Origin of the sequence: Phytohabitans maris (genome assembly GCF_031085175.1) — a bacterium.
GTDB lineage: Bacteria > Actinomycetota > Actinomycetes > Mycobacteriales > Micromonosporaceae > Phytohabitans > Phytohabitans maris.
Genome location: NZ_JAVHUY010000003.1, coordinates 284,610 through 340,802, shown reverse-complemented (window position 1 = coordinate 340,802; position 56,193 = coordinate 284,610). Strand labels below are relative to the sequence as shown.

Sequence of the window (56,193 nt, the reverse complement as noted above, 5' to 3'; positions counted from 1 at the left end):
GCAGCACGTCGCCGCCGCCGTTGAGGAAGCTCGTCGTGGCGTCCCGGCCGCTGTTGGGCAGCGAGGTCACGTTCGCGAAGAGCTTCTTGAGGTAGTCGGCGGCCTGCTCGTCGGTGCCGCCGTTGGCCGAGATGTGGCCCCACGCGGCCAGCGCGTTCCACCGGGCGGCGCCGGACGAGGCCGGGTTCGGCGTGACGATCTTGATGCCCGGCTTGATCAGGTCGTCCCAGCCCTGGATGTTCTTCGGGTTGCCCTTCTGCACGGCCAGCACGACGACCGAGGAGGAGACCACGCCCTTGTTGGGGCCGTCGTCCCAGGTCTCGTCGACGAGTCCCTCGGTGACCAGGCGGGTGACGTCGCTGGTGACCGAGAAGTGCACGTAGTCGGCCTTGAGGCCGGCCACCACCGCGCGGCTCTGGTCACCGGAGGCGCCGTACGACGTCTGGAACTTGACCCCCTTGCCCTCGGGCGTCTTGTTCCACTCCGCGGCGATCGCCTTGTTGGCCGCCTCGGGAACGGCGAAGCCGACGATCGAGAGGGTGGTGGACTCGCCACCCGAGGCGGCGTCGTCGCCACCGCCACCGCAGGCGGAAAGAGCGAGGCCGGCGGCGAGCGCGACAGCGACGGCCGCTCTTGCGCGTGTATTGGTCAACGACCGGGTATTCGTCAAGGGAACCTGTCCTCCTTCAGCGCGGACCCGCGCACGGAACGGCGCGCGAGGCCGGGCGGTCATCGGCGGGCCTCGCCGCCTGGTCCGCAATATTCCACTTAACCCATAGACTTTCAAGGCTAAGTGGAGATTGGTACCCGAGCGGTGGATGGCGGGTCGGGATCGACCGGGACATATGGTCCAATTCGGTCGCGCGACGGCGAGCGGCGCGGTGCTCGCACGAGCGCCGCGCCGCCGGATCCATGGCTCCTGTTGATGGTGGGGTGGAACGCCGAACCTGCGCCGCCTCACCGAGCCGGTGAGGTCGGGTCGGGGTGCCTCTCCGCCGGACCTACAGGTTCGCGTCCCGTATGTTACGGAAGTCGCCTGAAATATCCAAGTATCTCAATGAAACGCATCAGTGTAACGGCCCGCGCACCTGGTGCGCGGGCCGCGGTCGTCACGGTCTCAGCGGAACCCGAAACGGTGCCTGCGCTTGCGGCCGGTCATGCCCTGCAGCGTGTCGGCGCCCTTGTGCAGCATCCGGCTGACCCGGTTGGAGCCGCGGCGGGCCTCGACGGCCTGGCCGATCCGCCGCGCGCCCACCGCCGCCAAGGGAACGGCGACCGCCAGTACGGCCCAACGGCCGATGGCCCTTCTCATCCTGGTCCTCCCGTCTCCGTGGTCACTTTCCCTGTCGTACCCGGACTGACGGTGGTTCATGCGTTGGCTACCCTGCGGTGGTGACGAATCGGGCGTACGACATCGTGCTCTTCGGCGCCACCGGCTTCACCGGACATCTCACCGCGCGGTACCTGGCCGCCCACGCGCCCGCCGGCCTGCGATGGGCCCTGGCGGGCCGGGACGGCGACCGCCTGCGCGCGCTGCGCGACCGCCTCGGCCTGGCCGTCGACGTGCTGCCGGCCGACGCCGGCGACGAGCCCGCCCTGCGCGACCTCGCGGAGCGGACCCGCCTGGTCGTGACCACGGTCGGCCCCTTCATCCGGTACGGTGGCCCGCTGGTCGCCGCCTGTGCCGCGGCCGGCACCGACTACGTCGACCTGACCGGCGAGCCGGAGTTCGTCGACCGCGTGTACGTGGAGCACCAGGCCACCGCCGCCCGCACCGGCGCCCGGCTCGTCCACGCGTGCGGCTTCGACGCGATCCCGCCCGACCTCGGCGCCCTCTTCACCGTCCAGCAGCTGCCCGAGGGTGAGCCGATCCGCATGCGCGGCTACATCAGCGCGGGTGGCCGCCCATCGGGTGGGACGTTCAACACGGTGCTGCTCAACTTCGCCCGCTTCCGGTCGGCCGCGGCGGCCCACACCGCCCGCCGGAGCGCCGAGCCGGCGCCGGCCGGACGCCGGGTGCGGGGCGTGGCCGGACGCCCGCACCGCCAGCCCGCCCTCGGCCTCTACGGGCTGCCGATGTCGAGCATCGACCCGCAGATCGTGGTCCGCTCGGCGGCTGCCCTGGACCGGTACGGCCCGGACTTCACGTACGGCCACTTCATCGGCGTCCGCAACCCGCTGACCATGGCGGCCCTGGCGGTCGGCGCGGGCGGCGCGTTCGCGCTGGCCCAGGTCGGCCCGGCCCGCCGCGCCCTGGGCCGCCTGGTCCCGCCGGGCAAGGGGCCGACCGAGGAGCAGCGGTCGCGCGGCTGGTTCCGGATGCGCTTCGTCGCGGAGTCCGGCGACCGGCGGGTGGTGACCGAGATGGCCGGCGGCGACCCCGGCTACGGCGAGACCGCGAAGATGCTCGCCGAGTCGGCGCTCTGCCTGACCCACGACGACCTGCCCCCGCTCGCCGGGCAGCTGACCACGGCGGTCGCGATGGGTGACGCCCTCCGCGCCCGCCTGGAGAAGGCCGGCATGACCTTCCGCGTGCTCAGCGCGGGCGCGGACTCCCCGGCGGCTCCGTGACGAGGCGGGCGCGCTCGGGTTCCTCGGCGGCCGGCACCTCCGGCAGGTCCTTGACGAGCACGGCGCAGAGCTCGGGATAGCGGGTGACGCGGCCGTTCGGCCCGTACTCCTCGCGGAAGGTCTTGAGGTCCGCGTACGGCCAGGGCTCGTAGTCGAGGCGCAGGTAGAGCCGGGTGGCGTGCCGGTTGTCCGGTGCCACGCCGAGCGCCACCCGCAGGTGCCCCCGCGCGCGCAGCCACCGCTCGGCGCGGGCGGTGAGGGCGGTGCCGATGCCGCGGTTGCGCAGGTCGTCGCGGACCCAGAGGTTCATGATCAGGGGTACGCCCGGCAGGCGCTCCCGCAGCTCGGGCTCCTCGGCCGGCTCCAGCCAGAGGTAGACGTGGCCGGCGGGCTCGCCCTCGTGCCAGGCGACCAGCAGCTCGCCCTTGCCCGCGTCCCGCCGGGCGAGCCGGTCGGACAGCAGACCGAGCCGGTCGATGTCGCCGCACGCGAGCGCGGGGAGATCCTCCACACGCGCGGAGCTGACCGACGGGGCCACCTGCTTGATCCCTCCTGTCACTTCAGCTATCTTCAGCTGAAGGTGCGGCCCCAACGATAGTGTTCAGATCGTTGCTGAAGCAAGGCGACGCGCCCATGACCAGACCGGGCGACGAGGGCCGGAGGTGGCGATGCGAGCCGGACCATCCGCCGAGCTGGCGAGCCGGCTGCGCGAGCTGCGCGAGGCGGCCGACATCACGCAGAAGGACCTGGCCGCGGCGTTCGGCGTGAGCCCGCCGAGCGTCTCCTCGTGGGAAAACCCGAGCGAGGCCGACCTGCCCGAGCAGCGGCTGGCGCAGTACGCGGCCGTCTTCTCCGCCCGCGAGCACCCGCCGCGCGGCCGCTGGCGCGGCTTCGCCTCCCGGGTCGTGCCCCCGGAGGAGGAGGACGCGCGCCGCAGGCTCCACGCCGAGCTGGTGTCGCTGCGCTCCCCGGCGTCCGGAGCGCCCGGCGCCCGGCCGACCGCGGCCCAGGAGGAGGCGGGCGCCATCGGCAGCGGCCCGTGGCACTTCCCGGACGGCGGCGACATCATCATCGTCTGCGCGGAGTTCGACCCGCAGATGCGCGCCAGCCTCCGGTACGCGGACCCGGCCGACCCCGACTTCGTCGCGGCGTACAAGTACGCCGACCTCGACTCGCTGATCGAGCTCTTCGGGCACATCCGGGCCACCAACCCGTCGTCGGACGTCCGCTTCAAGCTCGACAAGGAGCTCACCGCCGACGACTACTCGGCGCACCTGGCGCTCCTGGGCGGCGTCGACTGGAACCACGGGACGCGCCGGCTCCTGAGCCGGTTGGACCACCTCCCGGTGCGCCAGGTGGGCTTCGTCGACAACGCCGACGAGGCGGGCTTCGAGGTGCGGGTGGGCGGGAAGGTCCGGCGATACCGGGCGAAGATACACAATGGGCGGCTGCTCGAAGACGTCGCCCAGTTCGTCCGCGGTCCCAACCCGTTCAACCACGCGCGGACGTTCACGATCTGCAACGGGATGTTCGGGCGGGGCACGTTCGCGGCGGTGCGGGCCCTGACCTACGCGCCCCTTCGCGGCGGTAATGCGGCCTATGTCCGTGACATCTTCCCCGCGGACACGGTATTCAGCCTGCTCTTTCGCGTCGTTATCTTTGAGGGCGAAGTGCCGACGCCGGACTGGACCAACCCAGACACCGTCCTACATCGATGGTCGGAGGTGGAGTGACTACTCCCGAGGACCCGCATGGGTGACGACCATGCGCGAGCCAGGGAGATCCGGCACCACGGCGACCACGATGGACTTCTCGCTCCGCCACCCTCGCGGAGCGGTGACCACGCACCGCTCGACGCGATCGTGGTACCCACCGCGCGGCCGATCGCGTTCCTCGACGAGGCCATCCGGCTCGCCGGCGCCCTCGACTGTCCACTGGTGGCACTCTGCAGCGGGCGCGTCGGCGCGGCGGAGGCCATGCGGCGGGCCCCCGAGGGCGTGCGGATGCTCGCCGTCGACTGCGTGCGGCCCGGGCTGCCGAGCTTCGAGACGTCCGCCACGCTCGCCGGGTACGGGTTCGAGCGGCACACCGACGCCGGCCTGAAGCGCAACACGGCGCTGGCGCTCGCCCGGATGCTCGGCTGGCGGCGGGTCGTCTTCCTCGACGACGACATGGCCGTGCGCCGCCCCGCCGACCTCCCGCTCGCGGCCGGCCTGCTCGGCCCGGTGACGGCGGTCGGCCTGCGAAACGACGGCTTCCCCGACAACTCGGTCGTGTGCCACGCGTTCCGCGCGGTCGGCGGGCGGCAGGGCACGTTCATCGGCAGCGGCGCCCTCGCCGTGGCGGTCGACCGGGTCACGTCCTTCTTCCCCAGCGTGTACAACGAGGACTGGTTCTTCCTGCTGGAGGATGGCGGGATCGGCCAGGTCGCCGCGGCCGGGACGGTGACGCAGCGGGTGTTCGACCCGTACGAGGACCCGGAGCGGGCGCGGTCGGAGGAGTTCGGCGACTGCCTCGCCGAGGGCATCTTCGCGCTCCTGGACGACGGGCGCCGGGTCAGCGACGCCGACGAGGAGTACTGGGAGCAGTTCCTGGCCGCCCGGCATTCGCTGATCGCCGGCGTCCTGCGCCGCGTACCCGACCAGCCGGCCATCGGCGGCGCGACGCGGGCGCGGATGGCGCGGGCCATCCGGGCGGCCCAGGAGCGGCTGACCGAGATCACGCCCGACATGTGCGTCCGGTACCTGAAGTCCTGGCAGCGCGACCGCGACCACTGGGTCGACTTCCTCGCCACCCTGCCGGCGGAGAGCGTCGCCGGGGCGCTGCGCCGGCTGGGCCTGCGCGCGGAGACCACCCACCTGCGCCGCGCGTCCTGACGGCGCCGCCGTCTGCTGAGCGCGCGCCGTCTGCTGTGGACGCTGCCGTCTCGTAGGGGTGCGGCGGTGTCGTGAAGGGTGCGGCGGTGTCGTGAGGGGCGCGGCCGTCCCGTGAAGGGTGCGGCCGTCTCCTGAGGGTGCGGCCGTCTCCTGAGAGCGGGCGGCGACGGGTGCCGTTCACGTCACTGCCATGGCCCGGTCCATTGATTCAGCAAAGAGCTGAAGTCTACGGTGGAGTTAAGAGAGCTTCAGATCTATAGCTGAAGAGCTGAAGACGCCGAAGGGGGTCGGGGCATGATCGCTAATCATCTGCCGCGGGGGCCACCTGATCGGGCCGGCGAGACCGCACCGCTCCCCGCTCCTCGACGCGCGCTGTGACGCGTAACGCGAGGCGCCCTCGGAGTGCTGTCCGAGGGCGTCCCTAAAAAATCAGTACCTGCTTTGGTCGAGCGAGGTAACTGCCATGTCCACGTTAGCCTCTTTCGTACGTCCCGTAAATCACGAGAAGACGTCGGTTGGCCAGCTCAGCCTGGTCAGCCGGCCGCACGGTCCGGCCGAGCCGGCGACGACCGTCGACTCGACCGGTTTCCTGCTCATCGCGGCCGCCCTGCTGGCCGCGGCGGTGGCCCTGATGTCCTCGGCCATGAAGCCGGTTGTGCAGATGTTCCGCGAGGTGCTGCGCTCCCTCGCCCAGGCGGCCGGGGCGCTGTTCCTGGCCGGGGCGGCGCTGGTGGTCGTCGTCATCTCACTGCTGCGCTGACCGGCCGCGGCCCGCATGCCGAGCGGCTCGGGCAGGTCGACGGCGCCCGACGAGCGAGCGTGGACGGTTCGCCCGCGCTCGCTCACGGCTGCCGGCGGGCCATCAGGTACGCCTGCGGGGTCTTCTCCCGCTCCTCCGGCTGGCGCACCACCGTGGTGGTCACCGCGACGCCGGCCGCCGCCAGCAGGTCGGTGACCCGGCGCGCCGGCAGCCGGTAGGCGTCCAGGGCGAGCGTGTGCCCGTACGCCTGCTCGATGCGGCGCGGCTCGACGTCGTCGCCGTACGGGGACTGGAACGCCATCAGCAGGTGGCCACCCGGCCTGAGCACCCGCGCGAACTCGGCGAAGACCAGCGGCAGCCGCTCCGGCGGCGTGTGGATGACCGAGTACCAGGCGACCAGGCCGGCGAGACCACCGTCCGCGAAGGCCAGGTCGGTCATCGTGCCGACCTCGAAGAGCAGTCCCGGGTACCGCCGGCGGGCGACCTCCACCATCCCCGGTGACAGGTCGACGCCGCACGCGTCGAGGCCGAGCTTGTCGAGGTGCGTCGTGATCCGGCCCGGCCCGCACCCCACGTCCGCGACCCGGCCGCCCCCGCCGGCCTGGACGAGCTCGGCGAACGTGCCGAGCAGCGCCCGCTCCAGCGGTGCCTCCGCGAGCGCGCCACCGAGCAGGTCGGCGTAGTCGGCGGCGACCGTGTCGTACGCGACGCGGGTCTCGACGAGGTCGGACGGCGGCTCGGTCACCGCGGCAGACTACCCGAGGCGGGGGAGCACCTTCTCCGCGTACATGTCGAAGAAGCCTTGCCAGTGCGGCCCGCTGTTGGCGACGTAGACCTCGTCGAACCCGGCCTCCACGTACCGCGAGATCCGCCGCAGGTGCGCGTCCGGGTCGGCGCCGCAGACGAAGTGCTCGCCCATCATCTCCGGCCGGACCAGCTGCACCGCCTGCTCGAAGTGGCGGGGCGAGGGCATCACCCGGGCCAGCTCGCCGGGGAGCGCCTCGTTGGGCCAGCGCTCGTACGCGATGCGGGTCCCCTCCTCGACACTGGTCGCGTACGCCGCCTTGAAGCCGCCCTGGCAGGGCCGGTCACCGCCGCCGTTGTCCCGGAAGCGGCGGACCAGGTCGCCATCCGGCCTGGTCAGGATGTACCCGTCGGCGATCCGCGCGGCCAGGTCGATCGCCTTGGGGCCGAAGCCGGACATGTGGAGGGCCGGTGGCCGCTCCGGGAGGGTGTAGAGGCGGGCGTTGTCCACTGTGTAGTGGCGGCCGCGGTGCTCGACGAAGCCGCCCCGCCACAGCCGCCGCATCACGTCGACGGCCTCCTCCAGCATCTCCAGCCGCACCGAGGTGCTCGGCCACGGCTGGCCGAGGATGTGCTCGTTGAGCGCCTCGCCGCTGCCCACCCCGAGCGTGAACCGCCCGCCGTGCAGCACCGCGCTGGTCGCCGCCGCCTGCGCCACGATCGCCGGGTGCAGCCGCGTGGTCGGGCAGGTCACCGCGGTCGTCACCGGCAGCCGGCAGACCTGGCTGAGCGCCCCGATCGTGGACCAGACGAACGGGCTCTCCCCCTGCGCGTCCAGCCACGGATGGTAGTGGTCCGAAATCCACAACGCCTGGAACCCCGCCGCCTCGGCCCCCCTGGCCTGCGCGACCAGGTCGTCCGGGCCGTACTCCTCGCTGGACAGGATGTAACCGATCCGCATGCCGCCCGGGTACCCGCTCCGCGCGGCGGCATGCTCCTCCGGGAGGCGCGGCCCGCGTTCCAGGACAAAGAAGCGTCAGGCCGTCGCCCGGCGCGGGCGGGCGGTCGAGATCGTGGTACGCAGGTGCCTTCGGGCGGGCGGATTCGTACCATGATCTGCTGGGGCGGTCAGCTGTCTCACCCTCGGCGTTCGGCGGCGCCAACCCCGCCGGCGTGCTGGCTCGGCTTCGCCGCGAGACTCCGCGCCGACCGAGGGAGGGCGTGCGGCCGTTCGACCCCGCCACTGTGGACCACGGCCCGGAGGCGGCAAAGTCCCTGACTTTGCTGCTTCCGCCCGTCGATGAGGCAGCAAAGTCAGGGATTTTGTCGGGATCTTGAGGCGCGCGGCGCGGGGGCGGGGCGTATTTCGTGTGGCGTTGGCCGGACGGCGGTGGGGCGGTGAATGGTTGTGGAGACGGGGAGGAGTAGGGCCGCGGGAGCGACGGTTCGGGCTCCAGTGCCACTCACCGTGGTGAAGCCGGGCATGAGCGAGGACGATCCGTGCCTGCCCGACGATGCGGCCGTTCTCGGGTGGTCGGCGGGCCGTGCGCCCTTTCCTCGATCGACACGGGAGGGCGGGGATTGCTGGCCACCCCTCCGGTCGAACCGCTCGCCCTTGATGGTTTACCGGCCCGGGCGGCTCCGGTCACCGGCCCCGCGCGAAGGGCGGAGGGCGGAGGGCGGAGGGCGGAGGGCGGACAAGCCTGTGCACGCGGACGGCAGAGAGCCCAGCCCACGGCCTTGATCAAATTCAGGGTGAGTGCTTTAACGCGGGCCTCACCCTCCGTGAAGGGATTCGCGGGCCGGTGCGGGTTGGGCTTGAGCCGCGGACCCGGCAGCGGAGGCCGGGGTTTTCGGCGAGCGCTGCGAGCCGCCGGCCGGAGCGGTGCCCGCGGGAAAGCACCCCAAGAAACGCTCCGCTGCGCTCCACGTTTCCCCGGGGACCCCGCGCATGCGGTCCGCAGGTGGCGTGGACCGGGGCATATCCGCCTGGGGTCAGGCCCCGTGGGCCGCGCCGGCTGGAGAGCCTTCGGAGTCGGGGTGCGGCGCGGTCTCGCGCCCGCACCCCGCTCAGCCCATCACCCCGAGCTCTCTAGCGCGGTGGCCACTAACCTTGCCGGCTTCGCCGGCCCGGGTGGCCAGCGGTCGAAGGTCGCCGGTCGCCCGGTGAACGTTGGTGGCCACCGCACTGACTAGACGAAGAGGGGGGCGAGCTGGCGCTCGGTGACCAGGGCGTCCATCCGCTCGTCGGACGGGCGCTCGGTGAAGCGCTCGGCCGCGTCGAGGAGGCTCGGCAGGATGGCGACGTCGCCGGTGGTCAGCAGGAACGCCTGCGGGTCGCCGAGCACCCAGTGCACGGCGAGGTCGATGTCGGCCTGCTCGCGCAGCGGCTCGTACCAGGTGCCGGCGGTCTTTTCCCGGCCCTCCCACGGGCGCAGCGCGAGGCTCTTGATGGTCTGGAGCGCGACGTCGCGCTCGGCGCAGACCGTGGCCACCGCCGCGAACTTCTCCGCGTAGTAGGGGTCCCGCATCTGCCGGTAGTTGTAAGGCAGCAGGATCGAGTCGAACGGGAAGCGCTCCAGGCTGCGCCGGTGCATCTCGGGGACGGTCAGGCCGTGCCCGGTCACGCCGATGAAGCGGACCAGCCCCTCCTCGCGCGCCTCGATGGCGGCCTCCAGCGCGCCGCCGTCGCGCAGGGCGGTCTCCCAGTCGATGACGTCGACCAGGTTGTGCAGCTGGATCAGGTCGAAGCGGTCGACGCCGAGCCGCTCCAGGGAGCGGTGGATCTGCTCGCGCGCGCCCCGGTAGGACCGCTCGCCGGTCTTCGTGGCGACGAAGAACGTGTCGGGGTGGCGCCGCAGCCACGGCGCGACCCGCAGCTCGGCGTCGCCGTACCCGGCGGCGACGTCGATGTGGTTGACGCCGTGGGCGAGCAGGAGGTCGAGCGTGCGGTCGGCCTCGCCCTTGGAGACGCTGGCCAGGGCCGCGCCGCCGAAGATGACCCGGCTGGAGGAGTGTCCGGTCGCGCCGAACGGGACCCGTGCGATCACACAGCGAAGCTTACGCGGCCAGCCCCGCCGCGTTCGGCCCTTGGTGGGTGAGCGCGTGCTGGGTGCGGATCCGCTCGTACGTCTCGACCGTGCGCGGCGCGGCCACCGCCCAGTCGTACGCGCCGCGGGCCCATCGCGCCCCGGCCGTCCCGTAGGCGCGGCGCAGGTCGGCGTCGGCGAGCAGCTCGCGGATCACGCCGGCGAGCCGCTCGGGCGGTACGAGGCGGCCGGTCACGCCGTCGTTGACCACCTCGGCCAGCGGCCCGCCGGCGGTCGCGACGACCGGGATGCCGCAGGCCATCGCCTCGATCGCCGCGCGGCTGAACGAGGCGTGCTCGGGTGTGCAGACCAGCAGGTCGGCGGAGCGGTACCAGCCGGGCATGTCGCCGTACGGCGCCGCGCCGGTCAGCCGCAGCCGCTCGTGCACCCCGTGGTTGACGGCGAGGGCGCGCAGCTGCGCGGCGTGCGGGCCGAGCCCGTTCGACGGCGGGCGGGGCCGGCCCACGACGACGAGCTCGGTGTCGGGCAGCTCGGGGAGCGCGTCGACGGCGGCGGCGAAGCCGCTGGGCGGCACGAGCTGGCCCACCGCGAGCACGCGGTGGGTCCGGCGGCGGACCCAGGCCCGCCCTTCCGGGGCGAACCGGGTCGGGTCCACGCCGGGCGGCACGACGGAGACGTTAGCCGGGGCGGCCCCCAACCGCCGTACCCCGTGCGCCTCGGTCCTGGAGAGCGCCACGACGGCGTCGGCGGTGCCGGCGATGGCCGCGGCGTCGCCCTCCTCGTCGCCGTGGAAGGTGACCACGGTCGGCCGGCTGGTCAGCTTGCGGGCCACCATCGCGGCGACCGCCGAGGGCAGGGTGTGCGCGTGTACGACGTCGGGTGCCCAGCCGTCCCGCCACGCGGCGTCCAGCCACTGGCCGAAGGCGTCGCCGCCCTCCGCCGGCACGACCACCGTGGTCACGCCGTCCGCACCCGTCCTGACCTCGGGCTGCGCGGTGCTGACCCGTCGGGTGTGGACCCGCACGTCGTGGCCGAGGGCGGCCAGGGCGGCGGCCAGCTCGGTGACGTGCACCGCGGGCGCCGCCGTCCAGTCCCGGCTGGCCGGGCGCACCGGCCGGTGGTCGACCGAAATGATCGCGATCCGCATCTACGCTCCCTGCCCGCCGCCGTTACCTTACCGAGATCTGGCCGAGATGTTCCCGAGACTATGTCTTCCAAACCCTGACGGGTAGGCGACACGTCCGTTGCTTGTCGGGCTTGCCCCGGGGTGCAACGATCTGGCTGGCCGTGGCGGGGGCGCGGTCCACTGTCCAGCCACGGATCGCCGACGCCAGGGGAGGGACCATGGCCAACCCCGGGCACGAGCCGGGCCCGCCGGCCGAGACCTACGTCATGGGCGCCACGCCGCCGGGTTCGCCGCCGCCTCACCCCGGCGCCGGGGCGCCGGCCGGCGGTCCCGCACCGCGCGGCCGGGGCCTGGCGTCCGTCGTGGACCGGCGCACGATCATCATCGGCGTACCGGTGCTGGCCGGCCTCGCGGCCGTGGGTGCCGTCACCGGGTACGCGCTCGCGGGCGACCCGCCGGCCAAGGGCGGCGGCGACGGATCCGACGGCAGCGGGCGGCTGGGCGAGGCCCCGACACCGTCCGCGTCGCCGAGCGGACCCGTCCGGCCCTACCCGACCGACACCATGCTCGTCCGCCTGGACCAGGGCGAAGACTCCTTCGTGTACAGCACGACGCCGGGCAGCGGGGAGCGGACGCGGCTCGCCGACTCCGGGCACGACGCGCTGCCGCAGTGGTCGCACGACCGGCAGACCATCGTGTACATCCGGGACGCCGGCAACTGGTGGCAGATCCTCACCATGCGGCCGGACGGCTCCGCGCCGACCGTGGTCGTCGACCGGATGCGGCGCGGCACCCGGGTCTGCTGGTCGCCGGATGACAAGCGACTGGCCTATGTGGACAGGGTGGGCGAGCGCAACCAGCTCTTCACGCTCACGCTCGGCCCGCCCGGCTCGGCGAAGCCGGTGCAGGTCACGCACAACCAGGACGACAAGGACGACCCCACCTGGTCGCCGGATGGCGGCGCCGTCGCGATGTGGATCAACACGAAGGGCAACCACCAGATCGGCCTGGTCAGCCTGGACCAGCCCGACGCGCCCCCGCGGTGGCTGACCAAAGACAAGGTGAACTGCGCCGACCCGTGCTGGTCGCCGGACGGCACCTGGATCGCGTACACCCGAAACGGCGCGGCCAGCGGGCAGTCCGACATCTGGGTGGTCCGGCCGGACGGCAGCGAAAACCGGCCGGTCACCAGCGGTACCGCCCAGGACATGGACCCCACCTGGTCGCCGGACGGCAAGTGGATCGCGTTCACCCGCGGAAAGGTGAAGGAGCCGTCGGTCTGGATCGCCCGCCCGGACGGGAAGGACGCGCAGCGCCTCACCGTCGGCGGCGTGTACGAGGCGCACGCCTCCTGGTCCTGAGCCCCGCTGTTACCTCCGCGCCGCCCGCTCCGTCATCGCTGTGACGGGCACCCGCGGCGTTACGGAGGTTGTCGCCATGACGGCACTGACCAGCACCATCGAGATCGCGCGGCCCCCGGAGGAGGTCTTCGCGTACGCCACCGACCCCACCCACTTCCCCCGGTGGCAGGCGGATGTGCTCCGGGTGGACTTGGGGGAGGGGTGGCACCCGGCGGTGGGCGCCCGGTTCACCACCACCCGCCGGGTGGGTGGCGCCGAGCGGACGATGACCCAGCGGGTCACCGAGCTGAACCACCCGTACCGCTGGGCGGTGGAGGGGATCGCCGGCCCGATCCGCCCGAACGCCTCGGTCACCGTCGAGCCGCTGGACGGTGGCGGCTCGCGGGTCACGTTCACGCTGGACTTCACCGGCCACGGCGTCGGCGTGGCGCTCGCGCCGATGGTCCGCCGGCTGGCCGCCAAGGGCGCGCCGGCGAGCTACGCGAGCCTCAAGCGCCTCCTGGAGGGGGGCGCATAGGCTCTGGCCCATGGCAGAGATCCTCTACTTCCACCACGCGCTGGGGCTGACGCCGGGACAGCGCGACTTCGCCGAGGCGCTCCGCGTGGCCGGGCACACCGTGCACACTCCGGACCTGTACGGCGGCAGGGTCTTCGACACGCTCGACGCCGGTGTCGCGTACGGGCGTTCGCTGGGCTTCGAGGCGCTGGTCGACGACGGGGTCGCCGCCGCCGAGGGGCTGCCGGCCGAGCTGGTGTACGTGGGGTACTCGCTCGGCGTACTGCCGGCGCAGCGGCTCGCCCAGACCCGGCCCGGTGCGAAGGGCGCGCTGTTTCTGGAGTCGTTCGTGCCGCCGTCCGAGTTCGGCGGGTGGCCCGCGGGCGTACCGGCCCAGGTGCACGGCATGGACGAGGACCCGATCTTCGCCGGCGAGGGCGACCTCGACGCGGCCCGGGCCTTCGTCGAGGCGACCCCGGAGGCGGAGCTGTTCCTCTATCCCGGCAAGGTGCACCTCTTCGCCGACCCCGGCCTGCCCACCTACGACGCGGCCGCCGCCAAGCTGCTCACCGAGCGGGTGCTCGCCTTCGCCGACCGTCTCGGCTAGCCGCGGCCCCGCTCCTTCGCCGCCTTCGGCGGTGCCCTTCCGCGGCCTTGCCGCGCCGCCGTCCGTGCTGGTCTTCCGCTGAGGTCTTCCGGGTCGGCCTTCTGCGCTGGTCCTCCGCGGCGGCCTTCCGTGGGGTGGCCCCGGAGCAGGCCGCGCAGGGCAACGGTCTGCGCTGGTCTTCTGCGGTGGCCTTCCGTGGCGGGTGGGTCGCGCTCCGCGTCCTGCTCGACGGGCGGGTGGTGCCCGGCTCGGATACCGTGGCGGCATGTCGCGCGAAGCCTGGATCGCGGTCGCCGTCCTCGGCGTGATCGTCGCCGTGGCCACGCTGGTGGGCGCGATCGTGCTCGCCGTGCGGGTGTGGCGCACCCGCCGGCTGCTCGGCGAGCTCGGCGCCGGCGGCAAGGTCGCCTTCTACGGCGCGCTGCTCTACACGTTCCTCCCGGTCGACGTGCTGCCCGACCCGATCTACCTCGACGACATGGGGCTGCTGGCCGGCGCGCTGCTCTACCTCTCGCACCTGGTGCGCAAGCAGCGCTCCTCCGCACCCGAGCTCCACCGGCCGGTCCAGGTCGAGCGCCGCCGCTGACCCCGCTTCGGCTCGCGGCCTCGGGTCCTCGTGGTGCCGCACCCACCCGACGCGGCTGGCCCGCGTGCCCGCTCTCTGCCTTTAGCGGGCGAGCTGTGTCCGGATTCGGGCGGCGCGGGGATCACGCACGTCGAGGAGGCGATCACGGCGACGTTCGCAGGTACTCCGGCGGGACCCGGTCGGTGAGCCACACGCCGTTGGCGCTGCGGTAGAACGGGTACCCGGCCGCCGCCATCGCCGCCGCGTCCACAGCCAGCACCGCCACCGGCCCGCGCCGCCGCCCGCCGACGGCCCGGGCGGTGGTGACGTCGGCCGAGAGGTGTACGTGGTGGCGCCCGCCCCGCTCCAGTCCCCGCGCCCGGATCGACGGGAGTGCCGCGGCGGAGGTGCCGTGGTAGAGCAGCGGCGGGGGCGGCACCGGGTCGAGGCCGAGGTCGACCGGGACCGAATGGCCCTGGCTGGCGCGGATCTCGTCGCGGCCGTCCGGCCCGGGCCGGATCGCGTACCGGCGCTTGTCGTTGCCGGCCACCACCGCGTCGAGGTCGGCCCGGCTCACCGACCCGCCGAGCGCGGCGAGCAGGTCGTCGACCGCCACCCAGCCCCGCGGGTCGAGGGTGAGGCCGACGCTGGCCGGGTCGTGGCGCAGGATGTACGACAGGCGCCGGCTCAGCCGGACCAGCGCGGCCCTATCCACGCTTCCAGACCGCGTCGTCCTCCGGCCCGACCCCAAGGCGGCGATCCGAGGAAGGTGCCGCGGGAGGGGGAGCGTCGTCCTTCGGCCCGACCCCAGGCTGGCGGTGAGAGGAAGGCGCCGCGGGAGCCGCGGGCGGGGGAGCCGCGGGTGGGGAGACCGCCGGGGCAAGGACCGGCGGCGGCACAGCCACCGCCCGCTGCCACCACTGGGCCAGCCCGACACCGGCGAGCACGAGCAGCGCCCCCGCCAGCGCGAACCACGCGGTGATCTCCACGTTTTCCCGCTGGAGCGTGATCGAGTCGGGCAGGTCGAGCAGCACCTCGGTGAGCGCGTCCGCGTCCTCCGCCTGGAAGTACTCGCCGCCGGTCAGGTCGGCGACCTCGGTCAGCGTCCCCTCGTCGGCCTGCATGTAGCGCCCCCGGCCGCCGAAGCCGCCGAACGGGCCGCGGCTCCCGTCGCCCCAGAACGCCGCGTCGCCACTGATCTGCTCCCGCGTGCAGACCGACGGCGCCGGCTCGGTGGTGCCGAAACCGATTGTGTACACCCGGAGCCGGCGCGCGGCCGCCTCCCCGGCCGCGGTGACCGGGTCGACGCCCTGGGTGTTGCGGCCGTCGGTGAGCACGACGATCGTGTCCGGCTGGTACTCGTCGGCGTCGCCGGTGGCCGGCGGCACCTCGACGCCGGTGGGCGGCACATCCGGGTTGAACTCGGCGATCGCGTCGACGGAGGTGAGGATGGCCTGGCCGATCGCGGTGCCGCGGGAGGTCTTGAGGTCGTCGATCGCGGCGATCAGCGCGTCCTTGTCGTCGGTCGGCTCGACCAGCAGGCCGGCGATCCCGGAAAACGTGACCAGCCCGATCCGGGTGCCCTCGTCGAGCTCCTCCACGAACTTCTTGGCCGCCTCCTGCGCCGCGCTCAACCGGTTGGGCGGCACGTCCGTGGAGCACATCGAGGCGGAGACGTCGATGGCGAGCAGGATCGCGGCGGAGTTGGACGGCACCGGCACCGAGGCCTGCGGCCGGGCGGCGCCACCGGCGAGCACGACCAGGCCGGCGGCGAAGAGCCAGATCGGGACCCGCCGCCGCCACAGGGAGCGGCCGGGCAGCGCGGCGCGGATCAGCGTGACGCTGGAGACCCGCACGGTCTCGCGGCGGCGCCGGCGGCGCACCCACCACCGGTAGCCCAGCAGCGCGGGGAAGGCGAGCAGCGCGGTGAGGGCCCATGGCCAGGTCAGCGACATCAGAGTATCCGTCCGAACCAGGTGATCATGAGCAGTCCGCCGATCGTGAGCAGGAGCAGCCCGATCCCGACCGCCGCCCCGGTCAGCTCGACCAGCTTGTCTTCCGTGGAGATGCGCAGGTCGAGCGTGTCGTACACGTCGTCGAGGGACCGAGCGTCCTGCGCTCGATGGTAGGAGCCGGCGGTGGCCTCCGCGACCTGGGTGAGCAGCTCCTCGTTGAGCGCGGTCGCCATCTGGTACCCCTCGACCTCGATCGTGGCACCCTCGACCGTGCCCACGCCGACGGTCTCGATGTGCACGCCCGCCGTCGCGGCCAGCTCGGCGGCGGCGAGCGCGTCCGGCCCGCCGGTGTCCTCGCCGTCCGACAGCAGCACGATCGTCGCCGAACGCCAGTAGCCCAGGTCCGGCGCCGGCTCGGCGGCCTCCGGGTCGGGCAGGCTCACCGGCTGGCCGACGATCGCCGAGAGCGAGGCGAGGATCGCCTGCCCCAGCGAGGTGCCGCCGGCCACCGTGAGCCGGTTGATGGCGGCGACCGTGCTGGCGTGGTCGTTGCCGGGCAGCTGGGTGGTGAGCGCCCCCTGCCCGAACGCGACGATCCCGACGTCCACTGTGTCCGGTTGGGACCGCACGAACGCGGCCGCCGCGGACTGGGCGGCGCCCAGCCGGGTGGGGGCGACGTCCTTGGCGGCCATGCTGTTGGAGACGTCGAAGGCGAGGATCACCGTTCCCGACGCCCGCGGCACCGGCACCGTCGCTTGTGGACGCGCGACGCCGAGGAAGAGCAGGACCAGCGCGGCGAGCATCAGCAGCGGCGGCAGGTGCCGCCGCAGGCGCCCGCGCCGAGGGTGGGCGGGCTGGAGACCCGCGGCCGCCAGCGCCGTCGCCCGGCGGCGTTGCAGGAGTTGGTACGCGACGAGCAGCCCCACCCCGACCGCCACCGCGACGGCCAGCAGGAGTGGATGCCGGAAACTCATGACCGTCCTCGCTTCGCTGCGGGCGGCCATGAGCCAGGCGACACGCTGCGTTTGATGATTCGCTCGCTCCGCTCGCTCATGCCGGTGCCCCGCTCGCCGGGCCGGTGCCGCGGGAGGCCGGTGCCTCGCTCGCCGGGCCGGTGGCGCGGGAGGCCGGTGCCCGGCGGTGCTTGGCCCGCTGGGCCATCTCGACCAGCGCGGCCACCAGGTCCTGGTCGGTGCCGAGCCGGTGGCCGACCGAGCCGGCCCGCCGGATCGCGCCGGTGACCGCGAACTCCCGGGCGTCCACCTCGGCCCGCAGCCGCCGGCGGAAGAGCGGGTCGCTGGTGTCGGCCAGCAGCTGCTCGCCGGTCTCCGCGTCCTCCACCAGCACCAGCCCGAGGTCGGGCAGGTCGAGCTCGGCCGGGTCGACCACGCGCACCGCGACCACCTCGTGCCGCAGCGCCAGCCGGGTGAGCGCCGGCTCCCAGTCGAGGTCGCCGATGAAGTCGGAGACGACGAAGACCAGCCCGCGCCGCCGCGCGGTGCCCGCGGCCAGGTGCAGCATCGCGGCCAGGTCGGTGGGGCGGCGGTCGTCGCGGGCCGGCCCGGGCCGGGTCAGCTCGTGGGTCAGGTGCAGCACGTGGGTGCGCCCGGTGCGGGCCGGGATGACCCGCTGCACCTGGTTGTCGTAGAGGATCGCGCCGACCCGGTTGCCGCCCTGGGTGAAGAGCCGGGCCAGGCAGACCGCCAGGTCGGTCACCACCGACGCCTTGCCGCCGCCGGCGCCGAAGCGCATGGACGCCGAGCGGTCCAGCACCAGCCAGGCGGTGACCTCACGGTCCTCCGTGTACTGCCGGACGTACGGCTCGTCGAGGCGGGCGGTCACGTTCCAGTCGATGTGCCGCACGTCGTCTTCGGGCGTGTAGCCGCGCAGGTCGGCGAAGTCGATGCCGGTGCCCCGGAACACCGTACGGTAGGCGCCCTGCAGCCGCCCGTCGAGCCGGCGTACGACCTGCCACTCCAGGCGGCGCAGCAGGCGGTCCGGCGCTCGCCCCGCTCGCGTCTGGTCCGGCGAGGTCACCGCACCGCCGCCTTGTCCCGCAGCGGCGCGTCGGGTACGGGGAGCGCGTCGATGACCCGGGTGAGCACGGTGTCCGGGGTGACGTCGTCGGCGAGCGCCTCGTACGACAGCACGAGCCGGTGCCGCAGCACGTCGAGGGCGAGGTCGGTGAGGTCGGCCGGCACCACGTAGTCGCGGCCGCGCACGAACGCCAGCGCGCGGGCGGCCAGCACCAGGTTGATGGAGGCGCGCGGGCTGGCGCCGAAGCTCACGTACCGGGTCAGGTCGTCGAGGCCGATGTCGGCGGGGCGGCGGGTGGCGCCGGCGAGCCTGACTGACCACTCGATCAGCGCCGGGTCCACGTACACCCGCTCGACCTGGTCCTGCATGGCGATGAGCCGGCCGGGGTCGGCGACCGCCTGGGTGGCCGGCGGCGCCGCGATCGCCCGCTCGACGATGACGAACTCCTCGGTGGCGCTGGGATAGCCGACCAGGACCTTCATCATGAACCGGTCGACCTGGGCCTCGGGCAGCGGGTAGGTGCCCTCCGACTCGATCGGGTTTTGCGTCGCCATCACCAGGAACGGGCGCGGCACGTGGTGGGTCTCCCGGCCGATCGTGACCTGCTGCTCCTGCATGACCTCCAGCAGCGCGCTCTGCACCTTGGCCGGCGCCCGGTTGATCTCGTCGGCGAGCAGCAGGTTGGTGAAGACCGGGCCGAGCGAGACCTGGAACTCGCCGGTCGGCTGGTGGTAGACCCGGGTGCCGACGATGTCGGCGGGCACCAGGTCGGGCGTGAACTGGATGCGGTGGAACTGCCCGCCGATCGCGCTGGCGAGCGCCTTCACCGCGAGCGTCTTGGCGAGGCCGGGCACTCCTTCGACCAGGATGTGGCCGCGGGACAGCAGCGCCACCAGCAGCCGTTCGAGCAGGACGTCCTGGCCGACGATCGTCTTCTTGACCTCGTAGAGGACCTGCTCCACTGTGCTCATACCCGCACCTGTCCGTCCTGTCGTCTCATCGCTGGGGTCCGTCCTCGCCGGGGCCGCCGCCGAGCGCGGTGCCGATCGGCACCGCGAAGCCGATGCCGATGAAGGTGCCGGCCCGGGTCGGGTTGGCCAGGGCGACGACGATGCCGATCGTCTCGCCGCGGGTGTTGACCAGCGGTCCGCCCGAGCTGCCCGGGTTGACCGCGGCGTCGAACTGGATGAGGCCGGCCAGCCGGGTGCCGTCGTCGCCGGCCGCGAGCCGGTCCAGCCCGGAGACCACGCCGGCGGTGGCGCTGCTGGTCATGCCGAGCTGGTTGCCGACCGCGACGACCGCGTCGCCGACCGCGAGGCGGCCGGAGTTGCCGATCGTGGCCGGCACGAGCACCGGCGGGAGGGTGGCGGCGGCGAGCGCGGCGATGTCGTTCGCCGGGTCGCTGTCTTCGACGGTCGCGGCCGAGCGGGTGCCGTCGGCGAACGTGACCCGCACCGCCCCGCCGCCCTTGACCACGTGCAGCGCGGTCAGGATGACGCCGGTGTCGCTGGCCACCACGCCGGTGCCGGTCCCCTCGACCCGGTCGCCGGTGCCGAGCCGCTCGACGACGACGACCGAGGGGGCGACCGCCTCGTACACCTGCGCGGGGCTGAGCTCGGGGGCGGCGGTCGGATCCGGCGAGGGGCTGGGCGCCGCGGCGGGCGAGCCGCCACCGGGACCCCATCGGACGAACGCGACCGCGAGTAGCAGGAGCGCCACGACCGCGGCCGCCCCGACCACGGTCCAGCGGCGCATGGTTCACGATAACGGCGGGGCGGCCGTGCGGGCTAGCCTACTGTGAGCGCTCACAGTAGGGTTCAGGCCATGAACGAAGCCTGGTACGAGTCCTTCGCCCCGCCGCCGACCGCCCGGCCACCCCGGGCCTGGCTCGACAGCGACGCCCCGCGGCTGCCGCTGGACGGGCACTGGCGGTTCCGGTACGCCGAACGCGCCGACGGGCCACTCGACTTCACCAGGCCGGCCTTCGACGACGCGGGCTGGGACCGCCTGCCGGTGCCGGCGCACTGGCAGCTGCACGGGTACGGGGCCCCGGCGTACACGAACATCGCCTACCCCTTCCCCCTCGACGCGCCGCGCGTACCCGACGAAAACCCGACCGGTGACTACCGCCACACCTTCCGCCTGCCGGAGGGCTGGCCGGGCGGGCCGGCGCTGCTCCGCTTCGCCGGGGCCGACTCCGCCGCGCTGGTCTGGCTCAACGGCGTCGAGCTCGGCCGCGCCGGCGGCAGCCGGCTGACCACGGAGTTCGACGTGACCGACGCGCTGCGCCCGGACGGCGACAACCTCATCGCCGTCCGCGTCGTGCAGTGGAGCGCCGGCAGCTACGTCGAGGACCAGGACATGTGGTGGCTCTCCGGCATCTTCCGCGGCGTCGACCTACTGGCCCGCCCGGAGGGCGGGATCGGCGACGTCGAGGTCAGCGCCGGCTACGACCACCTGACCGGCGCCGGCACGCTGGCGGTCGCGGCGGACGTCCCCGCCCGGGTACGCGTGCCCGAGCTCGGCGTCGACGCGGCCGCCGGCGAGACGCTCCGGCTGCCGGCGGTCGAGCCCTGGTCCGCCGAGAGCCCCCGCCTGTACGACGCGACGGTCAGCACCGGCGCCGAGACCGTGACCCTGCGGATCGGCTTCCGGACCGTCCGGATCGACGGCGGAGTCCTCACCGTGAACGGCCGCCCGGTCCTCTTCCGCGGCGTCAACCGCCACGAGTTCCACCCCGACCGGGGACGCGCGGTCACCGAGGAGGACATGCTCGACGACGTGCGGCTGATGAAACAGCACAACATCAACGCGGTACGCACCAGCCACTACCCGCCGCACCCGCGCTTCCTGGAGCTCTGCGACGAGTACGGCCTCTACGTCGTCGACGAGTGCGACCTGGAGACCCACGGCTTCTGGCAGGTGGGGTGGCGCGGCAACCCGGCCGACGACCCGCGCTGGGAGGCGGCGCTGGTCGACCGCATGCGCCGTACCGTCGAGCGGGACAAGAACCACCCGAGCGTCGTGCTCTGGTCGCTGGGCAACGAGAGCGGCAGCGGCCGCAACCTCGCCGCGATGGCGCGCTGGGCCAGGCACCGCGACCCGAGCCGCCCCCTGCTGTACGAGCGGGACTGGACCTGCCGCGACGTCGACGTGTACAGCCGCATGTACCTCCCGGTGGCCGAGGTCGAGGCGATCGGCCGGGGCGAGGAGGCGCCGCTTCCCGACCCGGCGCTGGACGCGCGGCGGCGGGGCATGCCGTTCATCCACGTCGAGTACGCGCACGCGATGGGGAACGGCCCCGGCGGGCTCGCCGAGTACCAGCGCCTCTACGAGACGTACCCGCGCCTGCAGGGCGGCTTCGTGTGGGAGTGGATCGACCACGGCCTGCGCGCGCGTACGCCGGACGGGCGGGAGTACTTCGCGTACGGCGGGGACTTCGGCGAGGTGCTGCACGACGGCAACTTCGTCGCGGACGGCCTGCTCTTCCCGGACCGTACCCCGTCGCCCGGGCTGCTGGACCTGAAGAAGGTCTTCGAGCCGGTGCGGATCGCCCCCTCGGGCGACGGCGGCCTCACCATCCACAACGGACACATCCACAGTGGAGTGTCCAAGCTGGACTTCCGGTGGGTCCTGGAGGACGGCGGCGAGGCGGTGGCCCGGGGCGCGCTGGAGGTGGGCGACGTGCCGCCCGGCGAGAGCGTACGGGTCGACCTGCCCGCGCTGCCGGCGACCGCGGGGGAGGCCCACCTCACCGTGCGGGCGGTGCTCGCCGCCGACGAGCCGTGGGCCAAGGCCGGCCACGAGGTCGCCGCCACCCAGCTCCCGGTCTCCACCACGCCGCCGCTCGCGGCTGCCGCACCCCGGCCGGCGGGTGCCGTGCCGCTTCCGGCCACCGTGCCGCCCGCGGGTGGCGCGACGCGGGCGGGCGTGCCGACGGCGACCTCGGCCGCGGTGCGGCGGGACGGTGGGCGGGTACGCCTCGGGCCGGGCCTGCTCGACGAGCGGACCGGGCGCCTGGTGCGCCTCGGCGACTGGGCGGTCGACGGGCCGCGGCTGCAGGTCTGGCGGGCCCCCACCGACAACGACCGCGCGCCGCACGGCGAGGCCCTCGAACCGCTGTGGCGGGCCGCCGGCCTCGACCGCCTCACCCACCGCCTCGACGGCGTCAGCGTCACCGGCGACGGTGCCGTGGTGCGGGTCCGGGTGGCGCCGGCGTCGTCGGACGGCGGGCTGCTCACCACGTACACGTGGCGGATCTTGGCCGGCGACCGGCTGGGGCTGGTCGTGGAGATCGACCCGGACGGGCGCCTCCCCGGGCCCCTGCCGATGCTCGGCGTGCGCTTCGCGCTGCCCGGCGAGCTCGACCAGGTGGAGTGGTTCGGGCGGGGACCCGGCGAGGCGTACCCGGACACCGGCCTCGCCACCCGCGTGGGCCGCTGGTTTCGGACGGTGGCCGACCTCCAGACGCCCTATCTCTTCCCGCAGGAGAACGGGCGCCGCGCGGACGTGCGGTGGGCGACCGTCACCGGTGGCCGGGGCGGCGGGGTGCGGGTGGACGGCCGGACGCCGTTCGGGCTGACCGTGCGGCCGTGGACCGCCGAGGCCCTCGACCGGGCCGCCCACCCGACCGACCTGGCTCCGGACGGCCGCACCTGGCTCACGCTCGACGCCGGCCACAACGGCATCGGCTCGGCCTCCTGCGGCCCCGGCGTCCTCCCGCCCTACCTCCTCGCACCCGCCCCAACCCACCTTGAGCTAACCCTCCAGGCACTCTGACCGCCGCCCCTGCGGCTGCGCCGCCCCCGCGCCGTTGATCAGGGAATTGGTGGGCGTGTCGGCCGGCGCGTCGCCTTACGAACTCCCTGATCAACGCTCAGAGGAGGCGCTCAGAGCGGGGCGCTCAGAGCGGGGCGCTCTGAGCGGGGCGATCAGAGGGGGGTGCCGGTGAGCGCGGCGCAGGCGGCGAGCAGGGCGTCCTGGACGCGGGGGTCGTGGGCCTGGTCGTTGAGGTGGACGACGCGGCGGTCGTGGAAGAACTGGCCGGTGGCCGTCGCGTCGTCCGATGTGGAGAGCCAGACCGGGGTGTCGGCGCCGGCCGCCACGTCGAGCGGCGCGGCATCACCGCTCATCTTCGTGCGGATCCAGCCCGGGTGCACCGCGTTGGCCCGCACGGCCGGGTAGCGGCGGGCCACGGCGAACGCGATCGCGGTCATCGCGAGCTTCGAGTCGGCGTACGCGCTGTCGGCCGTCCACTGCGCCTCGTGCTGCAGGTCGTCGAGGTCGATCCGGCCGCGGACGATCGAGTCGGAGCTCACGTAGACCAGCCGGGACGGCAGCGGCAGCAGGGCGGTCAGCAGGTACGCCGAGAGCGCGTTGACCTGGAAGGTGCGCTCCAGCCCGTCCTCGGTCACCGGTCGCGGTCCCGCCGGCGGCAGCCAGCCGGCGTTGTGCACCACCACGTCGAGCGGCGCGAGCGCGCGCACGGCGGCGGCCATGGCGCGGGTGGCGGCGAGTGACGCGAGCTCGCCGACGACCACCTCGGCCGCGCCGGCGTCCCGCAGCCGCGCCGCCTTCGCCTCGTCGCGGGCGTGCCGGACCACGCCGTGCCCCAGCCTTTCGAGCGCCGCGGCGATCTCCGCCCCGATCCCGTCGGAGGAGCCGGTCACCAAGATCCTCACAGGTCGATCCCGTGGAAGCCGAGCACCCCGTCCATCTCCAGCGGCCGCGGCCGCACCGGCACGTCGAAGCTGAAGACCTCGAGCACCGCCGGCCCGGCCAGCAGGTAGGTCATCAGGAAGCCGCGCGGGTCGCCGTGGTGGCGGATCTGCCCGATCACCGGACAGCCGAACCGGTCGAGCGCGGCCGGCAGGTCCTCGACGGTCACCGCCACGTGGTCGAAGCGGGGCCGCTCGCCCGGCCCGATCCGGGTGGCGGCCTCGGCGGCGGCGAGATCCGGCGCGTACACGTGCTGGTAGGTGAGGTTGCCCTGGACGAACTCCAGCCGCGCCCCGTCCGGGTCGAGGAAGAACGCGATCCGCACGCCGCCGAGGACGTCGGCGGGGGGCGAGAGCACGGTGACGCCGGCCGCCGAAAGGTCGCGGATCCGCGCGTCGACGTCGGCGACCTTCAGGCCGAAGTGGCGGATGCCGCCCTGCCGGTCGTCGTCGACCCAGCCGCCGAGGTCGGCACCGGGCGCGACCTCGGTGACCAGGATCCGCACCGAGCCGGCCGCGAAGCACCGCGCGCCCGGCGCGGGCGCCGGCACCTCGCCGAAGCCGAGCAGGTCACGATAGAAGGCAGCCGATCGGTCCAGGTCACGCGAACCGAGCCGGACGATCATAGGCGGGAACCATACCGTGACCGCTCACAGAGGCGCAACGGCTGAAGAGCCGCGAAGAACGCAGCGGAAACAAATCCGCAACGATCCCTTGACAGCCGCGCGACGCCGCGCGGATTCTGTGAACGCTCACAGAGACTCTGCCACCCCTTCGAGACACCTCAGGAGGGCACCCCATGACTTCGCACATCCACCGGCGCGGCTTCCTCAAGGGCGTCGCCACGCTCGGCGCGGCCGCGGCCGTCCCGGCATTTCTCGCCGCGTGCAGCGGCGACGACGAGGAGCCGACCCAGCCGGCGGGCGACCCCGACGCCCCGGCCAACCTCACGTTCTGGACCTGGACCACCAACGTCCAGAAGGTCGTCGACATCTGGAACGCCAAGAACCCCACCCAGAAGGTCACGGTGAGCAACCAGGCCCAGGGCGAGGAGCTGATCACCAAGACCCTGACCGCCCACCGCGCCGGCAACGCACCCGACCTGATCCACGCCGAGTACCAGGCGCTGCCCGTGCTGATCACCAACGGCGTCGCCGCCGACCTCACCGCGATGGCCGAGGGGATCAAGGGCGAGTTCACCGAAGGGACCTGGGCGCTGACCTCGTTCGGCGGCAAGACGTACGCGATACCGCAGGACGTCGGGCCGATGATGCTCTACTACCGCGAAGACCTCTTCCAGCAGTTCGGCCTCACCGTGCCGAAGACGTGGGACGAGTTCGGCGCCGTCGCGCGGCAGGTGCGGCAGAAGGACGCCAAGCGCTACCTCGCGACGTTCTCCTCCGGCGACCCGGGCTGGTTCGCCGGCCTCGCCGAGCAGGCCGGCGCCAACTGGTGGGTCAACGACAACGGCACCTGGACCGTGCGGATCAACGACGAGCCGACCAGGAAGGTGGCGTCCTTCTGGGGCGGCCTGGTCAACGAGGACGTCCTCTCCGGCAAGCCGATGTACACCCCGGAGTGGAACAAGGCGATGACCGACGGCACGCTGCTGGCCTGGCCGAGCGCGATCTGGGGCGCCGGCGTGCTGGAGGGCGTCGCGCCGAGCACCAAGGGCAAGTGGCGGATGGTGCCGATGCCGCAGTGGGACGCCGCCGCGCCGGCGACCGGCTACTGGGGCGGCTCGGCGACCGCCATCTCCAGCAAGTCGTCGCAGCGGGCCCAGGCGGAGAAGTTCGTGAAGTGGCTCAACACCGACCAGGAGGCGCTCGACGCGCTGATCGCCGAGGGCGGCATCTACCCGGCCGCCACCAAGGGCCAGTCCAGCACCCAGCTGAGCAAGGCGCCGGCGATGATGCCCAACCAGCCCACGTTCTTCGCCGAGGCCGCCGAGATCGCCACGACCGCGCGGGGCTTCAACTGGGCGCCGAACGTCAACGTCACCTACAGCCAGTACAGCGACATCTTCGCCAAGGCCGTCCAGGAGAAGTCCGACTTCGCCGCCGCCGTCGACGCCATCCAGGCCGCGTCCGTCGCCGACCTCAAGAAGCAGGGCTTCGAGGTAAAGGAGGCCTGACATGAGCGGGAGTCGTGAGGCTACGGGCCTTGACCACGACGGCGGACGAGCGCCGAGCGGCGGAGCGGGGTAGGCATGCCGGTGGCCGCCCCGGTCCGCCGCCGCCCGCGCCGGCGCGGCGGCCCGACCCCGTACGTGCTGATGGCCCCGGCCGTCGTCCTGCTCGTGCTCTTCCTGCTGGTCCCGATCGGGTACACGGTGTGGCTGAGCCTGCGCGCCAACCGGGTCAGCGGCGGCGGGCTCGGCATCCGCACCGAGCGGTTCGTCGGGCTGGAGAACTACACGAGCGTGCTCACCGACTCGGCGTACGTCGACGGGCTGCTGCGCATGCTGCTGTACGGCCTGATCGTCGTCCCGTCGATGCTCGGCCTCGCGCTGCTCTTCGCGCTGCTGCTGGACACGCCCCGGGTCCGCTTCGGCGCGTTCTCCCGGATCGGCATCTTCCTGCCGTACGCGGTGCCCGGCGTGATCGCGTCCCTGCTCTGGGGCTTCCTCTACCTGCCCGACGTGAGCCCGATCCGGGACGTGTTCGAGGGGCTCGGCCTCCCCGCGCCGGACTTCCTCGCACCCGGCGGCGTGCTCTTCTCGGTCGCCAACATCGGCGTGTGGGGCGGCGTCGGGTTCAACATGATCGTGCTCTTCACCGCGCTGCGCGGCGTGCCCCGGGAGATGTACGACGCGGCCCGCGTCGACGGCGCCGGCGAGGTGCAGATCGCGCTCCGGGTGAAGGTTCCGCTGATCATGCCGGCGATCATCATGACCGCGATCTTCTCGATGATCGCCACGCTCCAGGTCTTCAACGAGCCGGCCACGCTCCAGCCGCTGACCGACACCGTCTCGCAGACCTGGGTACCGCTGATGACGATCTACCGGGACGCGTTCGTCAACGCCGACATCCACAGCGCCGCCGCCGCGTCGGTGGTGCTCGCGCTCGGCACGCTCGCGGTCTCGGTCGCGGTGCTCACGCTGCTGCAACGGCGCGCCTTCGGGAGGGACCGATGACCGCGCTCACCGCCCGGCCCGCGGCGACGAGTGCCCAGCCCACCCAGCGGTCCGGGGCGGTCAAGGCACGCACCCGGTGGGTGCCGACCGCGCTGCTGCTGCTCGGCGCGTTCTACTGCCTCGCGCCCGTGATCTGGGTGGCGATCGCGGCCACCAAGGGACCGAGCGAGCTGTTCAGCACGTTCTCGTTCTGGCCGAGCTTCCGCGGCGGCTTCCAGTACAACGTCACCCACCTGCTCGACTTCCGCGACGGCGTCTTCCTCAAGTGGGCGCTCAACAGCCTGCTCTACGCGGGCGTCGGCGCGGTGCTCTCGGTCGCCGTCTCGACCCTCGCCGGGTACGCCCTGGCGAAGTACGACTTCGTCGGCCGCGAGCTGATCTTCATGACCATCCTGGCCGGCGTGCTGGTCCCGCAGATCACCCTCGCCGTCCCGCAGTACCTGCTGATGTCCGAGTTCGACCTGGTCAACTCGTACTGGTCGGTGCTGCTGCCGAGCATCATCAGCCCGTACGGCATCTACCTGTCCCGGATCTACGCCGCCTCGGTGGTCTCCGACGACATGCTGGAGGCCGGCCGGATCGACGGCGCCGGCGAGTACCGGCTGGCCTGGAAGGTCGGGCTGCCGCCGATGGTCCCGGGGATGGTGACGCTGCTGCTCCTGCAGTTCGTCGCGATCTGGAACAACTTCCTGCTGCCGTACATCATGATCTCCGACGACGGCCGCTTCCCGATGACCGTGGGCCTGTTCACGATGCTCAACCAGGGCGCCAGCCAGCCCGCCCTGTACTCGCTGGTGGTCATGGGGGTCTTCCTGTCCGTGCTGCCGCTGGTCGCGCTGTTCCTGTTCCTGCAGCGGTACTGGCGGCTCGACCTTGTCAGCGGGGGAGTCAAGGGATGACAGCGGTGCGCTTTCCGGCCGGCTTCGTGTGGGGCACGGCCACGGCCGCGTACCAGGTGGAGGGGGCGGTCGGCGAGGACGGGCGCGGGCCGTCGATCTGGGACACGTTCTGCCGGGTGCCGGGCGCGGTCGCCGGCGGTGACACCGGCGACGTCGCCTGCGACCACTACCACCGCTGGCCGGAGGACGTGGCGCTGATGGCGTCGCTGGGGCTCGGCGCGTACCGCTTCTCGATCGCCTGGCCGCGGATCCAGCCGGACGGCGCCGGCCCGCCCAACCAGAAGGGCCTGGACCACTACCGCCGGCTCGTCGACGGGCTGCTGGAGCGGGGCATCGTCCCGCACGTCACGCTCTACCACTGGGACCTGCCGCAGGCCCTGCAGGACCGGGGCGGCTGGCCGGCGCGGGACACCGCGTACCGGTTCGCCGACTACGCCGCGGTCGTGCGGGACGCGCTCGGCGACGTGGTCGACCACTGGGCCACGCTCAACGAGCCGAAGGTGGCCAGCCACGCCGGGTACGGCGACGGCAGCCACGCGCCCGGCATCCGCGACCGGGGCCTGCGCGACCGGGCCGCGCACCACCTGCTGCTCGCGCACGGCCTGGCGCTGCCGGCGCTGAGCGGGAGCGGCCAGGTGGGCATCACGCTCGACCTGAGCCCGGTGCGGCCGCTGACGCCGGCCGACACGGCCGCCGCGGAGGAGCACGACTACGACAACCACGGCATGTTCCTGGAACCGCTGCTGCGCGGGCGGTCCCGGCTCGGCGGCGACCTCGTGCGCGCCGGCGACCTCGACCTGATCAGCGCGCCGATCGACTTCCTGGGCGTCAACTACTACCGGCCGCTCTACGTCCCTCGGGTGCCACCCGAGCTCACGGTGACGGCGATGGGCTGGCCGGTCGTCCCGTCCGGCCTGCGCGACCTGCTGCTCGGCCTCCGGGACAGCTACCCGAACCTGCCGCCGATCCACATCACCGAGAACGGCGCGGCGTACGACGACGAGGTCGGCCCGGACGGCTGGGTCGACGACCCGCCCCGCGTGGCGTACCTGCGCGGCCACCTGCTCGCCCTGCACGAGGCGATGGAGGCCGGCGTCGACGTCCGCGGGTACTTCGTCTGGACGCTGCTGGACAACTTCGAGTGGGCCGAGGGGTACTCGAAGCGGTTCGGCATCGTCCACGTCGACCGGGCCGACCAGACCCGGCGGCCGAAGGCGAGCGCCCACTGGTACGGGCGGGTGGCCCGCACTGGCGAGGTGCCGCCGCCCGGGCCTGAGCTGGCATGGAAAACTGAGTCCGATGGGTAGTGACACTGCGCAGCCACACCCCAAGTCGCGGGGGGCGGCCCGGCGGGCGATGCGGCGTGGCCCGACGATCGACGACGTGGCGGAGGTCGCCGGCGTCTCCCGGGGCACGGTCTCCCGGGTGCTCAACGGCGCCCGCTACGTCAGCCCGGCCGCGCTCAAGGCGGTCGAGCGGGCGGTGCGCAGCACCGGGTACACGGTCAACCAGAGCGCCCGCAGCCTGGTCACCAAGCAGTCCAACGCGGTCGCGTTCGTCCTCTCCGAGCCGCAGGAACGGCTCTTCGAAGACCCCAACTTCAGCGTGCTGCTGCGCTGCTGCACCCAGGCCCTCGCCGAGCACGACATCAGCCTGATCCTGATGCTGGAGTCCAGCGACGCCGAGCGCGACCGGGTCCTGCGGTACGTGCGCGGCGGCCACGTCGACGGGGTACTGCTGATCTCCGCGCACTCCGGCGACCCGCTGATCGCCGACCTGGCCACCGGCGTCGTGCCCGCGGTCGCCTGCGGCAAGCCGGGCGGCCCGGAGTCGGCCGTCCCGTACGTGGCGGCCGAGGACACCGAGGGCGCCCGCCAGATGACCCGCCACCTGGTCGCCCAGGGCCGCAAGCGGATCGGGATGATCGCCTGCACCCAGGTGGTCGGCGGGCGGGAGCGGCTCCAGGGGTACCGGGACGTGCTCGGCCGCAAGGCGGTCAAGCGCCTGGTCGTGCACACCTCCGACTACAGCTTCGCCGCCGGCGCGGCCGCCATGCGCGAGCTGCTCGCCGAGAGCCCGGACATCGACGCCGTCTTCGCCGCCTCCGACCTGCTCGCCGCCGGCGCCCTGGCCGAGCTGCGCCGGGCCGGCCGGCGGGTCCCGGACGACGTGGCGGTGGGCGGCTTCGACGACTCCCGCATCGCCCGCGAGACCGACCCGCCGCTGACCACCATCCGCCAGCCGCTGGAACGGGTCGCCGCCGACATGGTCGACGTCCTGCTGCGCCTCATCCGCCGCGAGCCCGCCTCGTCCCGCCTCCTCCCCACGGAGCTGGTCAAGCGCGAGTCCGCCTAGCGCTCCGCGCGCCACCCGCCGGGTCGCCCGCCGCCGACCGCTCTCCCTCGTACCACCTGGGCGGTTGCCTTGATCGCGCTTGCTAGCCTCGACGGCCGGACGACGTCGTTGGGGGTGGGCAGGGCGTGACGGGTGGCGAGGCGTTCCTCGTGGTGGGGCTCGGCTGTCTGGTGGCGGTGGCCGGGGTGGTGATCGCCGTGGTCTCGGTCAGCCGGGCCCGGCGGCAGCGGGAGGCACCCGCCCCGGCGCCGGCGTCCGTCGACCCGTTCCAGACCGGCGACACCGACGCGCTGCGCGGCGACCCCCGCGCGCTCAAGCCCGGCGACATCGTGGAGATCCGCACGAAGTCGTACGCGGTGCGCGGCTCGCTGAGGTTCGCCGAGGGGGACTGGGGCTGGGCCGAGCATCTGCTCGACGACGCGGCCGGGGGCAAGGTGTGGCTCTCCGTCGAGGAGGATCCCGACCTGGAGCTCGTGCTCTGGTACGAGGTGCCGAGCGCGACCGTCACCCCCGGCGCGCCGACGGTCGACTTCGACGGCCGGCGCTACACCCGCGACGAGGGCGGCCACGCGCGCTACACCGCCACCGGCACGACCGGGCTCAACCCGACCGGCACCGTGCGCTACGAGGACTACGCCGCGCCGGACGGCGCGCTGCTCTCCTTCGAGTCGTACGGCGACAGCGGCAAGTGGGAGGTCGGGCGCGGCGAAAAGCTGCACCGCGCCGAGGTGCTCATCTACCCGCAGGCCGGCTGAGCGCTGTGCTGGTGCGCCTCGACACCCCGTACGCGGACACGACCGCGGGCGACCTGAGCTTCGCGCTCGGCCTGCCCGAGCTGCCGGCGCTGCACGTGCTCCGCCTCCCCGGCCTGGAGCTGCGGCTACTCGGCGCCTCGCACCAGGTGCTGTGGACCACAGTGGACGGAGAGCGGAGCGTGGAGACGGTGGCCTGCCTGCCCGGCCGCGACCCGCACCTGCCGTCCGCCATGGACAGTCCCGGCTACCGCTTCGAGTCGACCGTGGGGCAGCTGCCGGCAGAACCGCTCTGGCGCGAGCTGGCCGCCGACCCGCGGGCCCTCGTCGGCGTCTTCCCCGGCGACCCGAACGCGGTGACCGCCCTGCGCGCGCAGGAGCGCGGCTGGTGCACCTGGCACGCGTACCCGCAGACCGGCGAGCTGGTGACCACCCGCACGTGGTTGGGAGAGCGCTGATGGCGTACCGGAGATGGTTTGTCATAGGCATCGGGCTCGCGCTGGTCGGCGTGCTCGTGGCCGGGGTGGGGCTGCTGACCGGGAGCTTCTCGCCGCGCGGCTACGTCTCCGACCACTTCACCCGCGCGGCCACGCGGGACATCGGCGGCGACGCCCTGGCGTACACGTCGGCGAGCGCGCCGAGCGCGGTGGCCGACCAGATCACCGGCGCGTGGGAGCCGGCCGACCGGTACGTCGACGGCAGCGGCGTCTACCTGCGCTACGACGACGACGCGGTGGTCATCCTGCCGCTCGCCGCGGTGGGCTCGCTGATCCTCGTGGAGAAGATGCGCACCGCGTACCCCCGCTATTACGGCACGGTCGGCAACTACTGGGGTTGGGGTCGCGGCACCAGCGTCCGCGGCGGCGGTCCCGGGGCCGGGAAATAGGAGGCACGCACCGATGGACCTGGTCACCGACCTGCTGGTCACCCTCGCGTACGGCGCGGTCGGCGTCGTCCTGATGGCGATCGGCTACGTGCTGGTCGACGTCGCCACGCCCGGCCGGCTGCGCGAGCTGATCTGGGTCGACCGCAACCGCAACGCCGCGCTCCTGCTCGCCTCCAACCTGGCCGGCGTCGGCGTCATCGTGGTCGCGGCGATCGTCTCCAGCGACGACGACTTCGTCGACGGGATCGTCGGCGCCGGCGCGTACGGGCTGCTCGGCCTGCTCATCATGTCGGCCGCGTTCGTGCTGCTCGACCTCGCCTCGCCGGGCAAGCTCGGCGAGATCCTGGTCGACCCCGAGCCGCACCCGGCGGTCTGGGTCTCCGGCGTCGTGCACCTCGCGACCGGCGGCATCATCGCCGCCGCGATCAGCTGATGACCAGGCCGGCCAGGCCCGCCCGCAAGCCCACGACCCGGGCCAAGCGCATCGCCCGGGTCCTGAAGGTGCTGGTCTTCGCCGGTGTCCCGCTGGCCGCGGTCGGGGTCTGGCTCGCCGTGGCGCCGCCGAGCCTCGACGGCGGTACGACCGTGCCCGCGCCGGACGGCGAGATGGGCGCGCAGACCGCCGCCCAGCTGGCCAAGGCGAGCGCCGCCCAGGGTGTCTGCTACGGCTGGCAGCTCCGCAGCGGCGGCACATCGGTCAGCCGCGGCTCCAACCTCGGCGCCGGTACCGCCGTCGACAGCGACCCGGCCCGCTGCCCCCGGTGGGTCGAGGTGCAGGCCTCGGTGACGTGGACCTCCTCGGCCAGCGAGGCCCCCGACTCCGCCTGGGTCACGGTCGCCGCGCAGGGGGTGGCGCCGCCGCCGGAGAGCCGGCTGGACCGGTTCGGGATCACCGACGGCGCGTTCGTCGACGAGCCGGACTGGGCGGTCTGCCAGGCCGCGCTGGCGCTGCCGCTGCTGCTCGCCGAGACCGGGGCGGTGCCGCCGGCACCCGTCGCGACCGCGGGCGCCGCCGCCGGGCCGGCACCGGAGGCCGGCAGCGACTTCTGGCGCGACCGCTGGCCGTTCGCGGTCGGGGCCGCCGTCCTGCTCGCCCTCGCCGCGCTGACCGTCGCGATCGGCTGGTTCGAACGCAAGCACGAGCGCACCCGGGCCCGGCCGGCCCCCACCGCCCCGACGCCGGCCGCCGGCCCATGAGGTTCGCCCGGAGCGCGGTCCTCGCGGCGGTCTTCGTCTGCGCGGCCTGCGGCCTGGTGTACGAGCTCGCGCTCGTCACGCTCGGCAGCTACCTGATCGGCGACACGGCCGGGCAGGCGTCGATCGTGCTCGGCGTGATGGTGTTCGCGATGGGCATCGGCGCGCTCGCCGCCAAGCCGCTGCAGAGCCGCGCCGCCGTCTCGTTCGCGGTCATCGAGATGGCGCTGGCCCTGCTCGGCGGCCTCTCCGTGCTCGCCCTCTACGCCGCGTTCGCCTGGCTCGACCTGTACGCGCCGGCGCTGGTCGCCACCGCGTTCGTGCTCGGCGCCCTCATCGGCGCGGAGATCCCGCTGCTCATGGTGCTGCTCCAGCGGATCCGCGAGCAGGCGGCGGGGAGCGCGGTCGCCGACCTCTTCGCCGCCGACTACGTGGGCGCGCTGCTCGGCGGGCTCGCGTTCCCGTTCCTGCTGCTGCCGGTCTTCGGCCAGCTCCGCGGCGCGCTGGTGGTCGGCGCGGTCAACGCCGTCGCCGGCACCGCCCTGGTCTTCACCCTCTTCCGGCGAGACCTGGGCCGCCGCTCGCGCGCCGCGCTCACCGCCGGCGCCGTCTGCGTCGGCCTCCTGCTCGGGTACGCGTACGCGGTGGCACACGACTTCGAGGTGACCGCGCGCCAGCAGCTCTACCGCGACCCGGTCGTGCACGCCGAGCGCAGCCGCTACCAGGAGATCGTGCTCACGAAGTCGGTCGGCTCCACCGATCTGCGGCTCTACCTCAACGGCGACCTGCAGTTCAGCTCCGTCGACGAGTACCGCTACCACGAGGCGCTCGTGCACCCGGTGCTCGCCGGCCCGCGGGCAAACCTGCTCGTGCTCGGCGCCGGCGACGGCCTGGCGGCACGCGAGGCGCTGCGCTACCCGGACGTGCGCTCGGTGACCGTCGTCGAGCTCGACCCGGCGGTGGTCGCGCTGGCCCGCACCTGGCCGGCGCTGCGGGCGCTCAACGGCGGCGCGTTCGACGACCCGCGGGTGCGGCTGGTGCACGAGGACGCGTTCGCCTGGCTGCGCGCCGCGCCGTCCCGCTACGACGCGGTCATCGTCGACCTGCCCGACCCGGACGAGACGGCGACCGCCAAGCTGTACTCGGTCGAGTTCTACACGCTGCTGCACAACGTGCTCGCGCCCGGCGCGCGGATGGTGGTGCAGGCCGGCTCGCCGTACTTCGCGCCGCGCTCGTTCTGGTGCATCGAGGCGTCCATCCGCGCGGCCGGGTTCGCGACGACGCCGTACCACGTGGATGTCCCGTCTTTCGGGGATTGGGGTTTCGTCCTTGCCGGTGCCACTCCGGCGCTTGCCGCGGACGCCCCGCCGCTGCGGTTTCTCACCCCGGAGGTGCTGCGCGCGGCCACCGTCTTCCCGCCGGACCGCGGGCGCGTCACGGTGGAGGCTTCGACGCTGCTCGATCCGCGGGTACTGGAGTACGCGCGGCGGGAGTGGCGGAACTACTGACGCGCGACCCGGGCCGTGCCACGCTGAACCGATGTCACTGACGATGGGCAGCGGCCCGTTCGGCCACGCACCGGCGGGCGTCTTCGCACCCGGCAACGTGCTGATCGACCCGTACCCCCGGCGCATGCGCGGCCTCCTCGACGGGGTGACGGTCGTCGACTCCACCCACGGCCAGCTCGTGCACGAGCCGGGGCGGCTGCCGCGCTGCTTCTTCCCGGCCGCCGACGTCCGCACCGACCTGCTCGTCGCCGGCCCGGCCGGGGTGCCGTCCGCGGCGCTCGGCGAGAGCCAGGTGTGGGACCTGCGGCTCGGCGACCGGCTGGTCGAGCGGGCCGCGATCGCCTACCCGGCCCCGCCGCCCGAGGCCGCCCGCGTCGCCGGCCACATCGCCCTCTACTGGCGGGTGATGGACCAGTGGTACGAGGAGGACCTGCCGGCCGTGGCCCACATCCGCGACCCGTACCACCGCGTGGACGCGCTCCCGTCCTCCCGGCACGTGCGGGTCAGCCTCGACGGGGTGACCCTCGCCGAGTCGGACGGCGCGGTGGTCGTCTACGAGACGGGGCTGGTGCCACGCTGGTACTTCGCCCGGTCCGACGTGCGCGTACCGCTGGAGCGTAGCGACTACCGGTCCTGGTGCGCCTACAAGGGCGAGGCCACGTACTGGTCACTCGCGGTGGGGGACACCCCGCACGTCAACCTCGCCTGGACGTACGCTTCTCCCCGGCACGACGCGGCGCTGGCCCGCGACCGGGTGGCCTTCTTCAACGAGCGGGTCGACCTGGACGTCGACGGGGCGCGCGAGGAGCGCCCGGGCGGCCCGTGGGCGGACCCGGACTGGTGGCGGGACAGGACGTTCGAGGGGGATCTGTGACGGGTTCGAACCGGGAGATCGCGACCGCCGCGTTCGCCGAGTGGGCGGCCGGCGGCGGGCACGTGTCCAGCATCTTCGCGCCGGACATGCGGTGGGAGATCGTGGGGCGCTCGGCCGCCTCCCGCGTGTACGCCAGCGCCGAGGAGTTCGAGGCGCGGGTGCTCCGCCCGTTCGGCGCGCGGTTCGACCCCGAGGCCCCGTTCCGCCCGGTGACCATCCGCGCCGTCTACGCCGACGACGAGCAGCAGACGGTGGCGGTGGTGTGGGACGGCGAGGGCACGACACTGGCCGGGACGACGTACCGCAACACGTACGCGTGGTTCATGCGGTTTTGGCAGGGCAAGGTCGTCGAGGGGACCGCGTTCTACGACAGCATCGCGTTCAACGAGCTGTGGGCAGAGGTGCTGCCCGCGGACGGCTGAGCCCAGCCCGTTCGCCCTTCCCCCGGCGCTCCGCTTGCCTGGCGGCGTTGTGGCGCTTTCGCGCTTTCGCACGGCGGTGTTTTCGCGCTTTTGGGCGCGGCGGCGTTTTGGCGTTTTTCGCGCGGCGGCGTTTCGCGCTTTCGCCTGGCGGCGCGTGTGGGCGGTGGCCGTGTGTGGGCGGGCGGCCTGTGTGGCGGTGGCCGTGTGTGGGCGGGCGGCCTGTGTGGCGGCGGCCGTGTGTGGGCGGCGGCCTGTGTGGGCGGCGGCCTGTGTGGGCGGCGGCCGTGTGGGCGGCGGCCTGTGTGGGCGGCGGCCGTGTGGGCGGCGGCCTGTGTGGCGGTGGCGTGTGTGGGCGGCGGCGTGTGTGGCGGTGGCGTGTGTGGCGGTGGCGCGTTTGGGCGGCGGCGCGCGTCCGCGCGTGGGCCGTTCGGGCGGTGGCGGTGGTTTGCGCGGCGGCCCGTTTGTGCCCCAGGCGGTCGGGAAACCCAGAAGTCATGAGCTACAACTTCGTCGCTCGTACTATGTTCGTCGCTACGACCGCCGCCGTGATGACCGGTCTTCCCGCGCTGCAGGCGTCCGCCGCCGCACCAGTCGCGGCCCGCGGCGCGGATGCTTCCCTTCCAGCCGGCGCGGCTCCACCTCAGGCCCAGCCCCGTGGCGTTCCGTCCGGCGCAGCCGGTGTCTCGTCTGGCGCGCGTGGCGTTCCGTCCGGCGCGGACGGTGTTCCGTCCGGCGCGCGTGGCGTTCCGTCCGGTGTGCGGGGTGCCGAGGTGTTCGTCCAGGTCACGCCGAGCACCGTGCAGGCCGGCGACCAGGTGGAGATCCAGGCCAGCTGCGACGGCAACGACCGGGAGGCCACCGTGCGCTCCGACGCGTTCGGCCGGGCGTCGGTCAGCCCGAACAACGGGCTGCTGACCGGCACCGCCACGGTCCCCGACCGCAAGCCGCCGAACACGTACGACGTCGTCCTGACCTGCCGCAACCAGACCACCGCCAACACCACCCTCACCGTCGTCAACATGAGCAAGGCCAGCCGCGGCCCGGCCACGGGCGCCGGCGGTACCGCCGGCGGCACGGTCAGCCCGCTGGTCCTGACCGGCGGCCTGGGCGTCGTCGCGGTGGGCGCCGGTGTCGCGCTGATCGTCCGCAGCCGCCGTAGCGCCGGATCCGGCAGCTGACCGGACCGCGCATGGCCGGACGCGACAACCGGCGGTGGCCGGGCGCCGAGGCCGTCATGAACGCGGCTGCGGGCATCGTCCGCGAGATCGCCCGCGCCAGCGTGGCCTCGTCGCCCGGGCGTGCCCCCTCTGACGATGGCCACGCTGAGCCGGGCCAGGGCCAAACGCCCGAAGCTCCGCCGCCCGCCACGCCAGAGCCGGCGCCCGACCCACCGCCCGAACCCGCGCCCCGCCGCCAGGCGGCCGCCGTCTCCCGGGCGGAGCTCTCCACCTTCGGAAGCGCCCGCGCGGGTTCGGGCCCCGCTCCGGGTTCGGGCCCCGCTCCGGGTTCGGGCCCCGCTCCGGGTTCGGGCCCCGCTCCGGGTTCGGGCCCCGCTCCGGGTTCGGGCCCCGCTCCGGGTTCGGGCCCCGCTCCGGGTTCGGGCCCCACCTCGGGGTCGGGCTCGGCTCCCGGGCCGGGTTCCGCTTCGGGGCCAGGCACGGCGTCCGGTTCGAGTCCCGCTCCGGGGGCGACCTCCGCTCCGGGGGCGAGCCCCGCCCCGGGATCGCCCCCCGCTTCCGCGCCGCGCGTTGGTCAAGATCCCGACAAAGTCAGGGACTTTGTCGCTTCCCGCGCCGTCGAGGCAGCAAAGTCAGGGATTTTGTCGGCACCGCGACCCGGTGGCGCGGCGGGCGGTCGGCACCGCGCCGTGCGAAACAGGTCGTGGTACGCGGGCGCCCTCAGGCGGGCCATGCGCCACCACGACCCGTCCCGTCCCGCCCGCACGCCCTTTCCGGCCGTGCGGTCTCAAGCCGCAGCCCCGGCGCAGGCCGCGACGGCCCCGACGACCCGGACAACGCCGGCGCCCCCGAAAGCGCCGACGACCCCGGCAACGCCGGCGGAGGAGCCGGCCATCCCCGCAGCGCGGCCACAAACCGCGACCCCGGCGGAGGCCGCGACCACCCCGGCACCGCGGCCAGAAGCGGCCGCCCGGCCCGGGGACGCGGCCGCCCCGGCGGAGGCCGCAACCACCCCGGCACCGCGGCCGCAAGCGGCGGCGGGGCCGCAAGCGGCGGCGGGGCCGCAAGCGGCGGCGGGGCCGCAAGCGGCGGCGGGGCCGCAAGCCGCCCTCCCCGCCGTCCGGCCGAAGGCCGAAACCGTCCCCGCGACCAATCCGCGACCGGCACCGCACCGCGGTCCGCGGGGCGCGAGCGCCCCGGCAGCCCGATGGGGCGTCGGCCCCGTACGCCGGACGGCCCGGCGGGTCGGCGGCCCCGACTGGGGCGTACGCCTCATCATGTCGCTGATCATCGCGCTGATGCTGCTGACCGTCAGCGGCTTCGCCTTCGAACGCCTCACCGGCGTCAAGGTCCTCCCCGACGGCCCGGCCGCCCGATTCTGGCCGGCACCGCGCGACTTCCCGGTGCTCGAACGCAGCCTGCCGGTCCGCGTCCGGGCCAACGCGGTCCAGATCAGCGCCCCCGTCCACCCGGTCGGCAACGCGCCGAGCGGCGCCATCGACGTGCCCACGGGTTCGCGCTTCGACGAGGCCGGCTGGTACAACAAGGGGCCCACCCCCGGCGAGTACGGCCCCGCGGTGATCGTCGGCCACGTCGACAGCGGCAGCGGCCCGTCCGTCTTCCACAAGCTGTCCCGCCTGCGCCCCGGCAACCGCGTCGAGATCAGCCGCGCGGACGGCTCGGTCGCCGTCTTCGAGGTCAACGCGGTCAGGCGCTTCGACCGCGACAACCTCCCCACCGACGAGGTGTTCGGCGACTTCAGCCGCCCCGGCCTGCGCCTCATCACCTGCGGCGGCCGGTGGGTGGGCGGCACCACCGGCTACGCCGACAACGTCGTCGTCTTCGCCTCCCTCGTGAAGTCACGCCGCGGCGAGAGCTAAAAGCACGCGTGCCCCGGTCCGCGTCAGCTGCGGACCGCACGCGCGGGGTCCCCGGGGAAACGTGGAGCGCAGCGGAGCGTTTTCCTGGGGTGCTTTCCCGCGGGCACCGCGGAGGCCGGCGGCGAGCTGGCGCTCGCCGAAATCCCCGGCCTCCGCTGCCGGCTCCGCGGGACAAGCCCACCCGGCTCCGGGGCGGATAGCGCCCGTGCGGAGGTCGTGACCCCGGACCGCGCGTAGCCGTTGGCTCGTCTGGAGCGCCCGCGCCGGATGCGACAGCGGGGTGAGGGCGACGCCGCGGGAGCGACGGTCCGGAGACAGCGACGGGTCAGCGTTCGTAGACCACCTTGCCGCCGACCATCGTCAGGACCGGGCGGATGCGCTTGATCTCCTCGGCCGGCACCGAGAAGTAGTCGCGGTCGAGGACGACCAGGTCGGCCAGCTTGCCCTTCTCGATCGAGCCGATCTTGTCTTCCATGCTCAGGTGCCAGGCGTTGTTGACGGTGAACATCCGCAGCGCCTCGGCGCGGCTGATCTGCTGGCCGTCGTTGATGAGGTCGCCGAGCGCGTTGCGGCCGGTGACCGCGAAGTACAGGCCGAAGAACGGGTTGAGCGGCGCGATGTGCACGCCGTCCATGTGGATGCCGGCGTGCGGGATGCCACTGTCCAGGATGGAGCGGAACGGCGAGCCGCTCGCGCCCGCCGTACCCGACGGGTACCGGAACGTGCCGACCTGCACGCTGCCACCGAGCGCGCCCAGCCGCGACAGCAGCTCCGGCGTCACGAACGGTACATGGTGGACGGTCCATCGTAGACCCTTGATGCCGAACTCCGCGTCGACCGCCTCGTACGCCGCCACGATGTTCTGAAACTGGGCGAGGCTGAGCGCCCGGTTCGTGTTGCGCCAGCCGGCCTGGGCGATCAGCCGCTGCGCCTCCAGCCACGCCGCGCCGGAGCCGTCGCCGGGCGCACCCCACTCGCCGATCGCGCCGGTCATCAGCATGTCGTCGCCGAAGAGCGGGAAGACGTTGCGCAGCCGCTCCTTCAGCTCGGGCAGGTTGATGTCGTTCTGGTTGTGCAGGAAGTTGGTCTGCAACCGGACGATCGCGTCGCCGTCGGCGTGCACCGCCAGCCACGAGTCGTACATGCGGTAGTGGTCCAGGTTGGACAGGCTCTGGGTCGGGGCGAGCGGGCCGGGCGTGGGGAAGAGCACCTGGTCCAGTGAGGCGGTGAGGCCGACGCTCGCCGCGTACGCCATCGCGTCCCGGGTGCTGCGCTTCTTGTCCTCGAACGTCTGCCGCACCCGCAGGTGGTACAGCGCGGCGTTGGACTGGGCGCCGGCCGTGATCGTGCCGTCCTCGGCGACGACGACGGGGATCGACGCCGTCTCGAGGAACGCCTTGCCGAGGCTGTTGGCGGTCGCCGGCCCGCTGAAGTTCTGGAAGAGCAGCACCGGCCGGTCGGGTACGGCCGCGTCGAGCTCGGCCCGGTTGGGCACCCGGCGCTCGGCGAACATGTTCGGGTGCCAGCCGCCCATCGCCGTGACGAACTCGCCGGGCGGTACCCCGCGTCGCCGCTTGGCGAGCAGCTCCTGGATCTCCCGGATGTTGCGGGCGTTCTCGATGACGACGTGGTAGCCGGGGCGGTTGGCGAGGCTGACGATGTGGATGTGGCCCTCGACGATGCCCGGCACCACCGTACGGCCGCGCAGGTCGATCACCTTGAGCCCCTGGCCGCCGCGGGGGACGTCCCGGCCGACCGCGGTGAAGACGCCGTCCTCGACCAGGACCGCGTTCACCACCGAGCTTCGCTTGTCCATGGTGTGGACGCGGCCGTTGACGAGCGCGACGCGCTCCACCGGCCCGTGGCCCGACCCGTGCGCGGAGGCGGGCGCCGGGGCCGCCACGGCACCGGCCACACCGACCGCGGCGCCGGCCTTCAACAGGTTGCGTCTGCCGAATCCGGGCATGGTGGTATCGCCATCTCTGTGCATTGTGGATACTCCCTTGTGGTGGGGGCGGCCCGCGGGCCGCGAAGGGGCGGCCCGCGCGGGCCGCGATAGGAGTCGGTACGGGGCTCAGATACCCAGTACGCTGCGCTGGACGGTGTCGCTGGCGCGGAGCTCGGCCGAGGTGCCGGCGCCGGCCACGCGCCCTTCGGCGAGCAGGTAGCCGCGGCTGGCCGCCTCCAGGGCACGGTCGACGTCCTGCTCGACCAGCAGCACGCTCACCCCCTGGGCGTTGACCGCCTCGATCGCCTCGAACACCTCGTCGGTCATCACCGGGGCCAGCCCCAGCGACGGCTCGTCGAGCAGCAGCAGTGTGGGTTTCGCCATGAGCGCCCGGCCGATCGCCAGCATCTGCTGCTCGCCGCCGCTGAGGCTGCCGGCGAGCTGCCCGGTGCGCTGCCGCAGCCGGGGGAAGATGTCGTGGACCCGGTCGAGGCCCTTGCGGTACTCGGCGCGCGCCGTGCGGCGGTACGCGCCGAGGCAGAGGTTGTCGTACACGGACATGCCCGGGAAGACCCGGCGGCCCTCGGGTACGACGGCGACGCCGTACTCGCAGACCTTGTGCGCGGGCAGGGCGGCGACGTCCCGCCCGCCCACCGAGATCCGGCCGGAGCGCTTGGCGTGCAGCCCGGCGACGGCGTTGACCAGAGTGGACTTGCCGGCGCCGTTGGTACCGAGGACGGCGACCGTCTCTCCATCGTGGACGTCCATGGTGACCCCCCACAGCGCCTGCGCGTCGCCGTAGAAGGCATCCAGCTGCCGGATCTCAAGCATGGGCACGCTTCCCCAGGTAGGCCCGGACGACGGCCGGGTCGGTGAGCACCTCGCGCGGGTCGCCGTCCGCGAGGCGGGTGCCCCGGTCGAGGACGACGATGCGGGTGGCGAGCTGGTTCACCACGCGCAGCAGGTGCTCGACGATCACGATCGAGACGCCGGAGCGGTGGACGCGGCGGATCACCTCGACCGCGTTGTCGATCTCAGCGGGGTTGAGGCCGGCGAGGGCCTCGTCGAGCAGCAGCACCTTGGGGTCGGCGGCGAGGGCGCGCGCGATCTCCAGAAGCTGGCGCTGGTGCAGGTTGAGCTTGTCCGGGTACGCGTCGGCGAGGTGCCCGAGGCCGACGACGTCGAGCGGCCCGGCGGCGTCCCGCCGGGCGGTGGCGAGGGACCGCGGCGAGCGGCCGAACATGATGGCCATCGCGACGTTGTCCCGTACCGTCATCGAGGTGAACGGCCGGGGGATCTGGTAGGTGCGGGCGACCCCGGCGTGGGCCACCCGGTGCGGCGGGAGCTTGGCGAGGTCGTTGCCGGCGACGTGGATGCTGCCCCGGGTGGGGCGCAGGCTGCCGGACAGGAGGCCGACGAGGGTGGTCTTGCCGGAGCCGTTCGGCCCGACCAGCCCGACGATCTCGCCCTCCCGCACGGTCAGCGAGACGTCTTCGAGGGCCCGCACCCCGCCGAAGTAGCGGGCCACGTTGCGGCACTCGACGAGCACCTCGCCCACCCCGACCGGTTCCGCGGGCGGGGCGACGGGAGCGGGAGCCGCCTGCTCGGCGGGCTCGGCGACCACCGGAGCGGGCGGAGCGGCGCGCAGCGGCAGCAGCGCCACCGCCGTCGCCGCCAGCAGGCCGACGAGTATCGCGTCGAGCGGCTCGCCGGGCAGCCACACCGCCGCCGCCACGACGGCGGCGGTGACGAGCGCGACCAGCGGGCGGGCGCGGAGCCGGGCGTACACGCCCTCGGGGGCGAGCAGCACCAGCAGCACGAGGACCGCGCCGAGCACGATGAGCTGCCACTCGCCGAGCCCGGACGCGGTGAGCCGGTCCTGGAGCAGCACGACCAGCACCACGCCGACCACCGGGCCGAGCCAGTGCGTCCGTCCACCCAGGACACTCATCACGATGACGAAGAGCGGGACGGTGAGGTGGAAGATGCTGTCCACCGCGACGAAGCCGATCTGCAGCGCGAAGAGGCTGCCGCCCACGCCGCCGATGACCGCGCTGGCCAGCAACGCCAGCATCTTGTACCGGAAGGTGGGCACGCCCAGCCCTTCGGCCACGTCCTCGGCGTCCCGCACGCCGGCGAGCGCCCAGCCGAAGCGGGACTTCCGCATCAGGTACGCGACCAGGACGGCGACCGCGGCGACGAGCAGGTTGAGCAGGTAGAGGAAGTCCTGGAAGAGCCCGAGCCCCGCGGGGAACGGCGGGACCGAGACGATGATGCCCTGCCCGCCGTCGATCGACGAGTTGATCCGGGCCAGCGCCGCGAGGATGAACGGCACCGCGAGCGTGAGCAGCGCGAAGATCTCGCCGCGCAGCGACCGCAGCCGGAACGCGATCGCCCCGACCGCGAGGGCCAGCACCGCGCTCAGCCCGGCCGCCACCAGGATCGTGACGTAGAAGTTGACCCCGTGCCGTCCGAAGAGGACAGCGGTGCTGTACGCGCCGATGCCGACGTACGCCGCCTGGCCGAAGCTGAAGTATCCACTGTAGCCGGAGAGGATGTTCCAGCTCGTCGCCTGCGTGACCCAGAAGAGCATGAGCGTGAGCAGGGCGAGGTAGAAGAGCGGGAAGCCGAGCGTCACCCGGTACAGCGACAGGCAGGCGAGCACCGCCACGACGAGCGGGAAGCCGATGGCGAAGCGGCGCGTCATCTGGTGGCTCCCACGGTGAACAGGCCCTGTGGTCGCAGGATCAGGGCGAGGACGATCGCGGAGAAGAGCACGAACGGCGCCGTGGCGGGGGAGAGCACCACCGACACGACGCTGGAGAGGAGCCCGACCAGTACCCCGGCGGCGAGCGTGCCGACCAGGTGGCCGATGCCGCCGAGGATGACCACCGCGAAGACCGTGCCGAACCACTCGAACGCGGTCGCCGGGGTCAGCGCGTTGGCGAGCGAGAAGAGCATCCCGGCGACGGCCGCGGTGGCGCCGGTGACCGCCGCGAGGAGCACGCCGATCCTGCGGTGGTCGATCCCGAACGCGGCCGCGATCGGCCGGTCCTCGGCGTACGCGCGCAGGGCCCGGCCGATGAACGTGCGCCGCAGCACCAGGTGCGCGCCGAGGATGACCAGCAGCGCGATCGCGAACGCCAGCAGCGTCGGCACCGGGAAGACGAACCGGCCGACCCGCACCGACTCGGTGGCGTACGGGTTGACCTCCGCGGCCATCCGCTGGAAGTCGGCGCTCCAGACGTTGCTGACCGACTGGACCACCACGATGAGCAGGCCGAACGTGATCAGCAGCGAGTTGAGCTCGGAGACCCGCAGGTAGTCGAAGGCCCACTGGAGCGCGCCGCCGAGCACGAACATCGCCGGCACGCTCACCACCAGCGTGACGAGCGGGTTGACCCGCCAGGCGGTGGCCAGCTCGAACGTCAGGTACGCGCCGAGCAGGATCATGCCGAAGTGCGCCAGGTTGATGATCCGCAGTACGCCCCAGGTCACCGAGACGCCGGCGGCCATCAGCGCGTACAGCCCGCCCAGCAGGATCCCGCTGAGCGCCGCCTGAATGGTGGTCATTCGCTCCACTCCTCAACGGCTGGGGTGCGACCGCCCGGGGCCACGGGGGCGGACCGGGCGGTCGCGGGAGGGTCAGGCGGGGCCGCGCAGGGTCGCCGCGGCGCGGTCCGCCGGCCAGACCGTGACCCAGTCACCGTTCTGGATCTGCTTGATGGTCTGGGTCGTCGGCCAGAAGTTGTTCTGCGCCGGGTCGAACGCCAGGTGCCCGCTGAACGTGGTGTCGGCGCCGCTGGCGTGGAGCGCGTCGCACATCTTGGCCTGGTCCGTGCCGCCGGCCGCCTTCACCCCGGCGACCAGGATCTCCCAGGCGTTCCACGAGGACGCGGCCTGCGTCTCGAAGACCGTGTACGGCAGCTTGGCGGCCGCGGCCCGCGCCTTGAAGTCGTTCACGATGGTGGTCGCGTCACCGCCGAGCTTGTCCAATGTGGGCTTGTTCGGCTCGAAGATGCTGACCGACAGCAGCCCTTCCGAGGCCGCGCCGAGGCCGAGCGGTGGGCCGGGCGCGGGGAAGAGGCTGAACATCATCGGCGGCTTGTAGTTCAGCTGCGCCATCGCCTGCAGCAGGTTGACCGGGTCGACGCCGAGGCCGTTGTTGATGACCAGGTCGGGCTTGGCGTCCCGGACCCGGGCCGCGATCGGCGCCCAGTCGGTGGTGGTCGGCGGGTACCGCACCTCCAGCACCAGGTCCAGGCCATTCTGCTTGGTGATGGAGACCGCGCCGGTCTTGTTGTCGCCGGAGCCGTACGAGACGAAGTCCGTCGACCCGTTCTGGTTGGTCAGGATCGCGATCCTCTTCGGCGGGCTGGGCAGGCTCGCGGTCGCCTCGAAGAGCTGCGTCGGCACGAACTCGTTCGGCGTCGGGCCGATCGACCAGGCCGGGAACTGGCACTCGTAGGTCAGCAGCGGCGCGATGACGGCCGTGTGCTGCGGCATCGTGTACCGGTGGCGGGCGGCCACGGCCATCGCGCTCAGGATGTTCGGCGTCGCGTACGGGCCGATGATCAGATCCACCTTGTCCTGGCTGATCAGCTGCTCGTACAGCGTGCTCACCTTGGCCTGGTCGGACTCGTCGTCCCGGACGACCCACCGCACCGGCCGGCCGAGCAGCCCGCCGGAGGCGTTCAGCCGCTCCACGAAGAGCTCGCCGGCGATCTTGTGGATGGCGCCGGTCGCCGCGAACGCGCCGCTGAGCGAGAGCGTGGAGCCGACGACGATCGGGTCACCGCTCGCCGCCGACGCCGCGCCGGCGTCCTCGGACGGCGACTTGGACTCGCACGCGGCGGCGGCGAGGAGGAGCAGGGCCGCCGCGGCCGCGACTATCGTGTTCTTGCGCATGCTCAGTGCACCTTTCCGGTGTCGTGCACGATGGACCCGCCGACGACGGTCAGCACGGACCGCACGTGCCGGATCTCCTCCTCGGGTACCCGGAAGTAGTCGCGGTCGAGCACCACGACGTCGCCGAGCCGCTCGACCTCCAGCACGCCGAGCTGGTCCTCGTCGGCCTTGCCGAGAAACCAGGTGTTGTCCCGGGTGTAGAGGTCGAGCACCTCGCGGCGGCTGATCTGCTGGCCGTCGTTGACGACGGCGCCCAGCGCGTTGCGGCCGGTGACCGCGTAGTACGCGTGGATGAACGGGTTCATCGGGGCGATCTGCATGCCGTCCGAGCTCATGCCGGCGTGGATCCCGTTGTCCACGATCATCCGGAACGGCGGTCCCGCGGCCGTACCGGTGCCGGCCAGGTAGCGCCAGCCGGTGAGGCTGAGCCCACCCCCGACCGCCTTGAGCCGGTCCACGTAGTCCTCGGTGATGAACGGGACGTGCGCCACCACCCACCGCAGGTCCTTGATGGACACTTCCGCGTGCACCGCTTCGAAGCCCTCGATCTCGGTGCGGAAGTCGGTGGCGGAGAGCGAGTGCACCTCGGCCCGCCAGCCGGCCCGGGCCACCCGCTTCGCCGCCTCCAGCCAGTTGGGGCCGAGGCCGCTGGCGATGAACTCGCCGATGCCGCCGGTCCGCACCATGTCGTCGCCGAAGAACGGGAACGCGTTGCGCAGCCGCTCTTCCAGCGTCGGCAGCGCCGGGTCGGTGTCCATGTGCAGGAAGTTGATCCGCAGCCGCACCGGCGCCTGCCCCCGGTCGTACAGCTCCAGGAACGGCAGGTGCATCGTGTAGTTGTCCTCGTGCGCGGCGCCGTCGCTCGGCGTACCCGTGGCTTGGAACGCCCCCTGGTCGAGGTGGGTGGTGACGCCGACGCTGAGCGCGTAGGCCATGGCGTCGCGCGCACCGCGCCGCCGCAGCTCGGGGGTGAGCCTCTGGCGCAGGGCGAGCGTGGCCCGGCCGGTCTGGGTGCCGGAGGCGATCGTCCCGTCCGCGCCGACGACCACGCCGGCCGCCTCGAAGAACGCCTTGCCGAGGCTGTTGGTCGCGGAGGAGCCGCTGAAGCCGACCGAGACGTACGCCGGGTGCCGGGGCAGGGCGGCGTCGAGCTCGGCGAGCGTGGGCAGGCGCACCTCGCGGAACTGGTTGAAGTGGAACCCGCCGATCGTCGTGACGAACTCGCCGGCCGGCACGCCCCTGGCCCGCGCCCGGTACGCCCGCTGGACGTCGGCGACCGAGTACGCGTTCTCCAGTGGAGTGTGGCGGCCGGGGCGGTTGCCCATCAGCACGATGTGGTTGTGGTTGTCGATGATGCCCGGGATCGCGACGTGCCCCCGCAGGTCGACCACCCGGGGGTGCTCGGGCAGGGCGCGGCGGGCGGCGCCGAGGCTGTCGCCGGCGTACGCGACCCGCCCGTCCCGGATGGCGAGGGCGCGGACCACGTCGTGCCGGCGGTTCATGGTGTGGATCGGTCCGTTGTGCAGGATCAGGTCCCGCTCCGACGGCGCGCCGTGCGCGGCGGCCGGTTGGGCTGATGCCGCCGCTTGCTGAGGGTGTGCCACCGCGCCGATGGCGGTGGCGGCACCGACGGCGGCGCCGGTGCGAAATATCGTTCTTCGGGGGACGCCTTCCTGGTCAGCCTGGGTCACTGGACACCGTCCTCTCACGGGGTCACGACGCGGCTATGGAGTGGGTGTCGGCGTGTGTTTCGAGCGGGGGTCAGCTTGGTTTCCGAGCTGTCTTAGGGCCGGAGTGTAAGCTCATAGTTCACACGTGTGCAATACCACTTACACACTTGCGATCTTGTGAACGCGCAGATGTACACCGTGGCGCACACGGCTCAGACTGAGTGGCGGCTCAGGACCAGCGCTCGAGCACGAACCAGACGCCCACGGCGGGCTCGGTGCTCTCGTTGCGGTAGGCGTGCGGGTTGGACGAGTCGAACGAGACCGCGTCGCCGGGCCGCAGCTTGTGCGACTCGAACCCCAGCGACAGCGTCAGCTCGCCGCTGATCACGAAGCCGAACTCGATGCCGGTGTGGCGCATCAGCAGGCCGGAGCTGGACGAGGTGCCGCCCGGCTGGTACGTGATCAGCAGGAACTCGACGTGCTTGTGCGGCATCCGGCCGAGCAGCTCCCAGGTCACTCCCGAGTCGAGGGTCAGCACCTCGCGCTCCTCCGGCGTGATCACCGGCCCGACCCGCCGGCCGGCCACCTCGACGCCCCCGGCGGGCAGCCCACCCCGCGGCGCGGCGGCGGCCAGGGCGGCGGTGAGCAGCGCGGACGGCTCGCCGCTCGGGGTGAACGCGGGCAGCCGCACGACCTGCGCCCCCGCCGGCTCCCCGGCTGCGCCGTCGACCCCGGCCCCGGCGTCCTCCGCCTCGACCCCGGCCGCCGCCTCCTCGGCCGTCGGCGGCCCGAACAGCTCCTCGATCGAGATGCCGAGCGCGGTCGAGATCGCGTACAGCGTGCTCACCGACGGGCTGCTCTTCTCCGTCTCGATCTGCGAGATCAGGCTCGCCGAGACCCCGATGTCGCGCGCCAGCCCGCGGATGCTCACGCCCCGCCGGCGCCGCTCGGCCCGCAGCCGCGCGCCGATCGGAGGCACCGCTGGCGACGCCACGACCACCTCCCGCGCGCTGCTCACCGGGGCTGGCCCCGGACCGGATGTCGAGTGTAGGTTACCGCCACAGCCACCCGTATTCGTCAAGTGCCTCTTAACACCGATGCGATTCCCGCCACTCGTCGCCCCGGGACCACCCGCCCGGGTGGCCGGGCCGGCGCCCCCTGCCCGCGCACCCGCCGCCACCGCCAGTCGCGCCCGCCGGCCCTCGCGCGCCACCCGCCTATGTGGACGCACCGCTCCTATGTGGACTCCCGGGCGGAGCCACCCCGCCCGCCGGAAGACCCCGGAGACCCGGCCCGCGGTCGGGGTGAGCACCAGCGGTACCAGAAGTACCTTATGAGGGCGCCATAACGTACTTCTGGTACCGCTGGCGCTCACCCCGACCCCTGCGGGGAGCCCGCGGGAGCAAACGGTCCTCAGCTGGCGCGGGCGGGTGCAAGCCTGAATGGGCTCTAGACGCCGCGCCAGTCGGGGTCGCGCTTCTCGGTGAACGCGCGGGCGCCCTCGACCGCGTCCTGCGAGGAGCGCACCGGCTCGTAGATCTCCTGCTGCCGCGCGAACGCCTCCTCGGCCGGCCACCCGCCCGACTCGACGACGATGCGTTTCGCGGCGCGGACGGCCAGCGGGGCGTTCCGGGCGATCTGCTGGGCGAGTTCGAGCGCGGCCGCCAGCGCGGTCCCGGTCGGGGTCAGGCGGTTGACCAGGCCGGCGGCGTGCGCCTCGCGGGCGGTCACCCGGCGGCCGGTGAGGATCCATTCGAGGGCGAGGGCGTACGGGACGCGGGTGGGCAGCCGCAGCAGGCCGCCGCCGCCGGGCAGCAGGCCGCGCCGCACCTCGGGGAGCCCGAACGTCGCGTCCTCGGCGGCCACCACCAGGTCGCAGGCGAGCGCGATCTCGAAGCCGCCGGCGACCGCGAAACCCTCGACGGCGGCGATCAGCGGCTTGTCCGGCGGCCGTTCCACGATGCCGGCGAAGCCGCGGCCGGGTACCGACGGGCGCTCGCCGGCCAGGAACGCCTTGAGGTCCATGCCGGCGCAGAAGCCCTTGCCGGCGCCGGTGAGCACGCCGACGCTCAGGTCGTCGCGCTCGTCCAGCTCGGTCAGGGCGGCGGCGATGCCCTTGGCGGTCGCCGTGTCGATCGCGTTGCGGACCTCGGGACGGTCGATGGTGACCAGCAGGACCCGGCCCTGCTCCTCGGTGCGGACGGGGGTCATCGGGGCTGCATCCGTACGGCGCCGTCCAGCCGGATCGTCTCCCCGTTGATCATCGGGTTGTCGACGATGTGCGCGGCCAGCCGGGCGAACTCGTCGGGGCGGCCGAGCCGGGCCGGGTGCGGGACCGACCGGGCGAGCCCTTGCTTGATCTCGTCGGAGAACCGGTCGAGGATCGGCGTGTCGAAGATCCCGGGCGCGATCGTGGCGACCCGGATCAGCCGGCTGGCCAGGTCGCGGGCGGCGACCAGGGTCATGCCGACCACGCCGGCCTTCGCGGAGGCGTACGGGATCTGCCCGATCTGCCCCTCCCACGCGGCGACCGACGCGGTGAGCACGCAAACGCCGCGCTCGCCGTCCAGCGGCTCGTTGCGGGCCATCCGGGCGGCCGCCAGCCGGAGCACGTTGAACGTGCCGACCAGGTTGATCCGCACCAGCGTCTCGTAGAGCTCCAGGTCGCCCGGGCTGCCGTCGCGGCCGACCAGGCGTACGGTGCCGCCGCGGCCGGCGCAGTGCACCAGTACCCGGATCGGCCCGGCGAGCTCGGCCGCGTCCAGGGCGCCCTCCACCGCGCCGGGATCGGTGACGTCGGCCGGTGCGAAGACCGCGCCGATCTCCTTGGCCACCGCCTCGCCGGCGGAGGTGGGCAGGTCGACGATCACCACCGACGCGCCGTCCGCGAGCAGCCGCTTGGCGGTCGCGAGGCCGAGCCCCGACGCGCCGCCGGTGACCACCGCGCTGGCCTGGTCGATCTTCAAATGGGCCTCCCGTTCGTGACGTGTCGCCGCGGGCCCGGGCCGCGGCCGGCGCGCGGGCCGGAGAGCTAGAGCCGTTCGATGATCGTGGCGTTGGCCATGCCGCCGGCCTCGCACATGACCTGCAGCCCGTACCGGCCGCCGGTCTGTTCGAGGTGGTTGACCAGCGTGGTCATGAGCCGGGCGCCGGAGGCGCCGAGCGGGTGTCCCAGGGCGATCGCGCCGCCGCGCGGGTTGAGCCGCTCCGGGTCCAGGTCGAACTCGGCGAGCCAGGCGAGCGGTACCGGCGCGAACGCCTCGTTCACCTCGACCGCGTCGATGTCCGAAATGGAGAGTCCGGCCTTGGCGAGGACCTTGTGCGTGGCGGGGATCGGGCCGGTCAGCATCAGCACCGGGTCGTCGCCGCAGACCGCCGAGGCGACGATCCGGGCGCGCGGGCGCAGCCCCAGGGCGGCGGCCCGCTCCGGGCTGGCCAGCAGCAGCGCGGCCGCGCCGTCGGTGAGCTGGGAGCTGTTGCCGGCGGTGATCTTCCAGTCCAGCTCGGGAAACTTGGCGCTGTTGAACGACGGGCGCAGGCCCGCGAGCACCTCGACGGACGTGCCGGGGCGGATCGTCTCGTCCGCGGTCACGCCGCTGATCGGCACGATCTCGTCGGCGAAGCCGCCGCTCCCGGCCGCCCGCGCCGCGAGCCGGTGGGACCGGGCCGCGAAGGCGTCGAGGTCGCCGCGGGAGAGCTTCCACTTCTCGGCGACGAGCTCGGCGGAGACGCCCTGCGGCACCAGGTCGGGGTAGCGGGCGCGCACGGCCGGGCCGAACGGGTCGGCGTCGCCGCGCGCCGAGCCCATCGGGACCCGGCTCATCGACTCGACGCCGCCCGCGATCGCCAGGTCGTACGCGCCGGCGGCGATGCCCCAGTGCGCGAACTCGATCGCCTGCTGGCCCGAGCCGCACTTCCGCTCGACCGTCACGGACGGCACGTGCTCGGGGTAGCCGGCCGCGAGCCAGGCCTGCCGGCCGGGGGTGGCGGACTGTTCGAGGTTCTGGCCGACGCAGCCGACGAGCACGTCGTCGACGGTGGCCGGGTCGACGCCGGTCCGTTCGACCAGCGCGGTGAGGACGCCGGCCAGCAGGTCGACCGGGTGCGTGCCGGACAGCGCGCCACCGGCCTTCCCGCGACCCATCGGAGAACGGACGGCGTCGACGATCAAGGCGGCTCCCATGCTTGACAAACTATCTCTGCATACCAATAGCATCAATAGCAGGGAGGCCCATGTGACGAATCTTGACGCAACGTCCTGGAGCGAGGGGCGCGAGGAGATCCAGGACGCGGCCCGGCAGCTGGCACGCGAGCGCTACGCACCCCGTGCCGAGCTCTGGGACCGCGAGCGCACCCGGTTTCCGATCGAGGAGCGGCGGTTCCTCGGGTCGCTCGGCCTGCTCGGCATCGCCCACCAGGAGCGGTACGGCGGCTCCGGGCGGCCGATCCTCGACGCCCTGGTGGTGATCGAGGAGCTGGCCAAGGAGTGCCGGCCCGCCGCGTTCCAGGTCTTCGAGGCGAACACGGGCCCGGCGCAGGTGGTCGCCCAGCTCGGCACCGAGCGGCAGCGGGAGCGGTTCCTGCCGCCGATCGTCAGCGGCGAGACCACGATGGCGGTGGCGATCTCCGAGCCGGACGCCGGCTCCGCCGCCACCGACATGACCACCCGGGCCAAGCTCGCCGGCGGCCGGTACACGGTGAACGGCACCAAGCGCTGGATCTCCAACGGCAGCGAGGCGGACAGCTACCTGGTGTACGCCCGGATCTCGGACGCGCCCGGCGCCAAGGGGATCGGGGCGATCATCGTGGAGGCCGACCGTCCCGGCGTCAGCTTCGGCCAGCCCGAGCGGCTGATGGGGTTTCGCGGCATACCCAGCGCCGACGTGGTCTTCGACGACGTCGAGGTGCCGGAGGAGAACCTGCTGATCGGCGCCGGCGGCTTCCGCCAGCTCTTCACCGCGTTCTCGATCGAGCGCCTCGGCAACGCCACGATGAGCCTGGCGATCGGGCAGGCCGCGCTCGACCGGAGCCTGCGGTACGCGCAGGACCGCGTCCAGTTCGGCAAGCCGCTGATCGAGTTCCAGAACATCCAGCTCACCCTGGCGGACATGATGATGCAGGTGGAGGCGGCCCGGCAGCTGCTGTTGCGCGCGGCGCACCACGCGGGCACCGGGATGCCGGTGCCGCTGGAGGTGTCGCTGGCCAAGTGCACCGCCAACGAGATGGCCAAGCGCGTCTCCGACCTGGCGATGCAGCTGCACGGCGGAAACGGCTACACCGAGGAGTACGGCATCGAGCGGCTGCACCGCGACGCGCACGGCTGGGCGCTGGCCGGTGGCACGCCGACGATGCAGCGGATCAGGATCGTCTCGGAGATGCTCGGGCGCTCCTTCGACCAGCGGCGCTAGCGCGCTTCACCAGCAGAGCAGGACCGAGCGCTAGAAGGGCGAGAGATGGCCAGGGAGTACACCGGCACCGTACCCAACTTCCCGCGGGACGAGTGGTCACTCGCCACCGTGCTGCGCGCGCACGCCGCCGCCCGGCCGCACGCCACCGTCCTGGCCTGCCCGGACGAGGAGGCGCAGTGGACGTACGCGGAGGCGCTCGCCGAGGCCGAGGCGATCGCCGGCGCCTGGTACGCGGCCGGCGCGGAAGCGGGCGACCGGGTGCTGATCATGGCGGCCAACTCGTCGCAGTTCGTCCGGAGCTGGTTCGGCACGGCGGTCGGCGGGCTGGTCGAGGTGCCGATCAACACGGCGTACGAGGGGGAGTTCCTGCGCCACCAGACCCAGACGGTACGGCCGCGCTGGGCGGTGGTCGACGACGTGCACGCCGAGCGGTTCGTGGCGATCGCCGAGCACGCCCGCGGCATCGAGCACTTCTGGGTGGTCGACACCGGGCAGGCCGACAAGGCGGTCGAGCTGCTGCGCACCAACGGCTGGCGGGCCGACCGCTGGGAGGCGCTGCTCGACGGCGCGCGGCTGGCGCTGCCCGACCCGTCACCGACCAGCCTCGCCTCGATCTTCTTCACCTCCGGCACCACCGGCCCCTCCAAGGGCGTGGCGATGCCGCACGCGCAGATGTACTTCTTCGGGCAGGAGGTGGTCTGGCTGACCCGGCTCACCGCCGACGACACGTACCTGACCACCACGCCCCTGTTTCACGGCAACGCCCAGTTCATGGCGGCGTACCCGGCGATCGTCGCGGGCGCGCGGGTGGTGGTGCGGCGCAAGTTCAGCGCCAGCCGGTGGATCGACCACGTCCGCGACGACGCGGTCACGGTCACCAACTTCGTCGGCGTGATGATGGACTTCGTCTGGAAGCAGAAGCCTCGCTGGGACGACGCCGACAACCGGCTGCGCTGCGTCTACGCCGCTCCGACCGCGAGCTCGATCCTGCGGCCGTTCATGGAGCGCTTCGGCGTGGAGTCGTTCGTCGACGCGTTCGGGCTCACCGAGACCAGCGCGCCGATCCTGTCGCCGTACGGCGAGATCCGCCCGCCGGGCGCGGCCGGGCTGCTGGCCAGCGAGTGGTTCGAGGCGCGGCTGGTCGACCCGGAGACCGACCGGGAGGTGCCGGTCGGCGAGGTGGGCGAGCTCGTGGTCCGCTACAAGCACCCGTGGACGTGCAGCCTCGGCTACTACAACATGCCGGAGAAGACCGTCGAGGCGTGGCGCAACCTGTGGTTCCACACCGGTGACGCGCTGCGCCGCGACGAGGAGGGCTGGTACTACTTCGTCGACCGGTACAAGGACGCGCTGCGCCGCCGCGGCGAAAACATCAGCTCGTACGAGGTGGAGCAGGCGATCCTGCAGCACCCGGCGGTCCGCGAGTGCGCGGTCATCGGGGTACCGGCCGGCGTCGAGGCGGGCGAGGACGAGGTGCTGGCGGTCGTGGTCACCGACGCGCCGGTCACCGCGGGGGAGCTGTGGGAGTTCTGCGCCGGCAAGATCCCGGCGTTCGCCACGCCCCGGTTCGTGCGGTTCGCCGACGCGCTGCCCAAGACGCCGAGCGAGAAGGTGCGCAAGGCGGCGCTCCGCGACGAGGGCATCACCCCGGACACCGCCGACCGGACCGTGTGGGCGGCGGGATGACCATGCGCCCGTACCGGTCGATCCTGTTCGTGCCGGGCCACCGCCCGGGCTGGGCGGAGAAGGCCGCCGCGAGTGGCGCGGACGCCGTCGTCCTCGATCTGGAGGACTCCGTCCCGGAGGGCGAGAAGGCGGCGGCGCGCGCGGTGGTCGCGGCCTCCGTCGCGCGGTTGCGCGCCGCGGACGCCACGATCGGCATCGGGGTACGGGTGAACCCGCTCGCCACCGGCCTCGCCGGCGCGGACCTGGAGGAGGTCGTGGTGCCCGGCCTCGACTTCGTCTTCCCGCCCAAGGTGGCCTCGGTGGAGGACGTCGTGCGCTTCGACGCGCTGCTCGACCACTTCGAGCGGCGCAACGGCGTGGCCGGCCTGGAGCTGTTCGTGCCGGCCGAGACCGTGGCGGCGATCCAGCACTGCGCGGCGATCGCCGTCGGACCCCGGGTCGGCGCGATGGTCGGCCCGACCGCCGAGCACGCCGACGTCACCCGCGCGGTCGGCTTCGAGTGGACGCCCGGCGGCGAGGAGACGCTCTACCTGCGCAGCCGGATCCTGCTCGCCTGCCGGGGCGCCGGCATCCACCCGGTGACCGGGCTCTGGGAACGCCTCGACGACCTCGACGGCCTGCGCGACTTCGCCACCCGCGGCCGCCGGCTCGGCTTCCGCGGCATGATCGCGATCCACCCCCGGCACGTACCGGTGATCAACGAGGTGTTCACGCCGAGCGCGGAGCAGGTCGCGTTCCACAGTGGACTCGTCGAGGCCTACGAGAAGGCGGTCGCGGACGGGGCGGGCGCGGTCCGCTACGCCGGCGTGCACGTCGACCGGGCGCACTACGAGACCGCGCTGGAGTGGCTGGCGCTGCACGGGGGTGCGCGATGACCGGCACGCCGCCGCTGGCCGGGGTCCGGGTGCTCGAGCTCGGCACCATGTACGCCGCCCCGACCGCCGGGCGGATGCTGCGCGACTTCGGCGCCGACGTGGTGAAGGTGGAGCCGCCGGGCACCGGCGACTACGCCCGGCAGTGGACCCCGCGCAAGGACGGGCTGGCGCTGGGCTTCAGCCGGCTCAACGCCGGCAAGCGGTCGGTCGCCGTCGACCTGCGCCGCGCCGAGGGGAGAGACCTGGTACGCCGCCTCGCCGCGCGCTGCGACGTGGTGATCGAGTCGTTCCGCCCGGGCCGGCTGGAGAGCTGGGGACTCGGCTACGACACGCTCCGCGCGGACAACCCCGGCCTCGTGCTCACCCGGGTCTCCGGCTTCGGGCAGACCGGCCCGTACCGGGAGCGGCCCGGCTTCGGCACGGTGGCCGAGACCGGCAGCGGCTTCGCGTACGTCAACGGCTGGCCGCAGACGCCGCCGACCTCACCGCCGTTCGGCTTCGCCGACTCGATCGCCGGGATCGCCGCCGCGATGGGCACCGCCATGTCGCTCTTCCGCCGCGAACGCACCGGCGCCGGCGACGTCGTCGACGTGGCCCTCTACGAGCCGCTGATGTTCATCGTCGGCGACATGATCCTCAAGTACCAGACCAGCGGCGAGATCCAGGGCCGCGTGGGCAACGGCACCGGCTCGGCCTCGCCGCGCGGGATCTACCAGGCCGCCGACGGCGGATGGCTCTCCATCGCCGCC

52 protein-coding genes and 1 pseudogene (2 of these 53 running past the window's edge) are annotated in these 56,193 nt (G+C 73.4%); 28 read left to right on the top strand and 25 right to left on the bottom strand.

Annotation, left to right across the window (positions count from 1 at the left end; translation table 11 throughout):
• Nucleotides 1-652, bottom strand: the 5' portion of a protein-coding gene (locus tag RB614_RS04905) for a sulfate ABC transporter substrate-binding protein (RefSeq protein WP_308711132.1). 383 nt of this gene lie to the left of the window's left edge; only the first 652 of its 1,035 coding nucleotides appear in the window; it begins with the start codon at nucleotides 650-652; its stop codon lies beyond the left edge, outside the window.
• A 465-nt stretch (nucleotides 653-1,117) separates the two neighbouring features.
• Entirely contained in the window at nucleotides 1,118-1,312 is a 195-nt protein-coding gene (locus RB614_RS04900) for a hypothetical protein (protein WP_308711131.1), read from the bottom strand.
• Between the two features lie 77 nt (nucleotides 1,313-1,389).
• On the opposite strand from RB614_RS04900, the gene RB614_RS04895 reads away from it, so the two are divergent.
• Nucleotides 1,390-2,571: a saccharopine dehydrogenase family protein gene (locus tag RB614_RS04895; RefSeq protein WP_308711130.1), complete on the top strand. Its 1,182-nt coding sequence runs from the start codon at nucleotides 1,390-1,392 to the stop codon at nucleotides 2,569-2,571.
• Here RB614_RS04895 and RB614_RS04890 read toward each other — a convergent pair.
• The gene (locus RB614_RS04890) at nucleotides 2,537-3,130 is read right to left on the bottom strand and encodes a GNAT family N-acetyltransferase (protein ID WP_308711129.1); all 594 of its coding nucleotides are present in this window, start codon (nucleotides 3,128-3,130) and stop codon (nucleotides 2,537-2,539) included. The genes RB614_RS04895 and RB614_RS04890 overlap by 35 nt on opposite strands.
• 109 nt (nucleotides 3,131-3,239) lie before the next feature.
• Between RB614_RS04890 and RB614_RS04885 the strand changes: the two genes are divergently transcribed.
• The 3 genes from RB614_RS04885 (at nucleotide 3,240) to RB614_RS04875 (ending at nucleotide 6,207) form a co-directional block, all read left to right on the top strand.
• Nucleotides 3,240-4,304, top strand: a complete 1,065-nt coding sequence (locus RB614_RS04885; protein ID WP_308711128.1) for a helix-turn-helix domain-containing protein — start codon at nucleotides 3,240-3,242, stop codon at nucleotides 4,302-4,304.
• Nucleotides 4,305-4,322: 18 nt separating this feature from the next.
• On the top strand, nucleotides 4,323-5,447 hold the full coding sequence (locus tag RB614_RS04880; protein ID WP_308711127.1) for a hypothetical protein: 1,125 nt from the start codon (nucleotides 4,323-4,325) through the stop codon (nucleotides 5,445-5,447).
• Nucleotides 5,448-5,910: 463 nt separating this feature from the next.
• Complete coding sequence (locus tag RB614_RS04875) at nucleotides 5,911-6,207, top strand: hypothetical protein (protein WP_308711126.1); 297 nt, start codon at nucleotides 5,911-5,913, stop codon at nucleotides 6,205-6,207.
• A gap of 82 nt (nucleotides 6,208-6,289) precedes the next feature.
• Here RB614_RS04875 and RB614_RS04870 read toward each other — a convergent pair whose 3' ends face one another.
• The 4 genes from RB614_RS04870 to RB614_RS04855 all read right to left on the bottom strand — a co-directional run bounded on the left by RB614_RS04870 (nucleotide 6,290) and on the right by RB614_RS04855 (nucleotide 11,148).
• Entirely contained in the window at nucleotides 6,290-6,952 is a 663-nt protein-coding gene (locus tag RB614_RS04870) for a class I SAM-dependent methyltransferase (RefSeq protein WP_308711125.1), read from the bottom strand.
• Between the two features lie 9 nt (nucleotides 6,953-6,961).
• A complete protein-coding gene (locus RB614_RS04865; RefSeq protein ID WP_308711124.1) occupies nucleotides 6,962-7,912 on the bottom strand; it encodes a TIGR03557 family F420-dependent LLM class oxidoreductase in 951 nt (316 codons plus the stop codon).
• A gap of 1,231 nt (nucleotides 7,913-9,143) precedes the next feature.
• The gene (locus RB614_RS04860) at nucleotides 9,144-10,001 is read right to left on the bottom strand and encodes an aldo/keto reductase (protein WP_308711123.1); all 858 of its coding nucleotides are present in this window, start codon (nucleotides 9,999-10,001) and stop codon (nucleotides 9,144-9,146) included.
• 10 nt (nucleotides 10,002-10,011) lie between these two features.
• On the bottom strand, nucleotides 10,012-11,148 hold the full coding sequence (locus RB614_RS04855; protein WP_308711122.1) for a glycosyltransferase: 1,137 nt from the start codon (nucleotides 11,146-11,148) through the stop codon (nucleotides 10,012-10,014).
• A 197-nt stretch (nucleotides 11,149-11,345) separates the two neighbouring features.
• Between RB614_RS04855 and RB614_RS04850 the strand changes: the two genes are divergently transcribed.
• The 4 genes from RB614_RS04850 to RB614_RS04835 all read left to right on the top strand — a co-directional run bounded on the left by RB614_RS04850 (nucleotide 11,346) and on the right by RB614_RS04835 (nucleotide 14,177).
• Nucleotides 11,346-12,488 (top strand): TolB family protein, encoded by a 1,143-nt coding sequence (locus RB614_RS04850; RefSeq protein ID WP_308711121.1) that lies wholly within the window; start codon nucleotides 11,346-11,348, stop codon nucleotides 12,486-12,488.
• Between the two features lie 76 nt (nucleotides 12,489-12,564).
• On the top strand, nucleotides 12,565-13,005 hold the full coding sequence (locus tag RB614_RS04845) for an SRPBCC family protein (protein WP_308711120.1): 441 nt from the start codon (nucleotides 12,565-12,567) through the stop codon (nucleotides 13,003-13,005).
• A gap of 10 nt (nucleotides 13,006-13,015) precedes the next feature.
• A complete protein-coding gene (locus tag RB614_RS04840) occupies nucleotides 13,016-13,591 on the top strand; it encodes a dienelactone hydrolase family protein (protein ID WP_308711119.1) in 576 nt (191 codons plus the stop codon).
• A gap of 265 nt (nucleotides 13,592-13,856) precedes the next feature.
• Nucleotides 13,857-14,177 (top strand): YkvA family protein, encoded by a 321-nt coding sequence (locus RB614_RS04835; RefSeq protein WP_308711118.1) that lies wholly within the window; start codon nucleotides 13,857-13,859, stop codon nucleotides 14,175-14,177.
• Between the two features lie 142 nt (nucleotides 14,178-14,319).
• Here RB614_RS04835 and RB614_RS04830 read toward each other — a convergent pair whose 3' ends face one another.
• The 6 genes from RB614_RS04830 to RB614_RS04805 form a co-directional block, all read right to left on the bottom strand.
• Nucleotides 14,320-14,871, bottom strand: coding sequence for an RNA 2'-phosphotransferase (locus RB614_RS04830; protein WP_308711117.1), 552 nt, complete (start codon nucleotides 14,869-14,871; stop codon nucleotides 14,320-14,322).
• On the bottom strand, nucleotides 14,864-16,111 hold the full coding sequence (locus RB614_RS04825; RefSeq protein ID WP_308711116.1) for a VWA domain-containing protein: 1,248 nt from the start codon (nucleotides 16,109-16,111) through the stop codon (nucleotides 14,864-14,866). The genes RB614_RS04830 and RB614_RS04825 overlap by 8 nt, the downstream gene beginning before the upstream one ends.
• On the bottom strand, nucleotides 16,111-17,085 hold the full coding sequence (locus RB614_RS04820; protein WP_308711115.1) for a VWA domain-containing protein: 975 nt from the start codon (nucleotides 17,083-17,085) through the stop codon (nucleotides 16,111-16,113). Before RB614_RS04820 ends, RB614_RS04825 begins: the two co-directional genes overlap by 1 nt.
• Nucleotides 17,086-17,161: 76 nt before the next feature.
• Entirely contained in the window at nucleotides 17,162-18,148 is a 987-nt protein-coding gene (locus tag RB614_RS04815) for a DUF58 domain-containing protein (RefSeq protein ID WP_308711114.1), read from the bottom strand.
• A complete protein-coding gene (locus RB614_RS04810; protein ID WP_308711113.1) occupies nucleotides 18,145-19,119 on the bottom strand; it encodes an AAA family ATPase in 975 nt (324 codons plus the stop codon). The genes RB614_RS04815 and RB614_RS04810 overlap by 4 nt, the downstream gene beginning before the upstream one ends.
• A gap of 25 nt (nucleotides 19,120-19,144) precedes the next feature.
• Entirely contained in the window at nucleotides 19,145-19,903 is a 759-nt protein-coding gene (locus tag RB614_RS04805; protein ID WP_308711112.1) for a S1C family serine protease, read from the bottom strand.
• A gap of 69 nt (nucleotides 19,904-19,972) precedes the next feature.
• Here RB614_RS04805 and RB614_RS04800 point away from each other — a divergent pair, with 69 nt between their 5' ends.
• Nucleotides 19,973-22,927, top strand: coding sequence for a glycoside hydrolase family 2 TIM barrel-domain containing protein (locus RB614_RS04800; protein WP_308711111.1), 2,955 nt, complete (start codon nucleotides 19,973-19,975; stop codon nucleotides 22,925-22,927).
• Nucleotides 22,928-23,079: 152 nt separating this feature from the next.
• Here the strand turns inward: RB614_RS04800 and RB614_RS04795 are convergent, their stop codons facing one another.
• Both RB614_RS04795 and RB614_RS04790 read right to left on the bottom strand, forming a co-directional pair.
• Nucleotides 23,080-23,829 carry an SDR family oxidoreductase gene (locus RB614_RS04795; protein ID WP_308711110.1) on the bottom strand — a complete coding sequence of 250 codons (750 nt, stop codon included), beginning with the start codon at nucleotides 23,827-23,829 and terminating at the stop codon, nucleotides 23,080-23,082.
• Nucleotides 23,826-24,491 (bottom strand): VOC family protein, encoded by a 666-nt coding sequence (locus RB614_RS04790; RefSeq protein WP_308711109.1) that lies wholly within the window; start codon nucleotides 24,489-24,491, stop codon nucleotides 23,826-23,828. Before RB614_RS04790 ends, RB614_RS04795 begins: the two co-directional genes overlap by 4 nt.
• 173 nt (nucleotides 24,492-24,664) lie before the next feature.
• On the opposite strand from RB614_RS04790, the gene RB614_RS04785 reads away from it, so the two are divergent.
• From RB614_RS04785 to RB614_RS04715, 15 genes and pseudogenes are all read left to right on the top strand, one after another.
• Nucleotides 24,665-25,999, top strand: coding sequence for an ABC transporter substrate-binding protein (locus RB614_RS04785; protein ID WP_308711108.1), 1,335 nt, complete (start codon nucleotides 24,665-24,667; stop codon nucleotides 25,997-25,999).
• A 75-nt stretch (nucleotides 26,000-26,074) separates the two neighbouring features.
• Entirely contained in the window at nucleotides 26,075-27,001 is a 927-nt protein-coding gene (locus RB614_RS04780; protein ID WP_308711107.1) for a carbohydrate ABC transporter permease, read from the top strand.
• Nucleotides 26,998-27,900: a carbohydrate ABC transporter permease gene (locus RB614_RS04775; RefSeq protein WP_308711106.1), complete on the top strand. Its 903-nt coding sequence runs from the start codon at nucleotides 26,998-27,000 to the stop codon at nucleotides 27,898-27,900. The genes RB614_RS04780 and RB614_RS04775 overlap by 4 nt, the downstream gene beginning before the upstream one ends.
• Nucleotides 27,897-29,207 (top strand): GH1 family beta-glucosidase, encoded by a 1,311-nt coding sequence (locus tag RB614_RS04770; protein WP_308711105.1) that lies wholly within the window; start codon nucleotides 27,897-27,899, stop codon nucleotides 29,205-29,207. Before RB614_RS04775 ends, RB614_RS04770 begins: the two co-directional genes overlap by 4 nt.
• Complete coding sequence (locus RB614_RS04765) at nucleotides 29,200-30,255, top strand: LacI family DNA-binding transcriptional regulator (protein WP_308711104.1); 1,056 nt, start codon at nucleotides 29,200-29,202, stop codon at nucleotides 30,253-30,255. The genes RB614_RS04770 and RB614_RS04765 overlap by 8 nt, the downstream gene beginning before the upstream one ends.
• Before the next feature lie 125 nt (nucleotides 30,256-30,380).
• Nucleotides 30,381-31,010, top strand: a complete 630-nt coding sequence (locus tag RB614_RS04760; protein ID WP_308711103.1) for a DUF4178 domain-containing protein — start codon at nucleotides 30,381-30,383, stop codon at nucleotides 31,008-31,010.
• A gap of 5 nt (nucleotides 31,011-31,015) precedes the next feature.
• Nucleotides 31,016-31,465 (top strand): DUF2617 family protein, encoded by a 450-nt coding sequence (locus tag RB614_RS04755; RefSeq protein ID WP_308711102.1) that lies wholly within the window; start codon nucleotides 31,016-31,018, stop codon nucleotides 31,463-31,465.
• The gene (locus tag RB614_RS04750) at nucleotides 31,465-31,893 is read left to right on the top strand and encodes a DUF4247 domain-containing protein (protein ID WP_308711101.1); all 429 of its coding nucleotides are present in this window, start codon (nucleotides 31,465-31,467) and stop codon (nucleotides 31,891-31,893) included. The genes RB614_RS04755 and RB614_RS04750 overlap by 1 nt, the downstream gene beginning before the upstream one ends.
• 13 nt (nucleotides 31,894-31,906) lie before the next feature.
• Nucleotides 31,907-32,326: a DUF350 domain-containing protein gene (locus tag RB614_RS04745; RefSeq protein WP_308711100.1), complete on the top strand. Its 420-nt coding sequence runs from the start codon at nucleotides 31,907-31,909 to the stop codon at nucleotides 32,324-32,326.
• Nucleotides 32,326-33,090 (top strand): hypothetical protein, encoded by a 765-nt coding sequence (locus RB614_RS04740; RefSeq protein WP_308711099.1) that lies wholly within the window; start codon nucleotides 32,326-32,328, stop codon nucleotides 33,088-33,090. Before RB614_RS04745 ends, RB614_RS04740 begins: the two co-directional genes overlap by 1 nt.
• The gene (locus RB614_RS04735) at nucleotides 33,087-34,595 is read left to right on the top strand and encodes a polyamine aminopropyltransferase (protein ID WP_308711098.1); all 1,509 of its coding nucleotides are present in this window, start codon (nucleotides 33,087-33,089) and stop codon (nucleotides 34,593-34,595) included. Before RB614_RS04740 ends, RB614_RS04735 begins: the two co-directional genes overlap by 4 nt.
• Before the next feature lie 31 nt (nucleotides 34,596-34,626).
• Nucleotides 34,627-35,469 (top strand): DUF427 domain-containing protein, encoded by an 843-nt coding sequence (locus tag RB614_RS04730; RefSeq protein ID WP_308711097.1) that lies wholly within the window; start codon nucleotides 34,627-34,629, stop codon nucleotides 35,467-35,469.
• Nucleotides 35,466-35,891: a nuclear transport factor 2 family protein gene (locus RB614_RS04725; RefSeq protein ID WP_308711096.1), complete on the top strand. Its 426-nt coding sequence runs from the start codon at nucleotides 35,466-35,468 to the stop codon at nucleotides 35,889-35,891. Before RB614_RS04730 ends, RB614_RS04725 begins: the two co-directional genes overlap by 4 nt.
• A 770-nt stretch (nucleotides 35,892-36,661) precedes the next feature.
• Entirely contained in the window at nucleotides 36,662-37,069 is a 408-nt protein-coding gene (locus RB614_RS04720) for a hypothetical protein (RefSeq protein ID WP_308711095.1), read from the top strand.
• Nucleotides 37,070-38,100: 1,031 nt separating this feature from the next.
• A pseudogene (locus RB614_RS04715) lies at nucleotides 38,101-38,949 on the top strand (class F sortase); the annotation flags it as partial.
• Between the two features lie 325 nt (nucleotides 38,950-39,274).
• On the opposite strand, the gene RB614_RS04710 reads toward RB614_RS04715, so the two are convergent.
• From RB614_RS04710 to RB614_RS04665, 10 genes are all read right to left on the bottom strand, one after another.
• On the bottom strand, nucleotides 39,275-40,915 hold the full coding sequence (locus RB614_RS04710) for an amidohydrolase (protein WP_308711093.1): 1,641 nt from the start codon (nucleotides 40,913-40,915) through the stop codon (nucleotides 39,275-39,277).
• 108 nt (nucleotides 40,916-41,023) lie between these two features.
• Entirely contained in the window at nucleotides 41,024-41,728 is a 705-nt protein-coding gene (locus RB614_RS04705) for an ABC transporter ATP-binding protein (protein WP_308711092.1), read from the bottom strand.
• Nucleotides 41,721-43,604, bottom strand: a complete 1,884-nt coding sequence (locus RB614_RS04700) for a branched-chain amino acid ABC transporter ATP-binding protein/permease (RefSeq protein WP_308711091.1) — start codon at nucleotides 43,602-43,604, stop codon at nucleotides 41,721-41,723. The genes RB614_RS04705 and RB614_RS04700 overlap by 8 nt, the downstream gene beginning before the upstream one ends.
• The gene (locus RB614_RS04695; protein ID WP_308711090.1) at nucleotides 43,601-44,470 is read right to left on the bottom strand and encodes a branched-chain amino acid ABC transporter permease; all 870 of its coding nucleotides are present in this window, start codon (nucleotides 44,468-44,470) and stop codon (nucleotides 43,601-43,603) included. The genes RB614_RS04700 and RB614_RS04695 overlap by 4 nt, the downstream gene beginning before the upstream one ends.
• 72 nt (nucleotides 44,471-44,542) lie before the next feature.
• Nucleotides 44,543-45,805 (bottom strand): amino acid ABC transporter substrate-binding protein, encoded by a 1,263-nt coding sequence (locus RB614_RS04690; RefSeq protein WP_308711089.1) that lies wholly within the window; start codon nucleotides 45,803-45,805, stop codon nucleotides 44,543-44,545.
• Nucleotides 45,806-45,807: 2 nt separating this feature from the next.
• Nucleotides 45,808-47,496 (bottom strand): amidohydrolase, encoded by a 1,689-nt coding sequence (locus tag RB614_RS04685; protein WP_308711088.1) that lies wholly within the window; start codon nucleotides 47,494-47,496, stop codon nucleotides 45,808-45,810.
• A 208-nt stretch (nucleotides 47,497-47,704) separates the two neighbouring features.
• A complete protein-coding gene (locus RB614_RS04680) occupies nucleotides 47,705-48,469 on the bottom strand; it encodes a helix-turn-helix domain-containing protein (protein ID WP_308711087.1) in 765 nt (254 codons plus the stop codon).
• 455 nt (nucleotides 48,470-48,924) lie between these two features.
• A complete protein-coding gene (locus RB614_RS04675) occupies nucleotides 48,925-49,686 on the bottom strand; it encodes a crotonase/enoyl-CoA hydratase family protein (protein ID WP_308711086.1) in 762 nt (253 codons plus the stop codon).
• A complete protein-coding gene (locus RB614_RS04670; RefSeq protein ID WP_308711085.1) occupies nucleotides 49,683-50,441 on the bottom strand; it encodes an SDR family NAD(P)-dependent oxidoreductase in 759 nt (252 codons plus the stop codon). The genes RB614_RS04675 and RB614_RS04670 overlap by 4 nt, the downstream gene beginning before the upstream one ends.
• A 65-nt stretch (nucleotides 50,442-50,506) precedes the next feature.
• Nucleotides 50,507-51,658, bottom strand: a complete 1,152-nt coding sequence (locus RB614_RS04665) for a thiolase family protein (RefSeq protein WP_308711084.1) — start codon at nucleotides 51,656-51,658, stop codon at nucleotides 50,507-50,509.
• A 52-nt stretch (nucleotides 51,659-51,710) separates the two neighbouring features.
• Between RB614_RS04665 and RB614_RS04660 the strand changes: the two genes are divergently transcribed.
• The 4 genes in view from RB614_RS04660 to RB614_RS04645 are tightly spaced (at most 45 nt apart) and all read left to right on the top strand, a layout consistent with a single transcriptional unit that may run on beyond the window.
• Nucleotides 51,711-52,883, top strand: a complete 1,173-nt coding sequence (locus RB614_RS04660; protein ID WP_308711083.1) for an acyl-CoA dehydrogenase family protein — start codon at nucleotides 51,711-51,713, stop codon at nucleotides 52,881-52,883.
• 45 nt (nucleotides 52,884-52,928) lie between these two features.
• Nucleotides 52,929-54,569: an AMP-binding protein gene (locus tag RB614_RS04655; protein WP_308711082.1), complete on the top strand. Its 1,641-nt coding sequence runs from the start codon at nucleotides 52,929-52,931 to the stop codon at nucleotides 54,567-54,569.
• A complete protein-coding gene (locus RB614_RS04650; RefSeq protein ID WP_308711081.1) occupies nucleotides 54,566-55,444 on the top strand; it encodes an HpcH/HpaI aldolase/citrate lyase family protein in 879 nt (292 codons plus the stop codon). The genes RB614_RS04655 and RB614_RS04650 overlap by 4 nt, the downstream gene beginning before the upstream one ends.
• Nucleotides 55,441-56,193, top strand: the 5' portion of a protein-coding gene (locus RB614_RS04645; protein WP_308711080.1) for a CaiB/BaiF CoA transferase family protein. 453 nt of this gene lie beyond the right edge of the window; the window shows 753 of its 1,206 coding nt (coding positions 1-753); the start codon lies at nucleotides 55,441-55,443; its stop codon lies beyond the right edge, outside the window. The genes RB614_RS04650 and RB614_RS04645 overlap by 4 nt, the downstream gene beginning before the upstream one ends.

Coding starts and splice junctions, on each gene's coding strand:
- RB614_RS04810 (WP_308711113.1), bottom strand. CDS start 19,119: ATGAGCACAGTGGAGCAGGTCCTCTACGAGGTCAAGAAGACGATCGTC.
- RB614_RS04775 (WP_308711106.1), top strand. CDS start 26,998: ATGACCGCGCTCACCGCCCGGCCCGCGGCGACGAGTGCCCAGCCCACC.
- RB614_RS04735 (WP_308711098.1), top strand. CDS start 33,087: ATGAGGTTCGCCCGGAGCGCGGTCCTCGCGGCGGTCTTCGTCTGCGCG.
- RB614_RS04840 (WP_308711119.1), top strand. CDS start 13,016: ATGGCAGAGATCCTCTACTTCCACCACGCGCTGGGGCTGACGCCGGGA.
- RB614_RS04845 (WP_308711120.1), top strand. CDS start 12,565: ATGACGGCACTGACCAGCACCATCGAGATCGCGCGGCCCCCGGAGGAG.
- RB614_RS04730 (WP_308711097.1), top strand. CDS start 34,627: ATGTCACTGACGATGGGCAGCGGCCCGTTCGGCCACGCACCGGCGGGC.
- RB614_RS04900 (WP_308711131.1), bottom strand. CDS start 1,312: ATGAGAAGGGCCATCGGCCGTTGGGCCGTACTGGCGGTCGCCGTTCCC.
- RB614_RS04825 (WP_308711116.1), bottom strand. CDS start 16,111: ATGTCGCTGACCTGGCCATGGGCCCTCACCGCGCTGCTCGCCTTCCCC.
- RB614_RS04820 (WP_308711115.1), bottom strand. CDS start 17,085: ATGAGTTTCCGGCATCCACTCCTGCTGGCCGTCGCGGTGGCGGTCGGG.
- RB614_RS04650 (WP_308711081.1), top strand. CDS start 54,566: ATGACCATGCGCCCGTACCGGTCGATCCTGTTCGTGCCGGGCCACCGC.
- RB614_RS04765 (WP_308711104.1), top strand. CDS start 29,200: ATGGGTAGTGACACTGCGCAGCCACACCCCAAGTCGCGGGGGGCGGCC.
- RB614_RS04800 (WP_308711111.1), top strand. CDS start 19,973: ATGAACGAAGCCTGGTACGAGTCCTTCGCCCCGCCGCCGACCGCCCGG.
- RB614_RS04835 (WP_308711118.1), top strand. CDS start 13,857: ATGTCGCGCGAAGCCTGGATCGCGGTCGCCGTCCTCGGCGTGATCGTC.
- RB614_RS04745 (WP_308711100.1), top strand. CDS start 31,907: ATGGACCTGGTCACCGACCTGCTGGTCACCCTCGCGTACGGCGCGGTC.
- RB614_RS04690 (WP_308711089.1), bottom strand. CDS start 45,805: ATGCGCAAGAACACGATAGTCGCGGCCGCGGCGGCCCTGCTCCTCCTC.
- RB614_RS04655 (WP_308711082.1), top strand. CDS start 52,929: ATGGCCAGGGAGTACACCGGCACCGTACCCAACTTCCCGCGGGACGAG.
- RB614_RS04880 (WP_308711127.1), top strand. CDS start 4,323: ATGGGTGACGACCATGCGCGAGCCAGGGAGATCCGGCACCACGGCGAC.
- RB614_RS04855 (WP_308711122.1), bottom strand. CDS start 11,148: ATGCGGATCGCGATCATTTCGGTCGACCACCGGCCGGTGCGCCCGGCC.
- RB614_RS04695 (WP_308711090.1), bottom strand. CDS start 44,470: ATGACCACCATTCAGGCGGCGCTCAGCGGGATCCTGCTGGGCGGGCTG.
- RB614_RS04665 (WP_308711084.1), bottom strand. CDS start 51,658: ATGGGAGCCGCCTTGATCGTCGACGCCGTCCGTTCTCCGATGGGTCGC.
- RB614_RS04750 (WP_308711101.1), top strand. CDS start 31,465: ATGGCGTACCGGAGATGGTTTGTCATAGGCATCGGGCTCGCGCTGGTC.
- RB614_RS04850 (WP_308711121.1), top strand. CDS start 11,346: ATGGCCAACCCCGGGCACGAGCCGGGCCCGCCGGCCGAGACCTACGTC.
- RB614_RS04675 (WP_308711086.1), bottom strand. CDS start 49,686: ATGACCCCCGTCCGCACCGAGGAGCAGGGCCGGGTCCTGCTGGTCACC.
- RB614_RS04705 (WP_308711092.1), bottom strand. CDS start 41,728: ATGCTTGAGATCCGGCAGCTGGATGCCTTCTACGGCGACGCGCAGGCG.
- RB614_RS04770 (WP_308711105.1), top strand. CDS start 27,897: ATGACAGCGGTGCGCTTTCCGGCCGGCTTCGTGTGGGGCACGGCCACG.
- RB614_RS04875 (WP_308711126.1), top strand. CDS start 5,911: ATGTCCACGTTAGCCTCTTTCGTACGTCCCGTAAATCACGAGAAGACG.
- RB614_RS04780 (WP_308711107.1), top strand. CDS start 26,075: ATGCCGGTGGCCGCCCCGGTCCGCCGCCGCCCGCGCCGGCGCGGCGGC.
- RB614_RS04710 (WP_308711093.1), bottom strand. CDS start 40,915: ATGCCCGGATTCGGCAGACGCAACCTGTTGAAGGCCGGCGCCGCGGTC.
- RB614_RS04740 (WP_308711099.1), top strand. CDS start 32,326: ATGACCAGGCCGGCCAGGCCCGCCCGCAAGCCCACGACCCGGGCCAAG.
- RB614_RS04790 (WP_308711109.1), bottom strand. CDS start 24,491: ATGATCGTCCGGCTCGGTTCGCGTGACCTGGACCGATCGGCTGCCTTC.
- RB614_RS04785 (WP_308711108.1), top strand. CDS start 24,665: ATGACTTCGCACATCCACCGGCGCGGCTTCCTCAAGGGCGTCGCCACG.
- RB614_RS04885 (WP_308711128.1), top strand. CDS start 3,240: ATGCGAGCCGGACCATCCGCCGAGCTGGCGAGCCGGCTGCGCGAGCTG.
- RB614_RS04865 (WP_308711124.1), bottom strand. CDS start 7,912: ATGCGGATCGGTTACATCCTGTCCAGCGAGGAGTACGGCCCGGACGAC.
- RB614_RS04700 (WP_308711091.1), bottom strand. CDS start 43,604: ATGACGCGCCGCTTCGCCATCGGCTTCCCGCTCGTCGTGGCGGTGCTC.
- RB614_RS04805 (WP_308711112.1), bottom strand. CDS start 19,903: ATGCGCCGCTGGACCGTGGTCGGGGCGGCCGCGGTCGTGGCGCTCCTG.